This window comes from Saccharopolyspora sp. NPDC045941 (genome assembly GCF_056431445.1).
On sequence record NZ_JBWKKU010000077.1, the window covers coordinates 1 to 42,729 of the forward strand.

Below are 42,729 nucleotides of genomic sequence, written 5' to 3' on the forward strand. Positions count from 1 at the left end.
CAGACCAGGCGGCACAGCACTACCCACCCAACACCGCGAACACCTCCGGGAACTCATCCCCGCACCACGGGACCCGGCGGGCGAACCATGACGCCCGGATGTGGAGCGGCCCGTTTGTCGGAGTTGTTCGGCCTGCAGCCGCTCCACGCGCCAGCGCCGAACCAGGTGTCGACCGGACGGGCCGGGACCTGGGAAGCGCACATGCCAGCAGCGAGGAGACGCAGGTCACATTCTGCGATGTCACAGGGAGTCGAGTCACCTCGTCTCGGGAGGTGTAGCCACTGACGACCACGGAGGAGCACACCATGGACGCGCGACTGAACTACCTCGCCAGCCCGACCGCCGCCAAGGCCAGCAAGTACCTCATGTCGGTGGGCAAGGCACTCAAGGAAGGCCCGCTGCCCGCCGCGACGCAGGAGTTGGTGGCGCTGCGCGTGAGCCAGATCAACGGCTGCGCCGCCTGCATCGACATGCACACGAAGGATGCCGCCGTTGCCGGTGAGACCTCGGTGCGGCTGAACCTGGTCGTGGCGTGGCGGGAGGCCACGGTCTTCACCGAGGCCGAGCGTGCCGCTCTGGAACTGGCGGAGGAGGGAACCCGGGTCGCGGATGCGGCCACCGGCGTCAGCGACGACGTGTGGGCGCGCGCCGCCAAGCACTACGACGAGGAGCAGCTCACCGCCCTGGTGCTCATGGTTTCCTTCATGAACATGGTGAACCGGCTGAACATCATCACCCAGCAACCGGCCGGCGACTACGTGCCCGGGCAGTTCCACTGAACTACAGCTTCAACTGGAGGAGAGTCGGCGTGAGCAAGGTCGAGGAGTTCGAAGAGCTGCGGCCGCTGCTGTTCTCGATCGCCTATCGGATCCTGAGCAGTGTCGGTGAGGCCGAGGACGCGGTGCAGGAGACGTGGCTGCGCTTCGACCGCTCCTCGACCCTGCCCACGTCGACCAAGGCCTTCCTGTCCGCCACGGTGACGCGGATCGCGATCGACGTGCTGCGTTCCGCGCGGGTGCGGCGCGAGGAGTACGTCGGCCCGTGGTTTCCCGAGCCGTTACTCAGCGATCCCTACCAGGATCCGGGCCGGGCGGCGGAGCTGGCGGACTCGGTGTCGATGGCGGCGCTGCTGTTGTTGGAGCGGCTCAGCCCGCTGGAGCGGGCGGTGTTCGTGCTTCGGGACGTGTTCGCCTTCGGGTTCGACGACATCGCTTCGGCGGTGGGGCGCTCGGAGTCGGCCTGTCGGCAGCTGCTGGTGCGGGCACGACGTCATATGGAGGCCGGGCGGCCGAGGTTCGCAGCCGATCGGCAGGAGCGGCAGGAGTTGGCGACGCGGTTCTTCGATGCGTTGAAGGACGGCGATGTGGGCTCGCTGCAGAGCCTGCTGGCCGCCGACGTGCATTTGGTCGGGGACGGCGGCGGGAAGGCCCCGCAGCTGGCCCGGGCCGTCGTCGGTGCCGAGAACGTGGCCCGGGTGCTGGGCGCCTTCTTCCCTTGGCTGATCCGGGTCGACGTGATGTTCGAGCCGCGCGAGGTCAACGGCCAGCCCGGTGCCATCTTCCGCGACCGGGACGGCAAGATCCTGTACACCATGGTCCTCGATGTGCTCGACGGGCAGATCCAGGCCATCCGGGGCGTGATCAACCCCGACAAGCTCGGCCACATCGGGCCGGTCGGCGACGCCTGGGCCGTCGACCGCGAGGTGAAGCAGGTCCGTCGGGGCCGGAAATGACGATGTCGCGGAACGCGCCGGTGCGCGCTCCGCGCCATCGAGCTCCGTGCTACTTCTGGCCGTAGCCCGCGAACAGTTCCGCGCAGCGCGCGAGTTCCGCGTCGCTGAGCAGGCTCGGTTCGCCCGCTCGGCTCGCGGTCAGCCAGAGTTCGCAGAGCCACTCCAGCTGCCGCGCCCTGTTGTAGGCCTGCGACAGGCTCGCCCCGATGGTGATCGTTCCGTGGTTCCGGAGGATGCACCCGGCGCGTCCTTCCAGCGCCTTGGACATCGTCTCGGCCAGCTGGTCGCTGCCGAACGTGGCGTACTCCGCCACCTGCACGGTGCCGCCGAAGTCCGCGAGCTGGTAGTGCACCGCCGGAACGTCGTTGCGCAGCAACGACAACGCCGTCGCGTTCAGCGAATGCGTGTGCACCACTGCCCCGGCGTCGTGCCGCTGGTAGGCGGCGAGGTGCATCGGCAGTTCCGACGTCGGCTTGAGGTCTCCCTCCACCACCTCGCCGGTGAGGTCCACCAGCGGGATGTCGGCCACCGCCAGCTTGTCGTAGTCGACGCCGGACGGTGTCACCGCCACCAGATCACCGCTGCGGACCGACACGTTCCCGGACGTGCCGACCACCAGCCGGTCCGACGTCATCCGCCGGGCGATCTCGATGACCTCGCGCCGTTGCTCGGCCAAACGCGAACTGCTCACTTCATCCCTCGTTCAGCAGGTGGCGCCGGAAGATTCCGGCGCCGACTCGTAGCCCTTGATCGCGGCGACCTTCTCCGCCGACGGCGAAGACTCGTCGAACCGGTGCTCCAGCCACTCCGACGCCAGCTTCCGGGCCAGCTCCAAGCCGACCACGCGCTGGCCGAAGCACAGCACCTGGGCATTGTTGCTGAGCACCGACCGCTCCACCGAGTAGCTATCGTGCGCGGTGACGGCCCGGATGCCCGGCACCTTGTTCGCGCTGATCGCCACGCCGAGCCCGGTGCCGCACACCAGCAGCGCCCGGTCCGCTTCGCCCTCGGCGACCAGCCGTGCCGCGTTGACCGCCACGTGCGGATACGCGGTGTGCTCGTCCGAGCCGACGCCCACGTCCACCACGCCGGCCACCCGGGGATCGTTCTCCAGGTCCTTCTTCAGCGCATCCTTGTACTGCAGCCCCGCGTCGTCGGAGCCGACCACGATGCGCAGCGGCGCCTGCTCAGTCACTTCTCGCCATCCTTCCCGTTCCCGGCGAGCCCAGCACCGCCGGCGAGTACCGTCCCGATCCGGGTGAGCGCGAGCGCCAGCGACGTCGCGCCCGGGTCCGGAGTTCCGACGCTGCGCTCGGCCAGCGGCCTCGCGCGCCCGGTGCGGGGCCGAAGCTCCGCGGTGCTCTCGGCGGCCTTCGTCGCCGCCTTCGCGGCCTGCTGCCACGCCTCGGTGCCGGTCGCACCCGCCTCGACGGCAGCGCGCAGCTCCTCCACGAATGGCACCAGTGCGTCGACCAGCGTCTTGTCGCCGAGCTCCGCGCGGCCCAAGCGCTGCACCGCCGCGAGAGCCGCCGAGGCGCCCGCGGTCAGGTCGTTGGCCATGGCCGCGCGGTGATCCGGCAGCAGGTCGCCGAACGACCGCAGCGCCGCGCCCCACAGCACGCCCGACGTGCCGCCAGCCTTCGCCGCCCACGCGTCGCCCGCCGCGACCAGCACCGCGGCCGGGCCGACGCCCTGCGCCACGGCCTCGTCCGCGGCCGCCACCGCTGCCGCGCTGCCGCGCGTCATGCCGCGGCCGTGGTCGCCGTCGCCTGCGATCGCGTCGAGGCGGCCGAGCTCTTCTTCCTTGTCGTGCAGCAGGTCCGCCACCTCGTGCAGGGCCTTCCCCACGACCGCCGCCGTCGCCTGCCCCTCCGGCGGAGCCACCACCATCACCTTCTCCGGTGCCGGCGGCAGCTCTTCGTCCACATCGGACTCTTCCGCTTCGGCGAGGACGACGTTCCCCTTGCGGTAGGCGGGGGTGTCGGCCGGCGCCTGCCACAACCGCTCCAGCTCCGGGTCCAGCCAGGTCAGGGTCAGCGAGCAACCGGCCATGTCCAGGCTGGTCACCAGCTCGCCCACCTCGGGCGCGACGACCTCCACGCCCGCCTCCGCCAGCAGCCGGGACACGGTGCCCCAGACCACGAACAGTTCCTCGTACTTGGTGGCGCCGAGCCCGTTGAGGATCGCCGTCACCCGCGGCTTCGCCGCACCGGCCTCCGGGGCCTCCGCGAGCAGGCCGTCGACGAGGATCTTCGCCAGCTCCGACGCCGAAGGCAGGTCGCGCTCGGAAACGCCGGGCTCGCCGTGGATGCCGAGCCCGAGCCCCATCCGGCCCTCGGGCACCTCGAACAGCGGCTGGTCCTGGCCCGGCAGCGTGCAGCCGTCGAAGGCCACGCCGAGGCTGCGGGTGCGCGCGTTCGCGTGCTCGGCGACCCGCACCACCTCGTCGAAGGAGTAGCCCTCCTCGGCCGCCGCCGAGGCGACCTTGAACACCACGAAGTCGCCGACCACGCCGCGGCGCTTGGTCTGCTCCGACGCCGGGGCGCTGGCCACGTCGTCGGTCACCACCACGTTGTGCGCGCGGATCCCGTCGCGTTCCAGGCGTTCCGCCGCCAGCCCGAAGTTCATGTTGTCGCCGGCGTAGTTGCCGAACGAGAAAACCACCCCGGCACCGCGGTCGACCGCACGGCCCACCGAGTAAGCGTCGTCGGCCGACGGCGAGGTGAAGATGTTGCCGATGACCGAGCCGTCGGCGAAGCCCGGGCCGACCACCCCGCAGAACGCCGGGTAGTGCCCGGAGCCGCCGCCGGTGACCACGGCGACCTTGCCCTGCCGCGCGCGTTTCGCCCGCACCACGCCGCCCGGCACCTGCCGGACGTAATCGGGGTGCGCCGCCACGAAACCGGTCACCATGTCCTCGGTGAACGACGCGGGATCGTCGTACAAGCGCGTCATCTGCTGCTCCTCAGCGCCATGTCTTGCAGGTCAGGAGGTCGCGCCCCACAACGGGCGGGCGCGGTCGATCGATTCCAGGTACTCGCGGTAGCCGCGCTCGTAGAACTCCACGGCGTTCGGGTGCGGCACCACGGTGCGCCGCGCCGCGGCCCACTTGGCCCGGTCCACCGGCTCACCCAGCGAGTCCCACGCGGTCATCGCCGCGCCACGCGCGCCGACGCCTTCCTCGTAGGGCACGTGCAGCGGCCGGCCCAGCACGTCGGCGAAGATCTGGCTCCACGCCGCCGATCGCGCGCCGCCACCGCACGCCGAGACCTCACCGGTCAGGCCCGCGGTCTCCAGGTTGTGCCGCGCCGCGTAGGCCACCGCCTCGCACATCGCGCGCACCAGGTCGGACTGCGAGGTTTCCAGCGACAGCCCGGTGAACTGGCCGCGGGCGTGCGGCTCGACGAACGGGGCGCGTTCGCCGGAGCTCGACAGGAACGACAGCGCCGACACGCCGTCGGCACCGGGTTTGCTGTTGCCCAGCAACGTTTCCAGCTGGTCCACGCCGGCGCCGACCATGCTCAGCACCCAGTCCAGGTTGGCGGTGCCGACCATCGCGGGCATCACCCGCAGGTACCGGTCCGGCAGCGGCGTCGCCAGCCACATGCCCGCGACCTCGCCGTCCGGGTCGATGACGACCTCGTCGCGCAGCACCTGGCAGCCCAGGGTCGTGCCGATCACCAGACTGCCGTCGCCGACGTCGCTGACGCCGGAGCCGAACGCGCAGGCGGGCAGGTCGAACGGGCCCGCCGACACCGGCAGCCCGGCGGGCAGCCCCAGGTCCTTGGCGCTCTTGCCGTCCAGCGCGAACAGCTTGTTCGGCGGAGCCGGTTCGGCCAGCAGCCGCCGGTGCTCCTCGATGCCGCAGGCCTGCAGCGCTTCCTGCGAGTAGCTGCGGTTCGGCACGTCCAGGAACGGCAGCGACGCGTCGGAGGCGTCTACGGTGATCTCACCGGTGAAGCGCTGCACGATCGCGTCCACGCAGTAGCCGGCGACCGCGGCGCGCTCCAGCCGCTCCGGGGCGTGTTCGGCCAGGTGCGCCAGCAGCGGACCGGCCGAGCCGGGGAACATCCCCGACCCGGTCAGCCCGTACACCTTCCGCTGCACGCCGCAGGATTCCCAGCGGTCCAGCACGTTCGCGGCGCGGGCGTCCAGCCACGAGATGGCCGGGCCGACCTGCTGCCCCTGGTGGTCGCGCAGCCACAGCCCGTCGCCCTGACCGGTGATGGCCAGCGCCTCGACCGGCTCGCCGACCTGCTCGGCCGCGGCGGCGACCTCGCGCACCACCTGGACGACCGAGCCGATGACCTCTTCGAGGTCCTGCTCGACCCGGCCGCCGGACTGCCGGTGCAGCGCGCTGCGCTTGCTGTGCGTGACCAGCGCCGTGCCATCGCGGTTGAGCAGCGACGCCTTGGTCACCGACGTGCCGACGTCGACCCCGACGATCATGGCCGCAGGCCTTCGAACTTGGCCAGCACGTCCGGATTGGCGACGAAGCGCGGCCGCTCCCCGCCCAGGAAGCGGGCGACCTCGCCGGCGACGATCTCGGCGGCGCGGTGCGCGGTCTGGCGGGTCGCCCCGGCCAGGTGCGGCGTGGTGATGACGTTCGGCGCGTCGAACAGCGGCCAGTCGCGCGGCGGCGGTTCGATGTCGTAGACGTCCACCGCCAGGGCGCCGAGGCGGCCGGACTTCAGCAGCTCCGGCAGCGGCTCGTAGTCGAGCAGCCCGCCGCGCGCGGAGTTGATCAGCACCGCGCCTTCCGGCAGCAGCTTGAGGTTGTCGGCGTTGAGCAGGTTCTTGGTCTCCGGGGTGAGCCGCGCGTGCAGGCTGACCACGGAGCTGCGCCGCAGCAGCGCCTCCAGCTCGACGAGCTCGACGCCGTCGTTGGCGGCGTCCTCGGCCTTGACGAACGGGTCGGACACCAGCACGTGCGCGCCGAAGGCCTTCAGCACCCGGGCCACGATCTTGCCGATCGCGCCGTAGCCGACCAGGCCGACGGTGGAGCCTTCCAGCTCGATGCCGGCGTTCTCGTAGGCGTAGTAGTCACCGCGCCAGTTGCCCGCCTTGAGCTCGGCGTCGGAGCCGGGGATGCGGCGCAGCGCGGCGAGGGTCAGGCCGACCGCGAACTCGGCGGCCGCGGCGGCGTTGCGGCCCGGCGCGTAGCTGACAATCACGCCGTTGTCGGTGGCGGCCTGCAGGTCCACGTTCACCGGGCCGCCGCGGCAGACGCCGACGAACTTCAGCTGCGGGCTGTTGGCCAGCACGTCCGCGGTGAACGGCGCCATCTGGGTGGCGACGATCTCCACGCCGCCGAGCGCGTCGAGCAGCTGCTGCTCGGTGCCGCTGGCCTCGTGGACGTTGCCGACCGGGCCGAACGGCTCGATGGGCCACGGCAGCTTCAGGGTGCTGAACTGCAGGTCGTGCGCGCCGGCGCTGTTGCGCAGGGCGTCGACGAACACCTCGGGAGCGACGAAGTGGTCACCTGCGGCCAGAACGCTGGTCATGAGGACTCCTTTGTCTCTTGCTTTCGGTGAGCTCGGCTGCCGCGGTCGTCAGCTGCCGACCGGTTCGGGCAGTCCGCTCACCAGGCGCGCCCGGACGTCGTCCAGGTCGGTGGCGACGTAGCTGGCCCCGGCCAGGGCGTCTTCGGCCGGCGGGTAGTCGGAGTTGGGAATGGCCACCACAGTCATCCCCGCTGCGGCGGCGGCGCGCAACCCGTTGCTGGAGTCCTCGACCGCCAGGCAGTGCCGCGAGTCCTGGCCGAGCTTCTCCGCGGCGGAGAGGTACACGTCGGGGCTGGGCTTGCCCTTGGGCACCTCGGCGCTGGAGACCGTCGCCGTGAAGTGCTTGATCAGGCCGTGGCGGTCCAGGACCGCGTCGATGAGCCGGCGCGGCGCGGACGAGGCGAGCGCGATCGGGGCGCGCGCGGCGACCTCGGTGACCATCTTCTCGGCGCCGGGCAGCAGCTCGATCTCACCGCCGTCGAGCGCGGCGATCATGTCGTCGACGACGATGCGCTCGGTCTCCGCCGCGGACTCGGGGGCCGCGCTGAAGTCGGCCAGGAACGCCGACCACTCGGGGGCGCTCATGCCCTGCACCTGCCGGGTCTGCTCCACCGTCCAGGTCTTGCCGCGAGCGGCGGCGAACTTCGCCCACATCCGCTCCCACAGGTGCTCGCTCTCGACCAGGACGCCGTCCATGTCGAACACGACCGCGCGGTGGGTGCCGTTCGGCCCTTCGGGCTGGGTCATCTTTACCTCCCGCCAAACACTGACACGGTCAAATTAACATGATTGACGTTAAGTGTCACCCTCAGAGTGATACTTCCGTGAGTCTGCGATGTCCGGCGGCACGTGCTCCGCACCACGGGGCAAGATGGCCGCATGTCGTCCGCACCGAAGAAGCAGTCCGCCCGGCTCCTGCGGCAGCAGAAGATCATCGACCACGTGGTCGGGCAGGGGTTCGCCAGCGCCGCGGAACTGTCCGAGCTGACCGGCGTCAGCCTGATGACGGTGCACCGCGACCTCGACGACCTGGTCACCCGGGGCCTGCTGCGCAAGTACCACGGCGGTGTCTCCGCCCAGCCGTCCACAGTGTTCGAGAGCAGCTCGGACTTCCGGCTGCACACCCACACCGTCGAGAAGGAAGCGCTGGCCAAGGACGCGCTGCAGTTCATCACGCCCGGCATGTCGGTGATGCTGGACGACTCGACCACCGCGCTCGCGCTGGCCAGGCTGCTGCCCGAGGTCGGCCCGCTGACCGTGGTCAGCAACTACCGCCAGGTCCAGGAGGCGCTGCGCGACGTGCCGGACATCCGGCTGATCGGCCTGGGCGGCGAGTACTCCCGCACCCACGACTCCTACCTGGGCCTGCCCTGCCAGGAGATGATCAGCACCTTCTCGGTGGACATCGTGTTCCTGTCCACCTCGGCGATGAACGCGCGGCTGACCTACCACCAGGAGCAGGAGATCGTGCTGGTCAAGCGGGCGATGCTGGCCAGCGCGACGACCAAGGTGCTGATGATGGACGCCAGCAAGGTGGCCCGCTCGGCGCTGCACCAGTTCGCGCCGGTGCGCGCCTTCGACCACGTGCTGCTGGCGGGCGAACTGGACGCGGCGCTGGTCGAGGAGATGCGCGAGGAGACCGACGTCCGACTGTCGCCGGTGGAGTGAGCAGACCGGCGGCACTGTTGATCTTCACACTAGATTGCAAATGAATTAACGTCTTGCGCGTTAAACTGAACAAGGTGCATGATAGCCAGCACCCGTCGACCGGGGGCGCGTCCTAGCCGCGCACCACCGGGAAGTTCCGATTCCTTGGAGACAGTGATGTCCCAACAGACCTCTGCGGATGCCGAGTCGTTGCGGCCGGCCAGCAGACTCGACCGCATCGGTATCCCCAGGCAGCTCTTCTGGGGCTTCGTCGCCGTGCTGATCTTCATGATCGGCGACGGCGTTGAGACCACCTTCCTGTCGGACTACCTGCAGCAACCCGAGGGCGGCGGACTGCCCGGCGCTACCGCGGCGTTCGCCACGGTCACGCTCTACGGCGTCGCGGCCATGATCGCCGCGTGGTTCTCCGGGACGCTCTCCTCCATCTGGGGCCCGCGCCGGGTCATGTGGCTCGGTGGCGCCTGGTGGGTCGTGTTCGAGGCCCTGTTCCTGTTCGTGGCGCTGCCCTCGCAGAACCCGACGCTCATCGTCGCCACCTACGGCATCCGCGGCTTCGCCTACCCGCTGTTCGCGTTCGCGTTCCTGGTGTGGGCGCAGATCGCCAGCCCCACGAAGATGCGCGGTTCGGTCGCCGGGTGGTTCTGGTTCGCCTTCACCGGTGGTCTGCCGACCCTGGGCGCGGCGGTGGCCGCGGTCTCCATCGGCGTGTTCGGCCTGAGCCAGCACGGCACGCTGGTGCTGTCGCTGGTGGTGGTCACCATCGGTGTGCTCATCGGTAGCTTCGCGGTCCGCGAGGAGCACGGTCTCAAGCCGATCGCCGACGAGACGGTCGCCAACCCGCGCAGCCTCAAGCGGCTGGGCGAGGGTGTGGACATCCTCTGGCGCGACCGCCGCACCCTGGCCGGCGGCCTGATCCGCATCGTCAACACCGCGCCGCAGTACGGCTTCTTCGCGATGTTCCCGTTCGTGCTCGGCCCGGCCACGCCGGGCGGTGGCTTCCTCACCGCTCCGCAGCTGGCCACCCTCGCGTCGATCAGCTACGGCGCGAACATCGCCGCGAACCTGTTCTTCGGCGTGTTCGGCGACCGCTTCGGCTGGCGCCGCACGATCACCTGGTTCGGCTGCGCGGGCTGCGCCATCGCGACCCCGCTGTGGTACTTCACCGCCGTGTCCACCCAGAGCTTCGCGGTGACCGCTACCTTCGGCGTCGTCTACGGCATCCTGCTGGCCGGGTTCGTCCCGCTGTCGGCGCTGATGCCGTCGATGGTCTCGCCCAAGGACAAGGGTTCGGCCCTGGCGATCCTGAACTTCGGTGCCGGTGGCGCGGCGTTCGTCGGCCCGGTCGTGGTCACGATCCTGTTCCCGCTGGTCGGCGGCGGCGGGGTGGCCATCGCGTTCAGCGTGCTCTACATCCTGGTGGCGTTCCTGAGCCTGAAGGTCAAGGACGGCTGCGACCCCGGCGAGCAGAAGCTGGCGCAGCGAGCTGCGCAGCACGTCACGACGGCCCGGTCCTCCGCGTAAGGTCCACCGCCGCCGTCGTGAGCCCGCGTCCCGAGGACGCGGGCTCACGTGCATTCGGCCGTCGTCGCCGAGCGCGACCAGGTGGCGACCGCCCGGGGTGAACGCGAGCGGCCCGGCGATCCGGCCGGGGAGGACGGTCGTGGTGGTGCCGGACACCGCGATCCGGCCTTCGGCGTCGCGGGCCGCGACGATCGGGATGTCGCCGTCCAGCACGGCAAGCGCCGGATCGGACGTGGCGGCGGCGTCGATCGAGGCTACCGGCGCCCATCCCGCGTGTTCGCCGAGCACGACCAGCCGCCCGGTCGCGGCCTCCCGGAACGCCGCGAAGGACTGGCGGCCGCGCGCGACGGCAACGGATCCTGCCGGGCGGTGCGCTTCCGGCGGCGCGACGAGACTGCCGCCGGAGCCGTCGAGCCGCCAGTGCAGCAGCCCGGCTCGCGCGGCGGCGAAGACGTGCACCTCCCCGGTTCCGGTCAGCAGCACCGAAACGGTGTCGACGACCCCGGCGCCGCCGAGGTCCGTCCAGGCCGCCTGATCGGCGAACCGCGTGCTCACGCCGCCGCGCGCGTTGCGGACCGCGACCAGCGTCCTGCCGTCCGGCGTCGTGACGGCCGCCGGTGGCCCGGCCGACGGGTCGCCGAGGTCCTGCCAGCGGTTCGTCCCGTTGCGAAGCAGGATCGTGCCGGTGCGGTCCTGGATCACGAGCGCGCCCGGATCCGCGAACCCCACCGCCCCCTCTCGCGGCATGAAGCCCGACGTGTCCACAACGGACTCCCCTGATTCGTTGCCTTCGAAGAGAATTCCACCTCGTACGTAGGCGTACGAGAGCCCACCGTTCCGGCCGGTCGTGGCCCAGTTCGCGCTCCACGGCCAGCGGTGCCGCATGCTTCGCAGCCACGTCGCATAGGGCTCCGCCATGCTCACCTCGGCGTCGTGCTCCGCGTAGCGCGCGAAGATCGCGCGCTTGTCGTCGACGATCTCCGCAGGCAGGTTCGGTGGCGCATCCGCGATGTTGTAGTCGCGGTAGTGGACCAGGTACGCCGATCCGGCTGATCGCATCGCGAGCTCGGCGAATCGCGCGGTCATCACGTGGTCCGGGTGATCGTGGTGGCTTCCCCACTGCGGCTGGTACCGGACGTCCGGCTCGGGATCGTGGGTCCGCACGATGCCGGGAGCGAACCGCCGGTGGAGCCGGGCCAGCGCATCGAGCACCGAGGCGCGGTCGTGGACGCTGGTTCCCGCCAGCACCGAACCTTCCGGTCGCAGTGTCTCGACCTTGGCAGTCGGGTCGTGCCAGAGCCGGGTCAGCGCGTGCTTGCCTCCCGTGGCGTGCGGGTCGTTGTCGTCGGGCAGGTTCAGGAACACCAGCCGCACCCGAGGCCGATCGCGCAAGGTCTGCACCTCGGCCTGACGGCCGCCGGGCAGCGCCAGCCCGGCACGGTCCCAGGCGTCGGGAACTCCGGCCATCGCCGCGAATGCCGCCCGCGCCCCGGCCTGCCGCTGCGCGGCATACCGCGCGGCGGGCCGCACGTCGCTCTCCCCCGCCGTCAGGAACACCGTCGTCACGGTCGCGCCGGAGCGGATCGAGATGGCCAGGTCCGGGTTCATGAACAGGATGTCGTCGTCGGGATGCGCCACGACCTGCAGGTGGGAACGCGCCTGCGCGGCAGCGGCGGGATCGACGAGCAAGGCGATCAGCAGCACCGCGATCGCGGCGGCAAGTCCTCTCATCGCGGTTTCCTCCTCGCGCTCAGCGGGACGACGGTCAGCACCATCGCGAGCAGCGCTCCCGCGCACGCCAGCAGGAGGTGCAGGACGAATCCGGGTGGACTCCAGGACAACGCGAGCGTGCCGCCGGGCAGACCGGGCGGCAGGCGCACGACGAGCAAACCCGCTTCGGTTCCCCCGACCGGCACACGACGTCCGTCCACTGTGGCCTGATAGCCCGGCCAGGCCAGGCGCGCGAAGACCAGCTCCGCCCGATCACCGGTGCGGCCGAACCGCACGGTCTCGCTGCGCTGCCCGTGCTGCAGGTCGTCGAAGACCTCCACGCCGCGGCTGGCACTCAACCGCCCGTACGGCCAAGGCAGGGCCGATTCCCGTTCCAGCACAACGACATCGCTGTTCCGCCGGGCGATCCGCCAGCCCGCCGGCGCTTCGGTCACCTCGCGGAGGCGGCGCTGCACCACGACGCGGGTCGCCTTGAGCCGGTCGGCCAACCCGTCCCACAACCGGTCGTAGGCCTGCGGGCAGGTGGCCCCGTAGTAGCTCAGGCAGAAGCGGCGGTGCAGGGCGTCGTGGCCGATTCCGGTGTAGGACACCAGGCTCGCGACCCCGGCGGCCGCGTGCATGTTGCCGAACAGCAGGTGCCGCCACGCGCTCCGGGAGGCGACGTCTTCGGGCGGGATCAGGTCGCGGTCGGCGATCTGCACCAGGGTTCCGCCGCGGAATTCCGCGTAGCGGGACCGGAGTTCGGCGACGGAGGGCGGGAAGTTGTAGACGGCGACATCCCGGTTCGCCGGGAACCAGGCCATTTGCAGCGCAAGCGCGCAGACCGTACCGAGGTGCAGCACCGCGGCGAGCAACCGGTTACGGTGCACCAAGACGGCGAGCAGCACGAAGATCACGCCCAGCGACACGAGGTGCTTCGGCGCCAGCGAGGGCCACGCCGCGAACGCGAGATAGCCGCCCAGCAGAACAGATCCCGCGGAACACGCCAGCCGCACCTTGAAGTGGTCGGTGCGCAAACCCCGCGACAGCGCCACGGCGAGCAGCACCGCCAACGCCAGGTGCAGCACCGCAACGTGCCGCAGCGGCCACCGGAACAGCCACACGTTGGACGGCCCCAGGCACAGCAGGAAGTAGCAGCCCGCCACCACCACCGCGCACCGGCAGCGGCGCCACAGCACTCCGGCGGACCGCCAGTCCAGCCAGGCCAGCAGCGGGACGGCGAACCACGCGAAGTACGTGGCGGGCACCGACATCCGGAAGGCGCCGAAGGACAGGATCTGCGGCACGAACGAGGGCATGCTCGCGGCCAGCAGATCACCGATGCCCGGCACCAGCCGGCCGATGTTGAACAGCTCGTGCCCGGACCGCCACCCCACCGCCGATGCCGCCAGCACCGGGAAGAACACCAGCGGCAGGCTCGCCGCGACGGCCACTCCCACCAGCACCAATCGCCGGACGCGCGGCCGGTCCCGGCCGGTTTCCGCCAGCAGCCCGGCGAAGATCACGCCCAGCGCCAGCACACCGTAGGGATCACCGGCGGACACGCACAGGTAGCACAGCAGCCACGCCGCGAATGCAGGCCTCCGCCGCCGCAAAGCCCACCACGCCCACGGCAGCCACGCGAAGCCCATGAGCCCGCCCGCCCAGGTCGCGGCCTGGAAGTACAGCACGAACCCGGACACCGGAAGCGCCACCGCGAGCACCGACGCGATCCCGCGCGTCGTCCCGTAACCGCGGCAGAGCAGGAACGTCCCGACGCCGAGCGTGACGAGGAACTGCGTCTTCACCACCGCCGCGCCGACCGCGAGATCGCCGATCCACACCACCAGCAGGAAATCCAGCAGGTGCACGGGATTCCAGATCCCGAACAGCGCCTCGGCGGCCAGGTTCCCGCCCATCCACGAGTCGACGTCCAACCCCAGCGGCCAGTCCCCGGCCAGCAGCCGCTCGCCCAGCCGGTGCCACATCGGGAGGAACTGCGCCGCGCTGTCGTCCCAGAAGTAGAACGACGGGTTCACCAGCACCGGGAACTGGCCCAGCACCGCGACGGCCGCCCCGACACCGACCGCGCCCCGCCAGTCGACGCGCCGTTCGCGGCGACGCGGTCCGCTGGTGAGCGCCGCCCTGCTCAACAGGAACGCCACGGGCACCACGACCAGACCCGCCGCGACCGGGGCGAACCTCGAATCGACGCCGAACACCCCCACCGAAACCACGACGACGGCGGTGCTCAACCCGATCACGGCCAGGTTGGACAGCGGGAACAGCAGCAGGCTCCGCCGGTTCGGCACCACCCCGAAGGTGAACCGGCAGTTGAGCAGGTACGAGCACAGCGTCGCCACCGCCGTCGCGACCAGGTGCGCCACCAGGTACGGAACCAGCAGCAACAACGCCAGGTAGGCGGTGCAGTGCACGGCCGTGTTCACGCCGCCGACGAGCGCGAACCTCGCGAACTCCGATCTGCTCGCCTCGCGCCACATCACTCCCCCTGCAACGCCAGATCGGCGGCCGGGCGCAACCGGTGCGCACGCGCCTGCGGATGGAACTCCGGGCTCGACTCCTTGACGAGGTAGTGCGGCCGCCGCTTGGCCTCGAAGTAGCTCTTGCCCAGGTACTCCCCGAGCACCCCGAGGAACAGCAGCTGCAACCCGCCCAGCCCGAGCACACCGGCGAGCAACGTCGCGTAACCGGGCACGTGCACACCGTCCACAATGGTGTTCGCCACGACGAAGAGCACGTAGCCGCCCGCCAGCAGCGCCACCAGCACGCCCAGGTAGATCGACAGCCGAAGCGGCCTGCTGTTGAACGAGGTCAGCCCGTCGATGCCGTAGTTCACCAGCGCGCCGAAGGTCCACCTCGAACCGCCGCCGCCCCGCGGCACGTTCCGGAACGACACGTACGCCGTGTCGAAACCGATCCAGGCGAACAACCCCTTGGAGAACCGGTGGTACTCCGGCAACGACAGCACCGCGTCCACGGCCCGCCGCGACAGCACCCGGAAATCCCCGGCACCGTCCTGCAATCGCACGTCCACGAGCCGCCGGCACGCCCAGTAGTACATCTTGGACAGTGCCGACCGGACGCGGCTCTCCCCGTCGCGGCCACGGCGGGCGACGACCTGGTCGTAGCCGGAGTCCAGCAGCGCCAGCATCCGCCGCAGCAGCCGCGGCGGATGCTGCAGATCGGCGTCCAGCAGCGCAACCCGGCCGCCCCGCGCATGCCGCAAGCCGCACAGCATCGCCGCTTCCTTCCCGAAGTTGCGGCTCAGCGACACGTAGCGGAAGCGCGGGTTCAGCGCCGCCAGCCGGCGCGCTTCGCGCAGCGTCCGGTCGGTGCTGCCGTCATCGACCAGGATCACCTCGTAATCCCGGACGCGCCCGGACAGCGCCGCGACCAGCGCGTCGTGCAACCGTTGCAGGCCGTGCTCCTCGTTGAAGCACGGCACCACCATCGAGAGGTACATGGCAGGTCTCATCCCAGGTCGATCGGCTCCCGCAGGAACCGGGAAGCCGCTGCGGGCCAAACGAATCGGCGCCGACCGTAGGGTCCGCGGCGCGCCGCACCCCCTCCCGACACACCGGCGAATAATCCGCCCGGGGCGGCTTTTCGCCACATGGCCACCCGATCGCGCAATCACGCGCCGGAAATGGCAGGCTGGCCGCATGGCCTCGTTTCCCCGCCGCAGCGCCCGCACCCAGGGGTTCACCCTCGGCGCGCCGCGGAACTTCACCGCCGGTGCCACCGTGCTCTTCCTGCGATCCGCAGGCGGCACCGAACGCAGCAACGCCCTCTGGGCGCTGGACACCCGAACCGGCCGGGAGCGGATGCTCGCCGACCCGGCCGCGCTGCGGGTCGCCGACGAGGTCTCACCCGAAGAGCAGGCCCGCCGCGAACGAGCGCGCGAACGCGCCCTGGGCATCACCGGCTACGCCACCGACGGCGACGGGAACCTGGCCGCATTCACCATCTCCGGCCGGCTGTTCGTCGTCGACGTCGCGACCGGCGACGCCCGCGAGCTGCCCGCCCGCCAGCCGGTCGCCGATCCCCGGCCCGACCGCGACGGGCGCCGGATCGCCTACCTCTCCGGCGGCCAGCTGCGGGTGATCGATGTGGACGGTTCCGGTGACCGCGCGCTCGCCGAACCCGACGGCGCCGACATCACCTGGGGCGCCGCGGAGTTCATCGCCGCCGAGGAGATGGACCGCCACCGCGGCTACTGGTGGTCGCCCGACGGTTCGCGGCTGCTGGCGGCCCGCGTCGACGAATCCCCGGTCCAGCACCTGTACCTCGGCGACCCGTCCGCCCCGCTGAGCGAGCCGACCGCCATGCGCTACCCGGCGGCCGGCACCGCCAACGCCGACGTGTCGCTGGCCGTTCTCGCCCTCGACGGCAACCGGGTGGACGTCGAATGGGACCGCCAGGCCTTCCCCTACCTCGTCACCGCGCACTGGTCCGGGCACGGCGCCCCGCTGATCGCGGTGCAGACCCGCGACCAGCGCACCCAGCTCGTGCTGGCCGTCGACCCGGCCACCGGGCGCACCACCGAGGTGCACCGCGACACCGACCCGCACTGGGTGGACAACAAGCCCGGCTGGCCCGCCTGGACCCCGGGCGGCCGGCTGGTGCGCATCAGCGCGGGCGACGGCGCGTACCGGCTGGTGGTCGGCGACCAGCCGTGGACCGCCGCGCCCCTGCAGGTGCGGGGCATCCTCGACGTCGGCGCCGACGACGTCCTGATCTCCGCGTCGGAGCAGGATCCGACCCAGGTGCACCTCTACCGCGTCACCGCCGACGGCGCCGTGCGGATCACCGAGCAGCCCGGCGTCCACACCGGAACTCGTTGCGGCGACGTGCTCGTCGTCGCTACGTCCACAATGGACGAACCGCGTACCCGGGTGCGGGTGCACCTCGACGGGCGGGAGATCGCCGAGATCGAGAACCTGGCCGAAGACCCCGCCGTCGACCTCAACGTCACACTCCTCCGGCTCGGCGACCGCGAGCTGTGCAGCGCCCTGCTGCTGCCCGCCGGCTACGACCCGGCCGACGGCCCCCTGCCGGTGCTGCTCGACCCCTACGGCGGCCCGCACGCGCAGCGCGTGCTCTCCCGCCGCCAGGGCTACCTGACCTCGCAGTGGTTCGCCGACCAAGGCTTCGCGGTGCTGGTCACCGACGGCCGGGGCATGGCCGGCCGCGGCCCCGACTGGGACCGCGCGATCGCCGGCGACCTCGCCGGCCCGACCCTGCAGGACCAGGTCGACGCCCTGCACGCGGCCGCCGCCCAGCACCCCGAGCTCGACCTCGACCGGGTCGCCATCCGCGGCTGGTCCTTCGGCGGCTACCTCGCCGCGCTGGCCGTGCTGCGCCGCCCGGACGTCTTCCACGCCGCCGTGGTGGGTGCCGGAGTCGTCGACTGGCGGCTGTACGACACCCACTACACCGAGCGCTACCTGGGCGACCCCAACGAGGTTCCCGAGGCGTACGTGGAGAACTCGCTGCTGGCCGACGCGGGCAACCTCGAACGCCAGATGCTGATCGTGCACGGCACCGTGGACGACAACGTCATCCTGGCCCACGCGCTCCGGCTCTCGGCCGCGTTGACCGCGTCGGCCCGCCCGCACAACGTGCTACCGCTGGCGGGCGTCAGCCACATGCCCACCGAGGAGACCACCAGCGAGAACCTGCTGCTGCTCCAGGTGGACTTCCTGCGCGAATCGCTGGCGCGCTAGAGGATTTCCAGCGGAACCGGATGCGGCGGCGCTGGGAAGCCCGCGTCAAGCTCGGCGAGATCGGCCGCCGACAACTCGATGTCCAGCGCCGCCCGGTTCTGCTCCACGTGCGCCACGGTGGCCGCCTTCGGGATCGCGCACACGCCGTCCTGCGCCAGCACCCAGGCGATCGCGATCTGCGCCGGAGTCACCGAATGCCGCTCGGCGACCCGCTGCAACGCCGGCTCGCCCAGCAGCCGCCCCTGCTCGATCGGCGAGTACGCCATCACCGGCAACCCCTGCTCCCGGCACCACGGCAGCAGGTCGAGCTCGATGCCGCGCCGGGTGAGGTTGTAGAGCACCTGGTTCGTGGCGGACCGCCGGCCGAGTTCGCTCTCGAACAGCTCCGACATGTCCCCGGGACCGAAATTGCTCACCCCGAAATGCCGGATCTTGCCGTCGGCACGCAGCTGCTCGAACGCGTCCAGCGTCTCCGCCAACGGCGTGCTGCCGCGCCAGTGCAGCAGGTACAGATCCAGGTGATCGGCGCCCAGCCGCCGCAGGCTGCGCTCGCACGCGGCGACGGCGTCGTGACGACCCGCGTTGTGCGGATACACCTTGCTGACCAGGAAAACCTCGTCGCGGCGACCCGCGATCGCGGCACCGACGACCTCCTCGGCACCGCCGCTGCCGTACATCTCGGCGGTGTCGATCAGCCCCAGGCCGAGGTCCAGGCCGAGGTCCAGGCCGCGCCGCAGCGCAGCCACCTCCGCCGCGCGCTGCGCGCGCCGCTCGCCCATGCCCCAGGTGCCCTGCCCCAGCACTGGCAGCTCCTGCCCGCCGGGCAGTCGTAGGCCTCGCATGCACACTCCGTTCCAGGTGGTGGATCAAAGCCGGGCGTGCGGCCAAGAATACGGATCAGCGCTGCTGCGGCAGCACGGCCACCAGCTCGAAGCCGCCGTCCGCGGACGGCCCGGCGTCCAGCCGCCCACCGGCCATCTGCACCCGCTCCGACAAACCCGCCAGCCCGGACCCGCTGCTGCCTGCCTCGACGGCCGGTAGCACACGGTCAGGAGCACCGTTGCTGACGGCGACGTGCAACGAACCCCCGCGGCACAACAGGCTCACCTTGATCCCGGCGCCCGGCGCGTGCTTGGAGGCATTCGTCAGCGCCTCCTGAACGACCCGGTACGCGGCCCGCTCCACCGCCGCCGGCACCCCGTGCGGCTCGCTGAGCTGAGAAGACAGCTCCACGTCCACACCGGCGGCGCGCGCCCGCACCACCAGGTCCGGGATCTTGTCCAACCCGACCTGCTGCCCCGCCGTGCCCAGCCCCAGCGTCGCGCGCATCTCGTCCAGCGCCTGCTTCGCCAACCCGCGCAACCGGCCCGCGGTCTCCTGCGCGGCGGGATCACCGGTGGTCGCCGCCAACGCGGCCGACTCCACCGCGATCAGGGTGACGTGATGCCCGACCGCGTCGTGGATCTCCCGCGCGATCCGGGCCCGCTCCTCCGCGCGCGCCGTCTCATCCTTCGCCCGCAACTCCGCCGCGGTGGCCGCCTCCAGCCGCCGCAGGCTGTCGGCCAGCTGCTGCCGAAGCGACACCAACATCCCCAACGCGGTCGGCGCACCAGCGGCCGCCAGCACGAAAGCAAAGGTCAAGACGATCGAACCCGCCCCGAGCGACTGCGTGATCAGCACCGGGGTCACCGCGACCACCGTCGCCAGCAGAACCCCCGCGACCAGCGTCGACACCCGCGGCCGCGCACGCCCCAACGCGTACAGGGCCACAACCGTCGCCGGCCACCCCAGGCCACCGGCCAACGCGGGCATGCACAACACCACCGAGACCCACGGCAACCACAACCGCAACGGCAACAACGCGGCGGCCACCAACCCGGACACCACCGCGTACCCGAACGGATCCGGCGCGGCCAGCACCGCAGCCGCCGGAATCCCGGCGGCCAAAGCCTCGGCACCGAGCCGCGGCCAGCGCCCCGAACTCACCGGAAGTCGCCCGCCACGCGCTGCGCGATCAACGCGGCCTGCACCCGGTTCTGCGCACCGAGCTTGCTCAACACCGTCGACACGTAGCTCTTCACCGTCGCCTCGGTCAGCCCGAGCCGAACCCCGATGTCGGCGTTCGACCGGCCATCGGCCAACAGCTGGAGCACCTGCCGCTCCCGCCCGGACAGCCCCCGCACCAGCTGCATCTCGTGCGCGTTGTCGGTCGCGCTGCGGAACCTCGGCAACAGCCGCGCCGTGATCCGCGGATCCAGCACCGCCCCGCCCGCCGCCAGATCGTGCACCGCCCGAACCAGCATCGCCGGCTCGGCGTCCTTGAGCAGGAACCCGCGCGCCCCGAACCGCAGGGCATCGGCCACGTAGTCGTCCAGGTCGAACGTCGTCAACACCGCCGCCGCCGGCGGGTCCGCCAGCGCCGTCAACGTCCGCAACGCCGTCAACCCGTCCTTGCCGGGCATCTGCACGTCGATCAGCGCGACGTCCACCCGGTGCGCGCGCACCGCCGCCAGCAACTCATCGCCGTTGCCCGCCTCGGCGACCACCTGGATCGTGCCGTCGGCCTCCAACAACACCCGCAGGCCACGCCGCAGCATGGCCTCGTCATCGGCCAGCACAACGCGGATCGGCCCCCCGCCGTCCTCAGCCCGCACCACTCGGTCACCTCCCCTGTTCCGAGCGCCGCCAGCAGATTATCGGGACAGCGTGAACGCAGCGCGCACGCCACCCGAGCGCACGGTGATCAGCGGCGACCGCCCTTGGCCTTGCGCTCCCGCACCCGCACCGAGATCCGCACCGGACTGCCCACGAACCCGAACGTCTCGCGGAACTTGCGCTCCAGGAACCGCCGGTACCCGGCCTCCAGGAACCCGGTGGTGAACAGCACGATCGTCGGCGGCCGCGACTGCGCCTGCGTGGCGAAAAGGATCTTGGGCTGCCGGCCGCCGCGCACCGGCGGCGGGTTGGCCGCGACCAGATCCGAAAGCCAGCCGTTCAACCGGCCGGTCGAGATCCGGGTATCCCACGACTCCAGCGCGGTGCGCAGCGTCGGCGCCAGCTTCGCCACCGCCCGGCCGGTCTTGGCCGACACGTTGACCCGCTCGGCCCACCGCACCCGCACCAGCTCGCGGTCGATCTCCTTCTCCAGCTGGTGGCGGCGGTCCTCGTCGACCAGGTCCCACTTGTTGTAGGCGATCACCAGCGCCCGCCCGGCCTCCACGACCATGGTGAGCACCCGCAGGTCCTGCTCGCTCAACGGCTCCGAAGCATCGATGAGCATGATCGCCACCTCGGCCGCCTCGATGGCCGCCTTGGTGCGCAGCGACGCGTAGTACTCGGTGCCGCTGGCGGTCTTCACGCGCTTGCGCAGCCCCGCGGTGTCGACGAACCGCCACACCTCGCCGTCGAGCTCCACCAGCGAGTCCACCGGGTCCACGGTGGTGCCCGCGACGTCGTGCACCACCGACCGCTCTTCCCCGGTCAGCTTGTTGAGCAGGCTCGACTTGCCCACGTTCGGCTTGCCGACCAACGCGACCCGCCGCGGCCCGCCCGTCGCGCCGAAGATCTCGCGCGGCGTCTCCGGGAACGCGTCCAGCACGGCGTCCAGCAGGTCACCGGAACCGCTCCCGTGCAGCGCGCTGACCGGCCTCGGCTCACCCAGCCCCAGCGACCACAGCGAATGCACGTCGGAGACGCCGCGCTGGTCGTCGACCTTGTTCGCGGCAAGCAGCACCGGCCGCTTGGACCGGCGCAACACCCGCGCCACGGCCTCTTCCGCCTCGGTCGCGCCGACCCGGGCATCCACCACCAGCAGCACCGCGTCCGCGGTGTGCATGGCCAGCTCCGCCTGCGCCGCCACCGACGCCTGCAGGCCCTTGGCGTCCGGCTCCCACCCACCGGTGTCGACCAGCGTGAAGCGGCGCCCGTTCCACAGCGCGTCGTAGGCCACCCGGTCCCGGGTCACGCCCGGGACGTCCTGCACGACGGCTTCCCGGCGGCCCAGCAGCCGGTTCACCAGCGTCGACTTGCCCACGTTCGGGCGGCCGACCACGGCCAGCACCGGCTGCGGCTTCGGCGGCGCCTCGCCCTCGGGCGCTTCGACCTCGTCGAACTCAGCCCACTCGGCCTCGTCGGACCACGTGCCGTCCAGGCCTTCCACCGACTCGTCGGTCACGCTCGTTTCCCTCTCGAATAGTCTTGGTCCTGGTCCGCGACCAGCCGATCCAACTCGGCGATCAGCTCGACCAGTTCGGTGCGCACCGCCTCGGTCGCCACGACCAGCCCGGTGCGGCCCTTGCCCGCCGGCAGCGTGATCGGCTCCCCGAACAACACGTCGATCCTGGGTAGCAGCCTACGGCTCGCGCCCTCGGGACGACGCGTGCCCCGGCAGGCCACCGGCAGGACCTGCGCCTCCGACGCCCGCGCCAACCACGCCGCCCCGTGCTGCGCGTTCGCCACGTCGCCGTCGCCGCGAGTGCCCTCCGGGAACACCCCGACCAACCCGCCGGCCCGCAGCACCCGCACCGCCGCCAGCAGCGGCCTGCGGTCGGGTTCGCCGCGGCGAACCCCGATCTGCCCGATGCGGCGCAGGAACCAGCCCAGCGGCCCGCGGAACATCTCCTGCTTGATCAGGAACACCGCGTTGCGCGGGATCATTCCGAACAGCAGCGGCCCGTCCGCCATCGAACTGTGGTTGGCCACCAGCACCACCGGCCCGGTGCGCGGAATCCGCTCCGCACCGTGGATCCGCACCCGGTACGGCAACCGCACGATCCGCCGCGAAATCCACTGGCCGAACCGGTGCAAGCCGCCGGTCGCGCCCTCGGGCAGGGTCTCGTCACTCATGGCGTCGTCCGCTCCGCCCCGGCCAGCAGGCCGCGGCTCTCCACGTGCTTGTGCAGCTGCTCAAGCACCTCCACCACGCCCAGATCCGTGGTGTCCAGCTCCACCGCGTCATCGGCCTTCCGCAGCGGCGCCACCTTCCGCCCGGAATCCAGCGCGTCCCGGCGCTGCACGTCGGCGTGCGTGCGGTCCAGGTCGCCGGCGCGGCCCTCGGACACGTCCTGCGCCGTGCGGCGCCGCGCGCGGGCGTGCGCGGAAGCCGTCAGGTAGACCTTCAGGCCCGCGTCCGGCGCCACCACGGTGCCGATGTCCCGGCCCTCCACGACCATGCCGCCCGGCGACTCCAACGCCTCGCCGATCAGCCGCCGCTGCTGAGCGACCAGCTGCTCGCGAACCTCGGCGACCGCCGACACCGCCGACACCGCACCGGTCACCTCCGGGCCGCGGATCTCCTGCCCCACGTCCGCGCCGTCCAGGGACACCGACGGCTGCTCCGGGTCGGTGCCCACGATCAGCGCCGCGGCCCGCACCACCCGCGCCACCTCGCCAGGATCCGACGGCTCGACCTCCGCGCGCAGCACGGCCAGCGTCGCGGCCCGGTACATCGCGCCGGTGTCGAGGTAGGTCGCCCCCAACGCGGACGCCAACTTCCGGGACACCGTCGACTTGCCGGTGCCCGAAGGGCCGTCGAGCGCCACCACACCGCGGAGCCTGGCGTGTGCCACGTGCATGTCCTTCCCGAGCCGGAACCGATCGGCCCGGCACCGGCCGGACCAACCGTCCATTCTGCCTGGTCCGCCCACGCGCATCCCAATCGCGTCCAGATCCATCCCGACCGCGGGACAAATGCGAAAGATCTCCTAATACAGTCTTGGACGTGGACGTAACAGTGACCCCCTTGCCAGGGCTCGGCACGCAGCAGGACTTCACCACCCGCTCCGGCCACCGCATCGGCGTGATCACCTACCGCGACGGCCGGTTCGAGCTGATCGTTTCCGACCACGAGGACCCGGACAAGGTGGCCGCCTCGGTCGCACTGACCACCACCGAGACCAGCACGCTGGCCAACCTGCTGGGCGCCCCGCAGCTGGTCGCGCAGCTCAACGAGCAGCAGAGCGAGGTCGCCGGGATCACCACCTGGCAGCTGTCCGTCGCCCAGGGCTCCCCGTACGACGGCCGGACCCTCGGCGACACCGAGATGCGCACCCGCACCTCGGTGTCGATCGTCGCCGTCGTCCGGGACGGCACCGTGCATCCCTCGCCGCGACCGGACTTCGTGTTCGCCGCCGGCGACCTGGTGGTCGTCGTGGGCACCTCGAAGGGGCTGCGCGCAGCCAGCGAAATCCTGGAAAAGGGCTGATCCAGCGCGCTCCGCACACTTTCCCGGCCACTGGACCGGGACACGCGTCACCAACGGCGGTCCCACGCGTGCCGATCTCCTAACAACTCCATACGCAGGGAACACGCGAGAGGAAACACGGTGCACGACACGGCGATCTCCCTAATAGAGCTGGGTGCGGTTTTCTTCGGTCTGGGCATCCTCGGGAGACTCGCATGGAAAATCGGGGTGTCACCGATCCCGCTCTACCTGCTGGGTGGGCTGGCCTTCGGCACAGGCGGCCTCGTCCCGCTGCACGGCATCGAGCCGTTCACCCACCTGGCATCCGAGATCGGCGTGGTCCTGCTGCTGTTGCTGCTGGGCCTGGAGTACTCCGCGGGTGAACTCGTCACCGGCTTACGCCGCTCCTGGCTGGCCGGCATCGTCGACATCGTGCTGAACGCGGTGCCCGGCGCGCTGGTGGCGCTGCTGCTGGGCTGGGGCCCGCTCGGCGCGTTCACCATGGCCGGTGTCACCTACATCTCCTCCTCCGGCATCGTCGCGAAGGTGCTCGGCGACCTGGGCCGGCTCGGCAACCGGGAAACGCCGGTGATCCTGTCGATCCTGGTCTTCGAAGACCTGGCGATGGCCGTCTACCTGCCGATCCTGACCGCCGTGCTGGCCGGCGTCAGCTTCCTCGGCGGCCTCACCGCGGTCGGGGTCTCGCTGGTCGTGATCACCCTGGTGCTGGTCGTCGCGCTGAAGTTCGGCAAGTACGTCTCGGCCCTGATCGACAGCCCCGATCCGGAGGTCTTCCTGCTGCGCCTGCTGGGTTCGGCGCTGCTGGTCGCGGGCATCGCTTCGGAGCTGCAGGTCTCGGCGGCGGTCGGCTCGTTCCTGCTGGGCATCGCGATCTCCGGGTCCACGGCGGCGAACGCGACCCGGATGCTGGAGCCGCTCCGCGACCTGTTCGCCGCGCTGTTCTTCGTCGTGTTCGGCCTGAACACCGACCCCAGCCAGATCCCGCCGGTGCTGCCGATCGCGCTGCTGCTGGCGGTGGCGACCGTGGCGACGAAGGTGGTCACCGGCTGGTTCGCCGCCCGGATGCAGGGCGTGGGCAAGATGGGCCGCCTGCGGGCCGGCGCCGCGCTGGTCGCCCGCGGCGAGTTCTCCATCGTCATCGCCGGCCTGGCGGTCGCCTCCGGCGCGGTGCCGGGCGAGCTCGCGGCGCTGGCCACGGCCTACGTGCTGCTGATGGCGATCCTCGGCCCGGTGGCGGCCCGGGTCGTCGAGCCGGTGGCCCGGCTCTTCCTCCCCCGCCAGGTCAAGAAGGCCTGAACGAAGAGCCTTCGGCCGGTCCCGAGCGGGTCGGCCGAAGGCTCTCTTCTGGACGTTAAATTTCACTCAACACTGAAGTCATTAACGCTGTAGACACTCCGGATGCGGACCCGCCGACGCGAGACAGGATCCGAGGAACGTCAGAGGCCGACGGCCCGGTACAGCGAGCCGATCTCCTGCCGGTTCAGCGGCCGGATCGCACCCGGGCGCTCGCTGGTCAGCCGCACGTCGCCGATCCGCGTCCGCACCAGGCGCTGCACCGGGAGGCCGACGTGCTTGAGCAGCCGCCGCACGATCCGGTTCCGGCCCTCGTGCAGCACGACCTCCACCAGGGACCGGTTCTGGTTCGTGTCGACCAGCTTGAACCGGTCCACCTTCACCGGGCCGTCCTCCAGCTCCACGCCGTCGCGCAGCCGCTGCCCCAGGTCCTTCGGGACCGACCCGAGCACCTCGGCCAGGTAGGTCTTGCGCACCTTGTACTTCGGGTGCATCAGCCGGTTCGCCAGCTCCCCGTCGTTGGTGATCAGCAGCAGGCCCTCGGTGTCCTGGTCCAGCCGGCCCACGTGGAACAGCTTGCCCTGGCGTTCCCGCAGGTAGTCACCGATGCACGGGCGCCCCTTGTCGTCCGACATGGTGCACAGGATGCCGGTCGGCTTGTTCAGCAACAGGTGCGTCAGGTCGTCGTTGACCATGACCCGGTTGCCGTCCACGTGGATCACCGCGGTCGCCGGGTCGACGCGCCGCCCCAGCTCGGTGACGAGCTCGCCGTCGACCTCGATCCGACCCTCGACGATCATCTCCTCGGCCGCGCGCCGCGACGCCACCCCGGCCTGGGACAACACTTTCTGCAGCCGCACGCCTTCGGAATCGGCTTTGCTGGACGGGGAACGGTGCTCAGACGTCATCAATCGAATCCACTTCGGGCAACAAGGGGGCGAGCGGTGGCAAATCCTTCAGCGACGACAGCCCCAGCCGCTCCAGGAACAGCTCGGTCGTGCAGTACAGGATGCCGCCCGTCTCCGGGTCGGTTCCGGCCTCCTCGATAAGGCCGCGCCCCACCAGGGTACGGATGACGCCATCGACGTTCACACCCCGTACTGCCGCGACCCGCGAACGCGTCACGGGCTGCCGGTAGGAGATCACCGCGAGCGTCTCCAGCGCGGCGCGCGTCAGCTTCGAGCGCTGCCCGTCCAGCAGGTACCGCTCCACGTACGGCGCGTACGCATCCCGCGTGTAGAACCGCCAACCGTCCCCGACGCGCCGCAGGTCGATGCCCCGCTCGGCGTCGGCGTAACCGTCTGAAAGCCGCCGCAGCGCAACCCGGATCCGGGCAACCGGCTGCTCCAGCGTGTCGGCCAGCAGCTCCTCGCCCGCCGGCACGTCCACCACGAGCAGCAGCGCCTCCAACGCGGCATCGAGCGCGCTGTCGGAGGTCAGGTCCGGCACGCCCGTCGTCTCCACCGCCTCGGCCTCCGCCGCGGGCGCCTCGGGGCTCTCGTCGTTCGCTGCCGTCACCCGTACTCCTCTTCCTCCCGGCTGGCGCGCTGCGCATCGGCTTCGACCTGCGCCTCCGCCACGCTGCCGCCCACCCAGCGCACGAGCAGCTCGCCCAGCGGGCTCTCCTGCTCGAACTGCAAGACCTTCTCCCGGTAGAGCTCCAGCAGGGCCAGGAACCGGGCCACCACCTCGACGGTGTGCCCGCAGTCCGACACGAGCTCCCCGAACGTCGCGCTGCCCTTCTCCGCCAGCCGCACCCTCAGCAGCGCCGCGTGCTCGCGCACCGAAACGCCGTGCTGGTGGATGTGGTCCAGCGAAACGGTCGGCGGCGGCTTCGGCCGGAACACCGCGGCCGCGACCTCGGCGAACCGCTGCGGCGAGACCCCGATCTGCACTTCCGGCAGCAGGTTCGCGAACCGTTCCTCGACCGACACCGAACGCGGGTAGCGCCGCAGCGCCCCGGCCTCCAGCTCGCCGAACAACGCGGCGACCTGCTTGTAGGCGCGGTACTGCAGCAGCCGGGCGAAGAGCAGGTCGCGGGCCTCCAGCAGCGCCAAGTCGGCCTCGTCCTCCACCTCCGCGGAGGGCAGCAGCCGCGCCGCCTTCAGGTCCAGCAGGGTCGCGGCGATCACCAGGAATTCGGTGGTCTCGTCCAGGTCCCACTGCTCGCCGAGCGCCTTGGTGTAGGCGATGAACTCGTCGGTGACCTTGTGCAGCGCCACCTCGGTGACGTCCAGCTGGTGCTGCGAGATCAGCTGCAGCAGCAGGTCGAAGGGGCCTTCGAAGTTCTCCAGTCGCACCGTGAACCGGCCGCTCGCGCCGGAGTCCTCGCTGGACCGTTCCTCCGGTACCGCGGGGTCTGTCACTCGCCGGGCTCCCGGAGGCGCCGGACCAGCACCGAGTCCGCGCCGTTTCGGTCGAGGTCGGCGAGCACCACCGCAACCGCCTCCCGCACCACCCGGCCCCGGTCCACGGCGATGCCGTGGTCGGCCCGCAATGCCAGCCGCGCCTGCTCCAAGCCCAGCAACTCCTCGTCGGACACGTACACGGTGATCTTCGAATCGTGCTTGCGCCGACCCGTACCGGACCGCCCAGCCGCGGGCTGCGCCGGCTCCGGCTCCGGCGGCTCCACCTGATCCGTCCGAGGAACAGTAGTACGGAAGAGTTCGGCCGCGCCGGGCAGGGCGACCCGCCGCGTCATCGGGCGATCACCTCGCGCGCCAGCTCCCGGTACGCCTGCGCGCCGGCCGAGCGCGGCGCCCAGCGGGTGATCGGCTCGCCGGCCACGGTGGTCTCCGGGAACCGCACCGTCCGGTTGATCACGGCGTCGAAGACGATGTCGCCGAACGCCTCCACGACGCGCGCCATCACCTCGCGGGAGTGCAGCGTGCGCGGGTCGAACATGGTCGCCAGGATGCCGCTGATCTCCAGCTTCGGGTTCAGCCGCTCCCGGACCTTCTCGATGGTGTCGATCAGCAGCGCCACGCCGCGCAGGCTGAAGAACTCGCACTCCAACGGGATTATCACGCCGTCCGCCGCGGCCAACGCGTTCACCGTCAGCAGGCCCAGCGACGGCTGGCAGTCCACCAGCACGTAGTCGTACTCCCCCAGCGCCGGCTGCAGCACCCGGTGCAGGGTCTGCTCCCGGCCCACCTCGGCGACCAGCTGCACCTCGGCCGCGGAGAGGTCGATGTTGCTGGGCAGCAGGTCCATGCCGTCGACGCTGGTCTGCCGCACCACGTCCTGGACGGAGACCGGGCGCTCCATGATCACGTTGTAGATGGTCTGGTCGAGCTGGTGCGGCTGGACGCCGAGGCCGACCGAGAGCGCGCCCTGCGGATCGAAATCCACCAGCAGCACCCGGCGCCCGTACTCCGCCAGCGCTGCGCCGAGGTTGATCGTCGACGTGGTCTTCCCGACGCCGCCCTTCTGGTTGCACATCGCGAGCACCGACGCCGGACCGTGCCGGTCCAGCAGCGGCGGCTCCGGGATGTGCCGACGTGGCCGGCCAGTCGGACCGAGACCGCGCGGATTCGGCGCCAGGCCGACGTCTTCCGCACGACCCGTCGTCTCCGGGGCGATGCTCAGGTCGACCGCGCCCCGGGGCCGCCCTTCGGCGGCGGGCTGCGGTAGCGACATGGCGATCTGACTCCTTTGGTGCCGGTGGCGATCAAACGCAGCCTAAGTGGCATTCGTTACCAGCGGCAACGCGCCTCGCCGACGTATCGGAAGTTCCCTGTGATCTCCGTGTGATCAACGTCTACTCCCTGCACCGCCGGCCCGCATTCGCAGCGTCACCAAGTCACTCCGAAGCGTGTGCGCGCGGATGGGCCGTCGCGTAGACCTCCCGCAGCGTGTTGACCGTGATCAGGGTGTAGACCTGCGTCGTCGTGACCGAGGCGTGGCCCAGCAGTTCCTGCACCACGCGGACGTCGGCGCCGCCCTCCACGAGGTGCGTGGCGAAGGAGTGCCGCAGCACGTGCGGCGAAACCGAACCGCCGATGCCGGCGCGCTGCGCGGCGATCTTCAACGCGTTCCACGCGCTTTGCCGGGACAGCCGGGTTCCGCGCGAATTGAGGAACACCGCGGCGGTTCCGCGCCCACGCGCCGCCAGGCCGGGCCGGGCGCACACCAGGTACGCGTCCAGCGCCGCCAGCGCCGGCCGGCCGATGGGCACCAGCCGCTGGCGGCCGCCCTTGCCGTCCAGCAGGACCGTGCGGTTGGTGCCGTCGATGTCGTCGAGGTCCAGCCCGACCGCTTCGGAGATCCGCGCCCCCGTCGAGTACAGCAGCTCCAGCAGCGCCCGGTCCCGCATGCCCCGGGCGTCGTCGCCACCGGCGTGGTCGAGCAGCTTCCCGACGTCGTCGATGGGCAGCGCCTTCGGCAGCCGCTTGGGCAGGCTCGGCGGCGCGACCTCGCGCGCGACGTCGACCGCCAGCTGCCCTTCGGCATGTGCGAACCGGTGCAGCCCGCGGGCGGCGACCAGGGCCCGCGCCGATGACGAAGGCGCGAGCGCGGGCCGCTGCTCGGTGCCTTCCCGCAGCTCGGCCAGGAATCCGGACAGGTGCTCCGAGCGCACCTCGGCGAGCCCGGAAATCCCCTCCCCGACCAGGAATTCGGCGTACCGGCGCAGATCCCTGGCGTAGGAGTCGAGGGTGCTGCGGGCGGTGCCGCGCTCGACGGCGAGGTGGTCGAGGTATCCGGTGATCGCCCCGCGCAGGTCCGGCGGCAGCTCCGCGAAACCCCTCACCGGGCGGCGAAGCGCTGGGGCCGGTCCGGCCATTCGGCGTCCACCGGGCGCGGCTGCCCCCGGCCGTCGCGGACCGCCTGGGCGGCGAGCAGCCCGGCCACGCCGGGACCGTTGACGATCTCCCCGGCCAGCGCCATCCGCACCGCCTCGGCCAGTGGGAAGCGCCGGATCACCAGGTCAGCTTCCTCGTCCCCGACCGCCGCCGGACGATCCACATCGCACAGTCCGGTGGCCAGGAACACCCGGATGCACTCGTCGGTGAAGCCCGGCGAGGTGGCGACGTCGACCAGAACCGACCAGTCCTGCGCCGCGAGCCCCGCCTCCTCGGCGAGCTCCCGCTGCGCCGTGCGCACCGGCTCCTCGCCCGCCACATCCAGCAGCCCGGCCGGCAGCTCCCAGAGCCGCCGGCCGAGCGGATACCGGTACTGGTGGATCAGCACGACCTGGTCATGCTCGTCCACCGCCACCACCGCGACCGCCCCGAGGTGCTCGACGACCTCGCGGCGCGCGTGCCCGCCGCCGGGCATCCCGACCTCGTCGGCCCGCAACGCGAGGATCTTCCCCACGTACACGTCCTCGCTGGCCAGGGTGGTGAATTCGTGCTCGCCGTCGGTGCGCGCGACACCTTGCTCCGTCGTGTCCACGCCGCCACTTTAGAGCGAACGAAGATCACGCACTGGGCGCCGGCTCCTGGACGGGCTCCAGCTCCACCGGCAGCCGCTCCGCGGCGCGGTAGTCCAGGGCCGCCTTCACGAACGCCGCGAACAGCGGGTGCGGGCGGGTGGGACGGCTCTTGAGCTCCGGGTGCGCCTGGGTGCCCACGAAGAAGGGGTGCACCTCGCGCGGCAGCTCGACGAACTCCACCAACCGGTCGTCCGGGGAGGTGCCCGAGAACACCACGCCCGCCTTGCCCAGCCGGTCCCGGTAGGAGTTGTTCACCTCGTAGCGGTGCCGGTGGCGCTCGGCGACCTCGGTGGAGCCGTACGCCTCGGCGACGATCGAGCCCTCCTGCAGCTTCGCCGGGTACGAACCGAGCCGCATGGTGCCGCCCATGTCCCGGTCACCGGAGATCACGTCGTGCTGGTCGGCCATCGTGCTGATGACCGGGTGCTTGGCGGGCTCCTCGAACTCCGTGGAGTTGGCCCGCTCCAGACCGGCCAGCGAACGCGCCGCCTCGATCACCATGCACTGCAGGCCCAGGCACAGGCCCAGCAGCGGGATGCCGTTGGTCCGCGCGTAGCGGATCGCGCCGAGCTTGCCCTCGATGCCGCGCACGCCGAAGCCGCCCGGGATCAGCACGCCGTCCATCCCGGACAGCGCCTGCGCCGCGCCCGCGTCGGTCTCGCAGGTGTCCGAGCCGACCCAGGAGATCTCCACCTTCGCCCGGTGCGCGAACCCACCGGCGCGCAGCGCCTCGGTGACCGACAGGTAGGCGTCGGGCAGGTCGACGTACTTGCCGACCAGCGCGATCCGCACCCGCTCCGACGGGTTGTGCACCCGGTCCAGCAGGTCGCCCCACACCGACCAGTCGACGTCGCGGAACGGCAGCCCGAGCCGCCGCACCAGGTAGGCGTCCAGGCCCTCGCCGTGCAGCACCCGCGGGATGTCGTAGATCGACGGCGCGTCCGGGCAGGCCACCACGCCGTCCGAGTCCACGTCGCACATCAGCGCGATCTTGCGCTTGAGGTCCTCCGGCAGGTCCCGGTCCGCCCGGCATACCAGCGCGTCGGGCTGGATGCCGATGTTGCGCAGCGCCGCCACCGAGTGCTGCGTCGGCTTGGTCTTCAGCTCGCCCGAGGGCGCCAGGAACGGCACCAGCGACACGTGCAGGAAGAAGCAGTTGTCCCGGCCGACGTCGTGCCGGACCTGCCGGCAGGCCTCCAGGAACGGCAGCGACTCGATGTCGCCGACCGTGCCGCCGACCTCGGTGATCACCACGTCCGGCGTGCGGCCGTCCTCGTCCGGCTCGGCCATCGCCCGGATCCGGGCCTTGATCTGGTCGGTGATGTGCGGGATCACCTGCACCGTGTCGCCCAGGTACTCGCCGCGGCGCTCCTTGGCGATGACCGCCGAGTACACCTGGCCGGTCGTCACGTTGGCGTTGCGGGTCAGGTCGCGGTCCAGGAACCGCTCGTAATGCCCGATGTCGAGGTCGGTCTCGGCGCCGTCCTCGGTCACGAACACCTCACCGTGCTGGAACGGGTTCATCGTTCCCGGATCGACGTTCAGGTACGGGTCGAGCTTCTGCATGGTCACCCGCAGGCCGCGGGAGGTCAGCAGTTCGCCCAGGCTGGATGCCGTGAGCCCCTTACCCAACGAGGAGGCCACGCCCCCCGTGACGAAAACGTGCTTGATCGTGCGTGCTTGCGGCACCAACAAAAGCTCCCCGTGGTCAAGCCGTCGCCTGGCTGGATTTCTGCACTGGCAGGACGGCTGGATCCGTCGCTCCCACGGAATTCCAGCCTAACGCACGGCCACCGGGGCTGTGCACCGAGACCCGCCGCACGGCGTCGGGGCGACCGGCCAGGTCAACCGCCATCCGGCGGCCTACCCGCCGGTCACCGCCCGCATCCGCCGCGGTGGGCCGCCGCGGTGAGCATCGACACTAGCCGCGGGTCTCCGGCACCGGACCCTGCGCGCTGCTCGCGACGCCGTAGTGCCCGGCCTGCCGCTCGGCCTGCTCCCGCAACGCCAGCACGATCGCCACCCGTCCCGAGGCGCGGTCCAGGTTGTCCACCGTGGACAACGACGACGCCAGCGCCGGATCCGCGCGCACGACGCCGACCGGCCCCGTCCCGTCCGCCGAGCCCGCGCCACCGGCGAGCACCGCGCCCTGGCCCGCGCGGTCGAGCTGCGCCGCGAAGCGGGCCAGCGTCGCGGCCTTGTCGTCCGCTCGGTCGCTCTCGATCCGGCCGCCGGTGAGCACCACGGCGAGCTGCGCGGGTCGCAGGCCCGGCGAGGCGGTCGCGAAGCCGCCGTCGGCCAGGCCCGCGAACGCCGCCGCCCGCTCCTGGTCGCCGGTCTGCGGCTGCCCGCTCTGCGGGTTCAGCAGCGCCAGCGGCCCGATCAGGCCGCCGGCCATGGTGCCGGGGTCCGCCGCCGTGGGCAGCTGCACCCCGGCGGGCAGCAGCTCGGTGACCACGCGCCGCAACTGGTCCGCCCGGCCCGGGTCGGCGAACGACTCGCCCAGCCGCACCTCGCCGGTGACGTCCGCACCCGCTGCACGCAGCAGCTGCCCGACCGCGTCGCGCTGCTGGTCGTCGGCGTCGTCGGAGGTGATCAGCACGACGCTGCGCTGCGCCAGCTGGCCCTGCACGGCCATCGGCCCGACCGCGGAGCCGAACGTGTCCGCCGCCGCGACCTGCGTCTTGAGCGTCGTCCGCTCGGCGTTGAGGTCGTCGACCTGCGCCTGCAGGGACCGCTGCTCGTCGCCGACGCCCGCCAGCAGCCGGCCGCTGAGGGACGTGGAGCCGACGAGGACGCCCACGGCCAGCGCCAGGAAGACCGCGGCGATCGACACGATGTGGTACCGCAACGAGATCACGAGAAAAGCCCCTTGAGATAAGCGAAGACGGACTCGGCGGTGTCGGCGACCAGCCCCACGAACGCGGTGCCCAGCCCGGAGACCACCAGCGCCACGGCGGCCACCAGCAGCACCGCGAGGACCAGCAGCACGATCGCGCCGACCGGCGTCCGGCTGCGCTGCAGCGTCGCCACCGCGGCCCCGTCGATGACCTTGCTGCCCAACCGGAGCCGGGTGAGGAACGTCGACGGGTTCGAGCCGGAACGCCCGCGGTCGAGGAATTCGCCCAGCGTCGCGTGGAACCCGACGGTGATCACCAGGCTCGCCTTGTGCGCGTCGGCGAGCAGCAGCGCCAGGTCCTCCGGGTTCCCGGACGCCGGGAACGTGACCGCGCCGATCCCCAGGTCCTGTATGCGCTCCAGGCCGGGCGCGTGCCCGTCGAGATGCGCCGGGATCACGAGCTCCGCGCCGCACTTGAGGGTGGCGGTGGCGATGGCGTCCGGGTCGCCGACGATGACGTCCGGCTTGTACCCGGCCTTGCGCAGCGTCTCGGCGCCGCCCTCCACCCCGATCAGCACCGGCCGGTACTCGCGGACGTACTTCTTCAGCCGCTGCAGGTCGTCGGCGTGGCCGTAGCCCGGCGCCACCACGAGCACCTGGCACCGCTCCATCGAGATGCCGAGCTCGGGCACGCCGATGCCGTCGAGGATCAGCGTCCGCTCCTTGCGCAGGAACTCGATGGTGTTCGCCGAGAACGCCTCCAGCTGCGTCGACATCCCGGCCTTCGCCTCGATGAGCAGGTCGGCGACGGAGTTGGCGTCCTGCGAGGTCCCGCGCCCGACCTCCCGCTCCCCGACGAACACGCCGCCCTCGTGCAGCCGGATCTTCGCGCCGTCCTTGATCCGGTGCGCGACCTCGGGGCCGACCCCGTCGACCAGCGCGATGCCTGCCGACAGCAGCACCTCCGGCCCGAGGTTCGGGTAGCGCCCGGAGATCGACGGGGCGGCGTTGACCACCCCGATCACCCCGACCGAGACCAGCGCTTCGGCCGTGCGCCGGTCCAGGTCCGCGTGGTCGATCACCGCGATGTCGCCGGACCGGACCCGGCGCAGCACATCACCCGGGCGCCGCTCCACCCTGGCGATCCCGACCACACCGGGCAGGCTTTCCTGCTGACGGGCAAGCAGACCGCTGAGTTTCATGCACCGATGGTGACAAATCGATCACCTGTTGTTGGTACGCCACGCCGATGCCGTTGGGCCGAATGGCCTACCTGCCGCTGCGCTCCCGCTTCTTGGGAGCCGCCTTGCCGCGCCGCCGGAAGCGGGCCTGCGCCAGCTTGTAGGCCGTCGCGGTGTCCAGGAGCTCCTCCGCGTGGGCCCGGCCGGTCTCCGTGGAATCCATCCCGGCCAGCATCCGCGCCAGCTCGACGACCCGCCGCTCGTCTGCGACGACCCGCACGTCGCTGCGGGTCAGCCCGCCGTCCGCGGCTCCCTTGTCCACCACCAGGTGGCGGTCGGCGTAGGCGGCGACCTGCGGCAGGTGGGTGACGACCACGACCTGGTGCGTCCGGGCCAGGCGGGCCAGCCGCCGCCCGATCTCCACCGCGGCCCGTCCGCCGACACCGGCGTCGACCTCGTCGAAGACCAACGTCGGCACCGTGTCCGCGTCGGCGAGCACGACCTCCAGCGCGAGCATCACCCGGGACAGCTCACCGCCCGAGGCGCCCTTGTGGATCGGCAGGGCGGGCGCGCCGGAGTGCGCGATCAGCTGCAGCTCGACCTCGTCGACCCCGTCCGGGCCGGCGTGCAGGGTCCGGCCCTGCACGGGCAGCGCGTTCGGGTCGCCGGAATCGGCTTCCTTCGGCTCGACGACGACCTCCAGCCGCGCCTGCGGCATCGCCAGCCCGTCGAGTTCCTCGGAAACCGCCGCGGAGAGCCCCACCGCGGCTTCCTTCCGCGCCTCCGACACCGCGACCGCGTGCTCGGCTAGCTCCACCGCGAGCTCGTCGCGCCGGGCGGCCAGCGCCGCCAGCGCCTCCTCGGAGGTGTCCATCCCGGACAGCCGGCTGCGCGCTTCGTCGGCCCACTCCAGCACGCCGTCGACGTCCGCGGCGTACTTCTTGATCAGCTGCTTCAGCTCGGCCTGCCGGGCCAGCACCTGCTCCAGCCGGGCCGGGTCGGCGTCCAGCCGGTCCAGGTAGCCGCCGAGCTCGCCGCCCACGTCGGCCAGCACCGCGACGGCCTCGGCCACCCGCGGCTCCAGCTCCCGCAGCGCCGGGTCCTCGGCGCCGCCGAGACGCCGTCGCGCCTCGCCGACCAGGCCGATCGCGCCCGGCGCATCCGGGTCGCCGTCGACCGCGCCGGTGAGCGCCAGATGCGCCGCCGTCGCGATCTCCCGGAGCTGGTCGACGTCCGCGAGCCGCCGCGCCTCGTCGACCAGCGCGACGTCCTCGCCGGATTCCGGCGCGACGGCCTCGATCTCGGCCAGCCCGTGCCGCAGCAGCTCCGCTTCCCGGGCCAGCTCCCGCGAACGTTCGGTGCGCTCGGTCAGCTCCCGCACCGCCTCCGCCCACTCCGCGCGGACCCGCTGGTAGTCGGCGAGCACGTGCAGCACGGGCTCGCCGGCGAACCGGTCCAGCACCGCGCGCTGCTCGCCGGACCGCAGCAGCCGCAGCTGGTCGTTCTGGCCGTGCACGGCCAGCACCTGCTCCGCGAGCTCGGAAAGCACGGCGTTGGGAACCGAACGACCGCCGAGGTGCGCTCGCGACCGGCCGTCGGCCGTCACGGTCCGCACCGCGATCAGGCTGCCGTCGTCGTCGGGTTCGGCCCCGGCATCGGCGGCGACCTTGGCCGCCGGCGAGTCGATCGTCGTCTGGAACCGGCCCTCCACGACGGCACGCTGCGCACCGGACCGGACCCGCGAGGCATCGGCCCGACCACCACCGAGCAGGTGCAGCCCGGTGACCACCATCGTCTTACCGGCGCCGGTCTCACCGGTGACCACGGTCAGGCCGGCGTGCAGTGCGAGCGTGGCGTCGTCGATGACGCCCAGTCCCTGGATGCGCATCTCCGCCAACACATCAAGCACCCTATCGGCATCCCCCGAGCAGTGGTGCCCCGCTGGGGTGATCAGCGCATGAATTGAAATTGTGGCTGTGCGCCGCTGTGCAGGCGGTGCCGCCGCGGATCAGCGTGCGGTGGCCGGGCCGCGCCAGCCCTGGACCGGGAGCTCGAACTTGCGCACCAGGCGATCGGTGAAGGCCGTGTCGTGCAGCCGCACCAGGCGCAGCGGCGTGCTCCCGGCGACCACCTCGACCCGCGCGCCCGGCGGCAGGTCGAACTGCCGCTGCCCGTCGCAGAACAGCACCGCGTGGTGGCCGTGCTGGTCGATCTCCAGCGCCACCAACGACTTCTGCGACACCACCAGCGGGCGGGCGAAGAGCGCGTGCGCGTTGCTCGGCACGACCAGCAGCGCCTGCACCTCCGGCCACACCACCGGGCCGCCCGCGGAGAACGCGTACGCCGTGGAACCGGTCGGGGTGGAGCACAGCACGCCGTCGCAGCCGAACGCCGACACCGGGTGGCCGTCGACCTCCACGACCAGGTCCAGGATCCGCTCCCGGCTGCTCTTCTCGACGCTCGCCTCGTTCAGCGCCCAGGTGCGGGCCAGGACCTCGCCGTCGAGCTTCGCGGTGACCTCGATGGTCATCCGCTCCTCGACGTAGTAGCGGGACTCGACGACGGCCGCCACCGCCTCGTCGAGCGCGTCGGAATCGGCCCCGGCCAAGAACCCGACCCGGCCGAGGTTCACCCCGAAGACCGGCACGTCGGCCAGCCGCGCGATCTCCGCGGCGCGCAGGAGCGTCCCGTCACCGCCCAGCACCAGGACGAGTTCCGTGCCCGCGGCCGCCTCCGGGCCGGGCTCGACCACCCGTAGGTAGCAGTCGGAGCAGAGCTCCGGGGCCTCCTCCGCGAGCACCCGCACGCACAGGCCCGCGTCGATGAGCTGACCGGCGACCTTCTCCGCGGTGCGCATGTTGTGCTGCCTGCCGGTGTGCACCACCAGCAGCACCTCTCGGGTCAACTCCACTCCTTAAAGCCTTCATAAGCGGCGGTCGCCGCTTGCGGTGTGGGACTCAGCTTGCACCGCCGCGGGTTCACGGCGCCCACCCCTGCGGGGTTCTCCCAGCGAGGACAGCCCCGACGTGGTGAATTGGCATTCATGATGGCCACAGCGAGAAGGCTCCTGAGGTTCCGCCACCCGCACCGCCACGCAAACCACTCTAGAAACAATCAGTCAACGGTGCGAGCTCTTGCCTGAAGTCTGGGGTCCCTGCCGGACCGCGTCCAACACGAGCGCCTCCGCCGCATCCGCGTCGGTGCTCGCGCCGGGCCGCAGCCAGGCGAAGTACTCGACGTTGCCCGACGGACCGGGCAACGGGCTTGCCACGACACCGCGCAGGCCGAGGCCCAGATCGGCGGCGAACCGCACGACCTCGAGGACCGCTTCCGCCCGCAGCTCGGGATCGCGTACCACGCCACCCGAGCCTAGCCGTTGCTTGCCCACCTCGAACTGCGGTTTGATCATCGGCACCAGATCGGCTTCCGGCGTGGCGCAGGCGGCCAGCGCGGGCAGCACCAGCTTCAGCGAGATGAACGACAGGTCGGCCACCACCAGGTCCACCTGGCCGCCGATGTCCTCCGGGGTCAGCGACCGCACGTTCGTCCGGTCGTGGATCCGCACCCGCTCATCGGTCTGCAGCTTCCAGACCAGCTGCCCGTAACCGACGTCGACGGCCACCACCTCGCGCGCTTCGCGGCGCAGCAGCACATCGGTGAACCCGCCGGTGGACGCGCCGGCGTCCAGGCAGCGGCGGCCCGCGACGGTCAGCCCGGCCGGCTCGAACGCCTCCAGCGCCCCCACCAGCTTGTACGCGCCGCGTGACGCCCAGCCCGGGTCGTCGACGTCCTCGGCGACCACCACCGGGGCATCGATCTCGACCGCGGTCGCGGCCTTGTGGGCCACCATGCCGCGCACGCTCACCCGCCCGGCGGTGACCAGTTCCGCGGCGTGTTCACGGGACCGGGCAAGCCCGCGACGAACCAGTTCGGCATCCAACCGCGCCTTGCGTGGCACTACCGTCAGCTCCTGTGTGCACTCGTTCCGGAGAGGAGGTTGTCCGCCTTCGACAGCCCATCGGTGAGCGCGGCGTGTACCGCCTCGAACCGTTCGACGTGCTCAGCGACCGGCAGTTCCCGCACCTCGTCGAGACGGGCCACTGCCGCCGCGATGGCGTCGACCGCCGGCTGACCGTCGTCGGCCGGGCGCGCCAGCATCGCGGGGTTCGGCGGCTGCTGCCACGGAGAGGTCATCCGCTCCTGCTCCCATCGATCACGCCGCGATGGCTGTAGCGGCGACGCGTCCACGCTAGCGGAACGCCCCGACGACGCCGCCGCGACATGCGCCGGTCAGGCCAAACCCAGTTCCCTCAACGCATGCTGCGCGCGCTCGTCGGCTCCGCGCACGGCGACCGGCCCCGACGACGCCGCCCACCACGCGGCGCAGAGCGCGCGGAGCGCCGAAATCGCATCGCTCGGCTGTTCCCCGGCCTGCGCGGCCAATTCCAGCGAGTCGCTGCCGACGCTGATTTGCCACCCGGGCTGCGCACCGATCGCGACCTCGTCGGCCGGCTGGTTCAGGGCGAGCAGATCCGCGCCGACGTAGCCGGGCCGCATGTCGGCGGTGGCTTCCAGCAGGTCCCGCGCCGTGCTGACGCCGGTCAGCACCATCAGCACCGGCATCGCGGCGTTGACCGCGCCCGCGATGTCGGTGTCGAGCCGGTCGCCGACCATCAGCGGCGCCTCGGCCCCGGCGGAAGCGACGGCGCGGTCCAGCAGCGGCCGCTCGGGCTTGCCCGCCACCAGCGGCTCCTGATCGGTGGCCGCCTGCACCAGTGCGACGAGCGCACCGTTCCCGGGCGCCAGGCCGCGCTCGGTCGGCAGCGTGCGGTCGCCGTTGCAGGAGACCCACAGCGCGCCGGCGCGGATCGCCAGGCACGCCTCGGTGAGATCGCGGTACCCGATCTCGGTGTACAGCCCCTGCACGACCGCGACCGGCTCGTCGCCGAACTCGCGGACCGGCACCAGCCCAGCCTTGTCCACTTCGGACACCAGCGCGGGCGAACCGACGACCAGCACCTTCGACCCCGGCGGCAGCTTCTCGGCCAGCATCGCGGCACCGGCCTGGGCGCTGGTGCTCACCTCGGTCCGGTCCGCGTCCAGGCCGAGGCCGACGAGGTGGTCGGCCACGGCCTGGTCCGGCTTGGACGCGTTGTTGGTCACGTAGCGGACCGGGACGCCGCGGCGGTGCACTTCCTGGATCGCCTCCAGCGCACCAGGGACGAGTTCACCGCCGCGGAACACCGTGCCGTCGAGGTCGAACAGCACGACATCATGGCCGTCGAGAAGCGTGCCGCTCACTGCGCTCGCGCGCCCCCTCCTGCGTTGTCGGCATCGGCGTCCTGCTCGGTCGCCTTGTCATCCGCCGGTTCGTCGTCGGCGGCCTTGTCCTCGACGGCCGCTTCGGAATCGGCCTCTTCGTCTTCTTCGAGCTTCTCGTCGAGCTCGTCGTCGACCTCGGCAGCGTCGTCGACCTCGGCAGCGTCGTCGACCTCGGCAGCGTCGTCGACCTCGGCAGCGTCGTCGACCTCGGCAGCGTCGTCGTCGAGGTCATCGTCGTCGCCGATCTCGGCTGCCTCTGCCTCGGTGACGAGTTCCTCGATCACATCCGGGCCGCCCAGCTTCTCGGCGAGCTCCTCGAGGCGGTCGGGGGCGTCGGTCTCTTCCTCGTCGTCGGCGTTGGCCGCGTGCACGAACCAGGTGAAGGCTTCCCGCTCCCGTCCGGCCGCCGCCAAGTTGTCGGCGTAGGCGTAGAACAGGCGCGCGCTCCACGGCTCCTGGCGCTTCGGGTCCAGCTCCGCGATCTGCAGGCTCACCACCGACGCCTCGGTCTCACCGAGGTCCCGGCGCGCACCCGCGGCGACGATGCGCAGCTCGACCGAGTCCTCCTGGTCGAGCTGGGTGGCCTCCTCACTGCGGCTGAGCTCCACAGCGCGCTCCGGGCGCCCCATTGCGCGCTCGCAGTCGGCCATGATCGCCAGGTGCCCGGGACCGCCGGCCATCCGCCGGGCGGCGCGCAGCTCCGAAAGCGCCTCGTTCCACTCGCCCGTCAGGTAGGCGGCGAGGCCGTTGCCCTCGCGCACCGAAGGAATGCGCGGTGCCCGCTGACGCGCATACCGCGCGTGCTCCAGGGCGCGCTCCGGCTCCGAGTCGATCAGCTGGCCGGCCGCGATCAGGTGCAGCGCGACGTTGTCCGCCAGGCCCTTGGGCAGCGTCAGCAGCTCGCGGCGGATCTCGACGTCGAGATCACCGGGCGCCAGGCCCTCGGGAAGCTGGGGCTCCTGCGGCCTCGGCGCCGACTCGACGGCGGCCTCATCGCGGGACTCGGCCCGCGGCGAGTCGTGCCGGTAACCACCCCGGTCCCGACGTCCACCGTCGCGCGGTCCACCCCGGCGGTCTCCGCCCCTGTGGTCCCGGTCAGGCCGTCCGCCACGGTCATCGCGCGGCCTGTCGTCGCGGCGCGGCCGGTCGTCGCGGCGGAAGTCATCACGGCGAGGACGGTCGTCCCGCCGGCGGTCGTCACGACGGGGCCGGTCATCGCGCGGCCGGTCATCACGGGGGCGGTCATCACGCGGGCGGTCATCACGACGCGGCCGGTCGTCACGGGGCCGGTCATCACGCGGGCGGTCATCACGGCGCGGCCGGTCGTCAAAGCGGGGCTTGCCGGACCGGTCGTCCCGCCGGAAACCACCGCGATCGTCACGGCGGTCGTCACGCCGGAAGCCACCCCGGTCGTCACGACGCGGACGGTCATCGCGACGGTCGTCACGACGGAAGCCACCCCGGTCGTCACGACGCGGACGGTCATCGCGACGGTCGTCACGACGGAAACCGCCACGGTCATCACGGCCGCGATCGTCGCGCCGGAAATCGTCCCGGCGCGGGCGGTCGTCCCGCCGGAAGTCACGGCGGCCGCGGTCATCCTGTCCACGGTCATCACGACGGTCGTCGCGGCGGAAGTCCCGCCGGTCGTCGCGGCCACGGTCATCACGGCGGAAGTCATCGCGGCGAGGACGGTCATCCCGCCGGAAACCGCCGCGGTCGTCACGACGGAAACCGCCACGGTCATCACGGCCGCGATCGTCGCGCCGGAAGCCGCCTCGGTCATCGCGACGGAAACCACCGCGGTCGTCACGACGCGGCCGGTCATCACGACGGTCGGACCCGCGGTCTCGGCCGTTCTGGTCGTTGAAGCGGCGCGGCCGGTCTTCGCCGCGGTCATCGCGCCGGAAACCGCCCCGATCATCGCGACGGTCATCGCGGCGGAAGCGGTTGTCGCGGTTGTCGGAGTCACGGCGGAAACCGCCGCGATCGTCGCGGTGGCCGCCGGGGCGCCCGCCCTGACCGCGGGGCCGGTCGCGATCGCGGCCGCCGCCGAAGTTGTCGCGGCCGCCCCGGTCGTCCCGGTTCCGGTCGTCGCGATCATTGCGGTAACCGCGGTTGTCGCGGTCGCCGAAGCGGCGCGGACCGCCACCGTCGCGGTCCCGGCGGGGACCGCCGTGGGAACCGCGCCGATCGAAGTTTCCGCGGCCGCCCTGGCCGCCTCGGCCGGCACCGGCCCCACGGCGAGGACCGCCGCTCCTGTCGTCGGAACCGGACACCGAACCTCCTGAAGCAGAAAATACTGAAGTTCCCACCAGGGTAGTCCCACCTGATGGCGGGTCTCGGCGGGTGGCACCCCTGATGTGAGCGGGGGCAACTCGTGTGAACCGTGCGGCGCCCGAACAGCGCAGCAACGGCTTCCGGACAAAAGAAGGGACCGACCGGACATCCGTCCCCAAGGACGGGTCCGGTCGGCCCCTTTCACATAATGTGTCGGCGGTGTCTTACTCTCCCACACCCTGTCGAGTGCAGTACCATCAGCGCTGGGGAGCTTAGCTACCGGGTTCGGAATGGGA

At 71.7% G+C, this 42,729-nt stretch carries 39 protein-coding genes, 1 rRNA gene and 1 pseudogene; 9 read left to right on the top strand and 32 right to left on the bottom strand.

Translation table 11 applies throughout. The features are described from left to right. Positions 1 to 305 precede the first annotated feature (305 nt). Together AC07FN_RS39220 and AC07FN_RS39225 are read left to right on the top strand one after the other, a co-directional pair. Complete coding sequence (locus AC07FN_RS39220) at positions 306 to 779, top strand: carboxymuconolactone decarboxylase family protein (RefSeq protein WP_478400216.1); 474 nt, start codon at positions 306 to 308, stop codon at positions 777 to 779. A gap of 29 nt (positions 780 to 808) precedes the next feature. Further along, the gene (locus tag AC07FN_RS39225) at positions 809 to 1,732 is read left to right on the top strand and encodes an RNA polymerase sigma-70 factor (protein WP_478400217.1); all 924 of its coding nucleotides are present in this window, start codon (positions 809 to 811) and stop codon (positions 1,730 to 1,732) included. Positions 1,733 to 1,781: 49 nt separating this feature from the next. Here AC07FN_RS39225 and AC07FN_RS39230 read toward each other — a convergent pair whose 3' ends face one another. Genes AC07FN_RS39230 through AC07FN_RS39255 form a run of 6 tightly spaced genes read right to left on the bottom strand, consistent with a single transcriptional unit; the run spans position 1,782 to position 7,983 of the window. Then, a complete protein-coding gene (locus tag AC07FN_RS39230; protein WP_478400218.1) occupies positions 1,782 to 2,423 on the bottom strand; it encodes a class II aldolase/adducin family protein in 642 nt (213 codons plus the stop codon). A 12-nt stretch (positions 2,424 to 2,435) separates the two neighbouring features. Further along, a complete protein-coding gene (locus AC07FN_RS39235; RefSeq protein ID WP_478400219.1) occupies positions 2,436 to 2,927 on the bottom strand; it encodes a ribose-5-phosphate isomerase in 492 nt (163 codons plus the stop codon). Next, on the bottom strand, positions 2,924 to 4,687 hold the full coding sequence (locus AC07FN_RS39240; RefSeq protein WP_478400220.1) for a dihydroxyacetone kinase family protein: 1,764 nt from the start codon (positions 4,685 to 4,687) through the stop codon (positions 2,924 to 2,926). Before AC07FN_RS39240 ends, AC07FN_RS39235 begins: the two co-directional genes overlap by 4 nt. A 30-nt stretch (positions 4,688 to 4,717) precedes the next feature. Further along, entirely contained in the window at positions 4,718 to 6,181 is a 1,464-nt protein-coding gene (locus AC07FN_RS39245; RefSeq protein ID WP_478400221.1) for an FGGY family carbohydrate kinase, read from the bottom strand. Then, positions 6,178 to 7,236 carry a 2-hydroxyacid dehydrogenase gene (locus tag AC07FN_RS39250; protein WP_358312014.1) on the bottom strand — a complete coding sequence of 353 codons (1,059 nt, stop codon included), beginning with the start codon at positions 7,234 to 7,236 and terminating at the stop codon, positions 6,178 to 6,180. Before AC07FN_RS39250 ends, AC07FN_RS39245 begins: the two co-directional genes overlap by 4 nt. A 48-nt stretch (positions 7,237 to 7,284) precedes the next feature. Continuing rightward, positions 7,285 to 7,983, bottom strand: a complete 699-nt coding sequence (locus AC07FN_RS39255; RefSeq protein ID WP_452619025.1) for an HAD family hydrolase — start codon at positions 7,981 to 7,983, stop codon at positions 7,285 to 7,287. Between the two features lie 132 nt (positions 7,984 to 8,115). Here AC07FN_RS39255 and AC07FN_RS39260 point away from each other — a divergent pair, with 132 nt between their 5' ends. The 3 genes from AC07FN_RS39260 to AC07FN_RS39270 all read left to right on the top strand — a co-directional run bounded on the left by AC07FN_RS39260 (position 8,116) and on the right by AC07FN_RS39270 (position 11,205). Then, complete coding sequence (locus AC07FN_RS39260) at positions 8,116 to 8,904, top strand: DeoR/GlpR family DNA-binding transcription regulator (protein ID WP_093277007.1); 789 nt, start codon at positions 8,116 to 8,118, stop codon at positions 8,902 to 8,904. 156 nt (positions 8,905 to 9,060) lie between these two features. Next, on the top strand, positions 9,061 to 10,425 hold the full coding sequence (locus tag AC07FN_RS39265; protein ID WP_478400222.1) for an MFS transporter: 1,365 nt from the start codon (positions 9,061 to 9,063) through the stop codon (positions 10,423 to 10,425). A gap of 48 nt (positions 10,426 to 10,473) precedes the next feature. Then, positions 10,474 to 11,205 (top strand): hypothetical protein, encoded by a 732-nt coding sequence (locus AC07FN_RS39270; RefSeq protein WP_478400223.1) that lies wholly within the window; start codon positions 10,474 to 10,476, stop codon positions 11,203 to 11,205. 291 nt (positions 11,206 to 11,496) lie between these two features. Here AC07FN_RS39270 and AC07FN_RS39275 read toward each other — a convergent pair. The 3 genes and pseudogenes from AC07FN_RS39275 to AC07FN_RS39285 all read right to left on the bottom strand — a co-directional run. Beyond that, positions 11,497 to 12,156: pseudogene (locus AC07FN_RS39275) on the bottom strand (PIG-L family deacetylase); the annotation flags it as partial. Then, entirely contained in the window at positions 12,153 to 14,636 is a 2,484-nt protein-coding gene (locus AC07FN_RS39280; protein WP_478400224.1) for a GtrA family protein, read from the bottom strand. The gene AC07FN_RS39280 and the pseudogene AC07FN_RS39275, both read right to left, overlap by 4 nt. Next, the gene (locus AC07FN_RS39285; RefSeq protein WP_478400225.1) at positions 14,636 to 15,619 is read right to left on the bottom strand and encodes a glycosyltransferase family 2 protein; all 984 of its coding nucleotides are present in this window, start codon (positions 15,617 to 15,619) and stop codon (positions 14,636 to 14,638) included. Before AC07FN_RS39285 ends, AC07FN_RS39280 begins: the two co-directional genes overlap by 1 nt. A gap of 199 nt (positions 15,620 to 15,818) precedes the next feature. Between AC07FN_RS39285 and AC07FN_RS39290 the strand changes: the two genes are divergently transcribed. Then, positions 15,819 to 17,882: a S9 family peptidase gene (locus AC07FN_RS39290; RefSeq protein WP_478400226.1), complete on the top strand. Its 2,064-nt coding sequence runs from the start codon at positions 15,819 to 15,821 to the stop codon at positions 17,880 to 17,882. On the opposite strand, the gene AC07FN_RS39295 is transcribed toward AC07FN_RS39290, so the two are convergent. The 6 genes from AC07FN_RS39295 to cmk form a co-directional block, all read right to left on the bottom strand. Continuing rightward, a complete protein-coding gene (locus AC07FN_RS39295) occupies positions 17,879 to 18,724 on the bottom strand; it encodes an aldo/keto reductase (RefSeq protein WP_478400227.1) in 846 nt (281 codons plus the stop codon). The two genes, AC07FN_RS39290 and AC07FN_RS39295, sit on opposite strands and share 4 nt — an antisense overlap. A gap of 55 nt (positions 18,725 to 18,779) precedes the next feature. Further along, positions 18,780 to 19,868, bottom strand: coding sequence for a sensor histidine kinase (locus tag AC07FN_RS39300; protein WP_478400228.1), 1,089 nt, complete (start codon positions 19,866 to 19,868; stop codon positions 18,780 to 18,782). Then, positions 19,865 to 20,536 carry a response regulator gene (locus AC07FN_RS39305; protein WP_452619036.1) on the bottom strand — a complete coding sequence of 224 codons (672 nt, stop codon included), beginning with the start codon at positions 20,534 to 20,536 and terminating at the stop codon, positions 19,865 to 19,867. The genes AC07FN_RS39300 and AC07FN_RS39305 overlap by 4 nt, the downstream gene beginning before the upstream one ends. Positions 20,537 to 20,625: 89 nt before the next feature. Continuing rightward, a complete protein-coding gene (gene der, locus AC07FN_RS39310; protein WP_478400229.1) occupies positions 20,626 to 22,056 on the bottom strand; it encodes a ribosome biogenesis GTPase Der in 1,431 nt (476 codons plus the stop codon). Further along, positions 22,053 to 22,727 carry a lysophospholipid acyltransferase family protein gene (locus tag AC07FN_RS39315; RefSeq protein ID WP_478400230.1) on the bottom strand — a complete coding sequence of 225 codons (675 nt, stop codon included), beginning with the start codon at positions 22,725 to 22,727 and terminating at the stop codon, positions 22,053 to 22,055. Before AC07FN_RS39315 ends, der begins: the two co-directional genes overlap by 4 nt. Next, complete coding sequence (cmk, locus tag AC07FN_RS39320; RefSeq protein WP_478400231.1) at positions 22,724 to 23,455, bottom strand: (d)CMP kinase; 732 nt, start codon at positions 23,453 to 23,455, stop codon at positions 22,724 to 22,726. The genes AC07FN_RS39315 and cmk overlap by 4 nt, the downstream gene beginning before the upstream one ends. Before the next feature lie 146 nt (positions 23,456 to 23,601). On the opposite strand from cmk, the gene AC07FN_RS39325 reads away from it, so the two are divergent. Both AC07FN_RS39325 and AC07FN_RS39330 read left to right on the top strand, forming a co-directional pair. Then, positions 23,602 to 24,084, top strand: coding sequence for a cation:proton antiporter regulatory subunit (locus AC07FN_RS39325; RefSeq protein WP_132493366.1), 483 nt, complete (start codon positions 23,602 to 23,604; stop codon positions 24,082 to 24,084). Between the two features lie 120 nt (positions 24,085 to 24,204). Further along, positions 24,205 to 25,380: a cation:proton antiporter gene (locus AC07FN_RS39330; RefSeq protein ID WP_478400232.1), complete on the top strand. Its 1,176-nt coding sequence runs from the start codon at positions 24,205 to 24,207 to the stop codon at positions 25,378 to 25,380. 140 nt (positions 25,381 to 25,520) lie between these two features. Here the strand turns inward: AC07FN_RS39330 and AC07FN_RS39335 are convergent, their stop codons facing one another. From AC07FN_RS39335 to AC07FN_RS39410, 16 genes are all read right to left on the bottom strand, one after another. Then, positions 25,521 to 26,285 carry a pseudouridine synthase gene (locus tag AC07FN_RS39335; protein WP_478400233.1) on the bottom strand — a complete coding sequence of 255 codons (765 nt, stop codon included), beginning with the start codon at positions 26,283 to 26,285 and terminating at the stop codon, positions 25,521 to 25,523. Continuing rightward, on the bottom strand, positions 26,275 to 26,895 hold the full coding sequence (scpB, locus tag AC07FN_RS39340) for an SMC-Scp complex subunit ScpB (protein ID WP_478400234.1): 621 nt from the start codon (positions 26,893 to 26,895) through the stop codon (positions 26,275 to 26,277). The genes AC07FN_RS39335 and scpB overlap by 11 nt, the downstream gene beginning before the upstream one ends. After that, positions 26,892 to 27,743 (bottom strand): segregation and condensation protein A, encoded by an 852-nt coding sequence (locus AC07FN_RS39345; RefSeq protein WP_478400235.1) that lies wholly within the window; start codon positions 27,741 to 27,743, stop codon positions 26,892 to 26,894. The genes scpB and AC07FN_RS39345 overlap by 4 nt, the downstream gene beginning before the upstream one ends. Beyond that, complete coding sequence (locus tag AC07FN_RS39350) at positions 27,740 to 28,078, bottom strand: hypothetical protein (protein ID WP_478400236.1); 339 nt, start codon at positions 28,076 to 28,078, stop codon at positions 27,740 to 27,742. The genes AC07FN_RS39345 and AC07FN_RS39350 overlap by 4 nt, the downstream gene beginning before the upstream one ends. Next, positions 28,075 to 29,016 carry a ParA family protein gene (locus AC07FN_RS39355; RefSeq protein ID WP_452619012.1) on the bottom strand — a complete coding sequence of 314 codons (942 nt, stop codon included), beginning with the start codon at positions 29,014 to 29,016 and terminating at the stop codon, positions 28,075 to 28,077. Before AC07FN_RS39355 ends, AC07FN_RS39350 begins: the two co-directional genes overlap by 4 nt. Positions 29,017 to 29,179: 163 nt before the next feature. After that, positions 29,180 to 30,160: a site-specific tyrosine recombinase XerD gene (locus AC07FN_RS39360; RefSeq protein ID WP_478400237.1), complete on the bottom strand. Its 981-nt coding sequence runs from the start codon at positions 30,158 to 30,160 to the stop codon at positions 29,180 to 29,182. Beyond that, complete coding sequence (locus AC07FN_RS39365; protein WP_478400238.1) at positions 30,124 to 30,771, bottom strand: NUDIX domain-containing protein; 648 nt, start codon at positions 30,769 to 30,771, stop codon at positions 30,124 to 30,126. Before AC07FN_RS39365 ends, AC07FN_RS39360 begins: the two co-directional genes overlap by 37 nt. A 25-nt stretch (positions 30,772 to 30,796) precedes the next feature. Beyond that, positions 30,797 to 32,500, bottom strand: coding sequence for a CTP synthase (locus tag AC07FN_RS39370; protein WP_452619009.1), 1,704 nt, complete (start codon positions 32,498 to 32,500; stop codon positions 30,797 to 30,799). Positions 32,501 to 32,732: 232 nt separating this feature from the next. Further along, entirely contained in the window at positions 32,733 to 33,671 is a 939-nt protein-coding gene (locus tag AC07FN_RS39375) for a copper transporter (RefSeq protein ID WP_478400239.1), read from the bottom strand. Beyond that, the gene (gene steA, locus AC07FN_RS39380) at positions 33,668 to 34,852 is read right to left on the bottom strand and encodes a putative cytokinetic ring protein SteA (RefSeq protein ID WP_478400240.1); all 1,185 of its coding nucleotides are present in this window, start codon (positions 34,850 to 34,852) and stop codon (positions 33,668 to 33,670) included. The genes AC07FN_RS39375 and steA overlap by 4 nt, the downstream gene beginning before the upstream one ends. Before the next feature lie 67 nt (positions 34,853 to 34,919). Continuing rightward, the gene (recN, locus tag AC07FN_RS39385) at positions 34,920 to 36,731 is read right to left on the bottom strand and encodes a DNA repair protein RecN (RefSeq protein ID WP_478400246.1); all 1,812 of its coding nucleotides are present in this window, start codon (positions 36,729 to 36,731) and stop codon (positions 34,920 to 34,922) included. 108 nt (positions 36,732 to 36,839) lie between these two features. Next, positions 36,840 to 37,736: an NAD kinase gene (locus tag AC07FN_RS39390; protein ID WP_478400241.1), complete on the bottom strand. Its 897-nt coding sequence runs from the start codon at positions 37,734 to 37,736 to the stop codon at positions 36,840 to 36,842. A gap of 213 nt (positions 37,737 to 37,949) precedes the next feature. Continuing rightward, complete coding sequence (locus AC07FN_RS39395) at positions 37,950 to 38,789, bottom strand: TlyA family RNA methyltransferase (protein ID WP_452619006.1); 840 nt, start codon at positions 38,787 to 38,789, stop codon at positions 37,950 to 37,952. A 5-nt stretch (positions 38,790 to 38,794) separates the two neighbouring features. Then, positions 38,795 to 39,025 carry a hypothetical protein gene (locus AC07FN_RS39400; protein WP_478400242.1) on the bottom strand — a complete coding sequence of 77 codons (231 nt, stop codon included), beginning with the start codon at positions 39,023 to 39,025 and terminating at the stop codon, positions 38,795 to 38,797. 96 nt (positions 39,026 to 39,121) lie between these two features. Further along, a complete protein-coding gene (locus AC07FN_RS39405; protein WP_478400243.1) occupies positions 39,122 to 40,132 on the bottom strand; it encodes an HAD-IIA family hydrolase in 1,011 nt (336 codons plus the stop codon). After that, positions 40,129 to 40,914, bottom strand: a complete 786-nt coding sequence (locus tag AC07FN_RS39410; protein WP_478400244.1) for a hypothetical protein — start codon at positions 40,912 to 40,914, stop codon at positions 40,129 to 40,131. The genes AC07FN_RS39405 and AC07FN_RS39410 overlap by 4 nt, the downstream gene beginning before the upstream one ends. A 39-nt stretch (positions 40,915 to 40,953) precedes the next feature. Here AC07FN_RS39410 and AC07FN_RS39415 point away from each other — a divergent pair, with 39 nt between their 5' ends. Next, positions 40,954 to 42,444 carry a hypothetical protein gene (locus tag AC07FN_RS39415; protein WP_478400245.1) on the top strand — a complete coding sequence of 497 codons (1,491 nt, stop codon included), beginning with the start codon at positions 40,954 to 40,956 and terminating at the stop codon, positions 42,442 to 42,444. Positions 42,445 to 42,644: 200 nt separating this feature from the next. On the opposite strand, the gene rrf is transcribed toward AC07FN_RS39415, so the two are convergent. Next, positions 42,645 to 42,729 (bottom strand): 5S ribosomal RNA (gene rrf, locus AC07FN_RS39420); the annotation flags it as partial.

Coding starts and splice junctions, on each gene's coding strand:
- cmk (WP_478400231.1), bottom strand. CDS start 23,455: ATGCACGTGGCACACGCCAGGCTCCGCGGTGTGGTGGCGCTCGACGGC.
- AC07FN_RS39355 (WP_452619012.1), bottom strand. CDS start 29,016: ATGTCGCTACCGCAGCCCGCCGCCGAAGGGCGGCCCCGGGGCGCGGTC.
- AC07FN_RS39245 (WP_478400221.1), bottom strand. CDS start 6,181: ATGATCGTCGGGGTCGACGTCGGCACGTCGGTGACCAAGGCGTCGCTG.
- AC07FN_RS39240 (WP_478400220.1), bottom strand. CDS start 4,687: ATGACGCGCTTGTACGACGATCCCGCGTCGTTCACCGAGGACATGGTG.
- AC07FN_RS39260 (WP_093277007.1), top strand. CDS start 8,116: ATGTCGTCCGCACCGAAGAAGCAGTCCGCCCGGCTCCTGCGGCAGCAG.
- AC07FN_RS39335 (WP_478400233.1), bottom strand. CDS start 26,285: ATGACGTCTGAGCACCGTTCCCCGTCCAGCAAAGCCGATTCCGAAGGC.
- AC07FN_RS39295 (WP_478400227.1), bottom strand. CDS start 18,724: ATGCGAGGCCTACGACTGCCCGGCGGGCAGGAGCTGCCAGTGCTGGGG.
- AC07FN_RS39360 (WP_478400237.1), bottom strand. CDS start 30,160: ATGGCCGGACCGGCCCCAGCGCTTCGCCGCCCGGTGAGGGGTTTCGCG.
- AC07FN_RS39350 (WP_478400236.1), bottom strand. CDS start 28,078: ATGACGCGGCGGGTCGCCCTGCCCGGCGCGGCCGAACTCTTCCGTACT.
- steA (WP_478400240.1), bottom strand. CDS start 34,852: ATGAAACTCAGCGGTCTGCTTGCCCGTCAGCAGGAAAGCCTGCCCGGT.
- AC07FN_RS39255 (WP_452619025.1), bottom strand. CDS start 7,983: ATGACCCAGCCCGAAGGGCCGAACGGCACCCACCGCGCGGTCGTGTTC.
- AC07FN_RS39280 (WP_478400224.1), bottom strand. CDS start 14,636: ATGTGGCGCGAGGCGAGCAGATCGGAGTTCGCGAGGTTCGCGCTCGTC.
- AC07FN_RS39285 (WP_478400225.1), bottom strand. CDS start 15,619: ATGTACCTCTCGATGGTGGTGCCGTGCTTCAACGAGGAGCACGGCCTG.
- AC07FN_RS39265 (WP_478400222.1), top strand. CDS start 9,061: ATGTCCCAACAGACCTCTGCGGATGCCGAGTCGTTGCGGCCGGCCAGC.
- AC07FN_RS39400 (WP_478400242.1), bottom strand. CDS start 39,025: ATGACCTCTCCGTGGCAGCAGCCGCCGAACCCCGCGATGCTGGCGCGC.
- AC07FN_RS39220 (WP_478400216.1), top strand. CDS start 306: ATGGACGCGCGACTGAACTACCTCGCCAGCCCGACCGCCGCCAAGGCC.
- AC07FN_RS39315 (WP_478400230.1), bottom strand. CDS start 22,727: ATGAGTGACGAGACCCTGCCCGAGGGCGCGACCGGCGGCTTGCACCGG.
- AC07FN_RS39290 (WP_478400226.1), top strand. CDS start 15,819: ATGGCCTCGTTTCCCCGCCGCAGCGCCCGCACCCAGGGGTTCACCCTC.
- AC07FN_RS39250 (WP_358312014.1), bottom strand. CDS start 7,236: ATGACCAGCGTTCTGGCCGCAGGTGACCACTTCGTCGCTCCCGAGGTG.